At 38.5% G+C, this 57671-nt stretch carries 47 protein-coding genes (1 of these 47 cut by a window edge); 14 read left to right on the forward strand and 33 right to left on the reverse strand.

The annotated features are described in order from the left end of the window. Window positions 1-274 precede the first annotated feature (274 nt). Together D8M06_RS06130 and D8M06_RS06135 are read left to right on the forward strand one after the other, a co-directional pair. On the forward strand, window positions 275-1525 hold the full coding sequence (locus D8M06_RS06130) for an MBL fold metallo-hydrolase (RefSeq protein WP_241558856.1): 1251 nt from the start codon (window positions 275-277) through the stop codon (window positions 1523-1525). Between the two features lie 58 nt (window positions 1526-1583). After that, on the forward strand, window positions 1584-1844 hold the full coding sequence (locus D8M06_RS06135; RefSeq protein WP_121203503.1) for a DUF3006 domain-containing protein: 261 nt from the start codon (window positions 1584-1586) through the stop codon (window positions 1842-1844). An 85-nt stretch (window positions 1845-1929) separates the two neighbouring features. On the opposite strand, the gene D8M06_RS06140 is transcribed toward D8M06_RS06135, so the two are convergent. Both D8M06_RS06140 and D8M06_RS06145 read right to left on the reverse strand, forming a co-directional pair. Continuing rightward, window positions 1930-2673, reverse strand: a complete 744-nt coding sequence (locus D8M06_RS06140; RefSeq protein ID WP_121203504.1) for a sulfite exporter TauE/SafE family protein — start codon at window positions 2671-2673, stop codon at window positions 1930-1932. Between the two features lie 142 nt (window positions 2674-2815). Next, entirely contained in the window at window positions 2816-3625 is an 810-nt protein-coding gene (locus D8M06_RS06145; protein WP_121203505.1) for an ABC transporter ATP-binding protein, read from the reverse strand. 234 nt (window positions 3626-3859) lie between these two features. Between D8M06_RS06145 and D8M06_RS06150 the strand changes: the two genes are divergently transcribed. Beyond that, window positions 3860-4312, forward strand: coding sequence for an Hsp20/alpha crystallin family protein (locus D8M06_RS06150; RefSeq protein ID WP_241558857.1), 453 nt, complete (start codon window positions 3860-3862; stop codon window positions 4310-4312). A gap of 126 nt (window positions 4313-4438) precedes the next feature. Here D8M06_RS06150 and D8M06_RS06155 read toward each other — a convergent pair whose 3' ends face one another. The 11 genes from D8M06_RS06155 to D8M06_RS06205 all read right to left on the reverse strand — a co-directional run bounded on the left by D8M06_RS06155 (window position 4439) and on the right by D8M06_RS06205 (window position 16815). Continuing rightward, a complete protein-coding gene (locus D8M06_RS06155; protein ID WP_121203507.1) occupies window positions 4439-6178 on the reverse strand; it encodes a phospho-sugar mutase in 1740 nt (579 codons plus the stop codon). 501 nt (window positions 6179-6679) lie between these two features. After that, window positions 6680-7669: an ABC transporter ATP-binding protein gene (locus D8M06_RS06160; RefSeq protein ID WP_121203508.1), complete on the reverse strand. Its 990-nt coding sequence runs from the start codon at window positions 7667-7669 to the stop codon at window positions 6680-6682. Beyond that, window positions 7666-8652, reverse strand: coding sequence for an ABC transporter ATP-binding protein (locus tag D8M06_RS06165; protein ID WP_121203509.1), 987 nt, complete (start codon window positions 8650-8652; stop codon window positions 7666-7668). Before D8M06_RS06165 ends, D8M06_RS06160 begins: the two co-directional genes overlap by 4 nt. A gap of 41 nt (window positions 8653-8693) precedes the next feature. Further along, on the reverse strand, window positions 8694-9503 hold the full coding sequence (locus D8M06_RS06170) for an ABC transporter permease (RefSeq protein WP_121203510.1): 810 nt from the start codon (window positions 9501-9503) through the stop codon (window positions 8694-8696). A gap of 5 nt (window positions 9504-9508) precedes the next feature. Continuing rightward, window positions 9509-10453, reverse strand: a complete 945-nt coding sequence (locus tag D8M06_RS06175) for an ABC transporter permease (protein WP_121203511.1) — start codon at window positions 10451-10453, stop codon at window positions 9509-9511. Between the two features lie 60 nt (window positions 10454-10513). Continuing rightward, window positions 10514-12073 carry an ABC transporter substrate-binding protein gene (locus D8M06_RS06180; protein ID WP_241558858.1) on the reverse strand — a complete coding sequence of 520 codons (1560 nt, stop codon included), beginning with the start codon at window positions 12071-12073 and terminating at the stop codon, window positions 10514-10516. 340 nt (window positions 12074-12413) lie between these two features. Then, window positions 12414-12878 carry a nickel pincer cofactor biosynthesis protein LarC2 gene (larC2, locus tag D8M06_RS06185; RefSeq protein ID WP_121203512.1) on the reverse strand — a complete coding sequence of 155 codons (465 nt, stop codon included), beginning with the start codon at window positions 12876-12878 and terminating at the stop codon, window positions 12414-12416. Window positions 12879-12907: 29 nt separating this feature from the next. Next, on the reverse strand, window positions 12908-13663 hold the full coding sequence (larB, locus tag D8M06_RS06190; RefSeq protein WP_121203513.1) for a nickel pincer cofactor biosynthesis protein LarB: 756 nt from the start codon (window positions 13661-13663) through the stop codon (window positions 12908-12910). 64 nt (window positions 13664-13727) lie between these two features. Beyond that, entirely contained in the window at window positions 13728-14663 is a 936-nt protein-coding gene (larC, locus tag D8M06_RS06195; protein WP_121203514.1) for a nickel pincer cofactor biosynthesis protein LarC, read from the reverse strand. Between the two features lie 203 nt (window positions 14664-14866). Further along, window positions 14867-15706, reverse strand: a complete 840-nt coding sequence (gene larE, locus D8M06_RS06200; protein ID WP_121203515.1) for an ATP-dependent sacrificial sulfur transferase LarE — start codon at window positions 15704-15706, stop codon at window positions 14867-14869. Between the two features lie 533 nt (window positions 15707-16239). Then, complete coding sequence (locus D8M06_RS06205; RefSeq protein WP_121203516.1) at window positions 16240-16815, reverse strand: transposase; 576 nt, start codon at window positions 16813-16815, stop codon at window positions 16240-16242. Between the two features lie 379 nt (window positions 16816-17194). Here D8M06_RS06205 and D8M06_RS06210 point away from each other — a divergent pair, with 379 nt between their 5' ends. Beyond that, window positions 17195-18142: a C40 family peptidase gene (locus D8M06_RS06210; RefSeq protein ID WP_421904204.1), complete on the forward strand. Its 948-nt coding sequence runs from the start codon at window positions 17195-17197 to the stop codon at window positions 18140-18142. Between the two features lie 121 nt (window positions 18143-18263). Here D8M06_RS06210 and D8M06_RS06215 read toward each other — a convergent pair whose 3' ends face one another. The 6 genes from D8M06_RS06215 to D8M06_RS06240 all read right to left on the reverse strand — a co-directional run bounded on the left by D8M06_RS06215 (window position 18264) and on the right by D8M06_RS06240 (window position 30247). Next, window positions 18264-19592 carry a TIGR02679 family protein gene (locus D8M06_RS06215; protein WP_121203517.1) on the reverse strand — a complete coding sequence of 443 codons (1329 nt, stop codon included), beginning with the start codon at window positions 19590-19592 and terminating at the stop codon, window positions 18264-18266. Between the two features lie 25 nt (window positions 19593-19617). Further along, complete coding sequence (locus D8M06_RS06220; RefSeq protein ID WP_121203518.1) at window positions 19618-23766, reverse strand: TIGR02680 family protein; 4149 nt, start codon at window positions 23764-23766, stop codon at window positions 19618-19620. Beyond that, entirely contained in the window at window positions 23759-24925 is a 1167-nt protein-coding gene (locus D8M06_RS06225) for a TIGR02678 family protein (RefSeq protein ID WP_121203519.1), read from the reverse strand. The genes D8M06_RS06220 and D8M06_RS06225 overlap by 8 nt, the downstream gene beginning before the upstream one ends. After that, window positions 24925-26427 carry a TIGR02677 family protein gene (locus tag D8M06_RS06230; protein ID WP_121203520.1) on the reverse strand — a complete coding sequence of 501 codons (1503 nt, stop codon included), beginning with the start codon at window positions 26425-26427 and terminating at the stop codon, window positions 24925-24927. Before D8M06_RS06230 ends, D8M06_RS06225 begins: the two co-directional genes overlap by 1 nt. Window positions 26428-26622: 195 nt before the next feature. Further along, the gene (locus tag D8M06_RS06235) at window positions 26623-27147 is read right to left on the reverse strand and encodes a hypothetical protein (protein ID WP_121203521.1); all 525 of its coding nucleotides are present in this window, start codon (window positions 27145-27147) and stop codon (window positions 26623-26625) included. A gap of 295 nt (window positions 27148-27442) precedes the next feature. Next, entirely contained in the window at window positions 27443-30247 is a 2805-nt protein-coding gene (locus D8M06_RS06240; RefSeq protein WP_241558861.1) for a UPF0182 family membrane protein, read from the reverse strand. A gap of 372 nt (window positions 30248-30619) precedes the next feature. Between D8M06_RS06240 and D8M06_RS06245 the strand changes: the two genes are divergently transcribed. Genes D8M06_RS06245 through D8M06_RS06255 form a run of 3 tightly spaced genes read left to right on the forward strand, consistent with a single transcriptional unit; the run spans window position 30620 to window position 33301 of the window. Next, a complete protein-coding gene (locus D8M06_RS06245; RefSeq protein ID WP_121203522.1) occupies window positions 30620-31642 on the forward strand; it encodes an ABC transporter substrate-binding protein in 1023 nt (340 codons plus the stop codon). Next, window positions 31626-32483, forward strand: coding sequence for an ABC transporter permease (locus D8M06_RS06250; RefSeq protein ID WP_206613285.1), 858 nt, complete (start codon window positions 31626-31628; stop codon window positions 32481-32483). Before D8M06_RS06245 ends, D8M06_RS06250 begins: the two co-directional genes overlap by 17 nt. A 38-nt stretch (window positions 32484-32521) precedes the next feature. Next, complete coding sequence (locus D8M06_RS06255) at window positions 32522-33301, forward strand: ABC transporter ATP-binding protein (protein ID WP_121203523.1); 780 nt, start codon at window positions 32522-32524, stop codon at window positions 33299-33301. 61 nt (window positions 33302-33362) lie between these two features. On the opposite strand, the gene D8M06_RS06260 is transcribed toward D8M06_RS06255, so the two are convergent. Further along, a complete protein-coding gene (locus D8M06_RS06260) occupies window positions 33363-33749 on the reverse strand; it encodes a hypothetical protein (protein WP_121203524.1) in 387 nt (128 codons plus the stop codon). 211 nt (window positions 33750-33960) lie between these two features. On the opposite strand from D8M06_RS06260, the gene corA reads away from it, so the two are divergent. Continuing rightward, complete coding sequence (gene corA / locus D8M06_RS06265; RefSeq protein WP_121203525.1) at window positions 33961-34908, forward strand: magnesium/cobalt transporter CorA; 948 nt, start codon at window positions 33961-33963, stop codon at window positions 34906-34908. 106 nt (window positions 34909-35014) lie between these two features. On the opposite strand, the gene D8M06_RS06270 is transcribed toward corA, so the two are convergent. From D8M06_RS06270 to D8M06_RS06290, 5 genes are all read right to left on the reverse strand, one after another. Beyond that, window positions 35015-35956: an LCP family glycopolymer transferase gene (locus D8M06_RS06270; protein ID WP_121203526.1), complete on the reverse strand. Its 942-nt coding sequence runs from the start codon at window positions 35954-35956 to the stop codon at window positions 35015-35017. Window positions 35957-36022: 66 nt separating this feature from the next. Continuing rightward, a complete protein-coding gene (gene galE, locus D8M06_RS06275; RefSeq protein WP_121203527.1) occupies window positions 36023-37009 on the reverse strand; it encodes a UDP-glucose 4-epimerase GalE in 987 nt (328 codons plus the stop codon). A gap of 319 nt (window positions 37010-37328) precedes the next feature. Then, on the reverse strand, window positions 37329-37658 hold the full coding sequence (locus D8M06_RS06280) for a DUF2187 family protein (protein ID WP_121203528.1): 330 nt from the start codon (window positions 37656-37658) through the stop codon (window positions 37329-37331). 487 nt (window positions 37659-38145) lie between these two features. After that, on the reverse strand, window positions 38146-39051 hold the full coding sequence (gene metA / locus D8M06_RS06285) for a homoserine O-acetyltransferase MetA (protein WP_121203529.1): 906 nt from the start codon (window positions 39049-39051) through the stop codon (window positions 38146-38148). Between the two features lie 285 nt (window positions 39052-39336). Continuing rightward, window positions 39337-40917 (reverse strand): BCCT family transporter, encoded by a 1581-nt coding sequence (locus D8M06_RS06290; protein ID WP_121203530.1) that lies wholly within the window; start codon window positions 40915-40917, stop codon window positions 39337-39339. Between the two features lie 490 nt (window positions 40918-41407). On the opposite strand from D8M06_RS06290, the gene D8M06_RS06295 reads away from it, so the two are divergent. Continuing rightward, the gene (locus tag D8M06_RS06295) at window positions 41408-41608 is read left to right on the forward strand and encodes a cold-shock protein (RefSeq protein WP_121203531.1); all 201 of its coding nucleotides are present in this window, start codon (window positions 41408-41410) and stop codon (window positions 41606-41608) included. A 127-nt stretch (window positions 41609-41735) separates the two neighbouring features. Here the strand turns inward: D8M06_RS06295 and D8M06_RS06300 are convergent, their stop codons facing one another. After that, window positions 41736-42350 carry a cysteine hydrolase family protein gene (locus tag D8M06_RS06300; RefSeq protein ID WP_121203532.1) on the reverse strand — a complete coding sequence of 205 codons (615 nt, stop codon included), beginning with the start codon at window positions 42348-42350 and terminating at the stop codon, window positions 41736-41738. A 200-nt stretch (window positions 42351-42550) separates the two neighbouring features. Here D8M06_RS06300 and D8M06_RS06305 point away from each other — a divergent pair, with 200 nt between their 5' ends. After that, window positions 42551-42949 (forward strand): ribonuclease HI family protein, encoded by a 399-nt coding sequence (locus D8M06_RS06305; RefSeq protein ID WP_121203533.1) that lies wholly within the window; start codon window positions 42551-42553, stop codon window positions 42947-42949. A 44-nt stretch (window positions 42950-42993) separates the two neighbouring features. On the opposite strand, the gene D8M06_RS06310 is transcribed toward D8M06_RS06305, so the two are convergent. The 4 genes from D8M06_RS06310 to D8M06_RS06325 form a co-directional block, all read right to left on the reverse strand. Then, window positions 42994-44850: a DUF2207 domain-containing protein gene (locus tag D8M06_RS06310; protein WP_158591741.1), complete on the reverse strand. Its 1857-nt coding sequence runs from the start codon at window positions 44848-44850 to the stop codon at window positions 42994-42996. 165 nt (window positions 44851-45015) lie between these two features. Further along, on the reverse strand, window positions 45016-46695 hold the full coding sequence (locus D8M06_RS06315; protein WP_121203535.1) for a serine hydrolase domain-containing protein: 1680 nt from the start codon (window positions 46693-46695) through the stop codon (window positions 45016-45018). 432 nt (window positions 46696-47127) lie between these two features. Then, window positions 47128-48027: a formyltetrahydrofolate deformylase gene (gene purU, locus D8M06_RS06320; protein ID WP_121203536.1), complete on the reverse strand. Its 900-nt coding sequence runs from the start codon at window positions 48025-48027 to the stop codon at window positions 47128-47130. Window positions 48028-48185: 158 nt separating this feature from the next. Further along, a complete protein-coding gene (locus D8M06_RS06325) occupies window positions 48186-49352 on the reverse strand; it encodes a nucleotide sugar dehydrogenase (RefSeq protein WP_121203537.1) in 1167 nt (388 codons plus the stop codon). Between the two features lie 223 nt (window positions 49353-49575). Between D8M06_RS06325 and D8M06_RS06330 the strand changes: the two genes are divergently transcribed. From D8M06_RS06330 to D8M06_RS06345, 4 genes are all read left to right on the forward strand, one after another. Then, window positions 49576-50805, forward strand: a complete 1230-nt coding sequence (locus D8M06_RS06330; protein WP_338322958.1) for an EAL domain-containing protein — start codon at window positions 49576-49578, stop codon at window positions 50803-50805. A gap of 290 nt (window positions 50806-51095) precedes the next feature. Next, on the forward strand, window positions 51096-52292 hold the full coding sequence (locus D8M06_RS06335; protein ID WP_241558887.1) for a CynX/NimT family MFS transporter: 1197 nt from the start codon (window positions 51096-51098) through the stop codon (window positions 52290-52292). Between the two features lie 217 nt (window positions 52293-52509). Next, entirely contained in the window at window positions 52510-53604 is a 1095-nt protein-coding gene (locus D8M06_RS06340) for a hypothetical protein (protein ID WP_121203538.1), read from the forward strand. A gap of 3 nt (window positions 53605-53607) precedes the next feature. Beyond that, window positions 53608-54834 (forward strand): amidohydrolase family protein, encoded by a 1227-nt coding sequence (locus D8M06_RS06345; RefSeq protein WP_121203539.1) that lies wholly within the window; start codon window positions 53608-53610, stop codon window positions 54832-54834. A 115-nt stretch (window positions 54835-54949) separates the two neighbouring features. On the opposite strand, the gene D8M06_RS06350 is transcribed toward D8M06_RS06345, so the two are convergent. The 3 genes from D8M06_RS06350 to D8M06_RS06360 form a co-directional block, all read right to left on the reverse strand. Next, window positions 54950-56077 carry a glycerate kinase gene (locus D8M06_RS06350; RefSeq protein WP_121203540.1) on the reverse strand — a complete coding sequence of 376 codons (1128 nt, stop codon included), beginning with the start codon at window positions 56075-56077 and terminating at the stop codon, window positions 54950-54952. A 151-nt stretch (window positions 56078-56228) separates the two neighbouring features. Next, window positions 56229-57374: a S1C family serine protease gene (locus tag D8M06_RS06355; RefSeq protein ID WP_421904205.1), complete on the reverse strand. Its 1146-nt coding sequence runs from the start codon at window positions 57372-57374 to the stop codon at window positions 56229-56231. A gap of 5 nt (window positions 57375-57379) precedes the next feature. Beyond that, on the reverse strand, window positions 57380-57671 hold the 3' portion of the coding sequence (locus tag D8M06_RS06360) for an FxLYD domain-containing protein (RefSeq protein ID WP_147404950.1). It continues 851 nt past the right edge of the window; only the last 292 of its 1143 coding nucleotides appear in the window; its start codon lies off the right edge, out of view — the gene reads right to left on this strand; its stop codon occupies window positions 57380-57382.

Here is a 57671-nt window from a genome sequence, read left to right on the forward strand (position 1 = left end):
CTCTACTTGTAAAAAAAATATGCCATTTTTAAGAATAACATAACGGTCATAAACCTAATTACATGAGCTAAAAAATCAAAAAACTTAAGCATCTATCTTAGCGGAAACAAAATAGGGAGACTCCTCGAAAAAGAAAGCCATTTTCTTCGACCGATGCTTTGCTGACTTATTCTTCCCTGACCCGAGGGAAAGGGCCTTAATTAATCATTATCTAGCGTATTTCATTTAACTTTGATAACCTAAAAAGGAATATTGACATCATGGAGGAATTATTTTGACAAAGAGACTTATACTATCCATGCTCATGGCCGTTTTATTAGTAGCATGCGGGCAGGATATCGATCAAGAAGGACAACAAGATAAACCGATTGAAACAAATGACGAAATAAAAACGGAAAGTGAGTCTGGTGCAGAGGATTCATTGGACGAATCCTCGGTGGAAGATACGGATTTCGATGAACCTAATACGGCACAGAGTAGTGTCAAATCTTTATCCGATTTAAAAGTCCATTATATTGATGCCGGGCAGGCAGATGCAGCCTTGTTACAGTATGCAGATGATGAGGAGGAGTACTCCATTCTTTTTGATACGGGAGACTGGCGAGGAAATGAAGTGGTTAATTATTTGACTGCACAAGATATTTCTTCCCTTGATTTAGTTGTTGTCAGTCATCCTGATGCAGATCATATCGGTCAGCTAGCAGAAGTGGTTACGAAGTTTGATCCAGGTGAAGTGTGGCTTTCTGGTAATGAAAGCTCTTCTGAAACCTTCCAGCAAGCGATAGAAGCTGTGCTTTCAAGTGATGCCGATTATGATGAACCTAGAATGGGAGATGTTTTTGAAATTGGACCGATGGAAATTGACGTACTATATCCTGAATCAATATCAGGAAAAGCAAATGAAGAATCTGTTTCGCTTAAATTTACATATGGCGATATATCTTTCGTCTTTACAGGAGATGCAGAAACATCTGGAGAATTAGAAATGATTCGTAGTGGAATAAAATTAGAAGCAGATTTTCTGCAGCTTGGACATCACGGGTCAGATACTTCTAGTGATCCAGCATTCATTGAGGCAGTGAATCCAACCATAGCCATCTATAGTGCTGGAGCAGACAACAGCTATGGACACCCAAGCCCGGAAGTAGTTTCACTTATGAAAGAAGCTGGTATTAAGTTATATGGAACCGATGTTCATGGAACGATAGTTGTTACAACAGATGGCAAGGAATATAGTATAGCAACCAAAGAAAACGGAACGATAAGCCCTAAGAGTACCGGATCTTCCAACACTGATACTGGTTCAAGTAATCCTGAGAAAAGCACTGTTACTGGTGAATGCATCAACATTAATGAAGCATCAAAAGAAGAAGTTCAAGGCATCATTCATATAGGACCAGCAAGAGCACAAGAATTAATAGAACGTAGACCATTTGAATCTGTAGATGACCTAACTCGAATTAATGGCATCGGTCCAGCAAGAATCACAGACATCAAAGAAGAAGGACTAGCATGTACAGCATAGGTGCCTGTCACTCCCCGATTTTTGTCGAATATAAGATTATTCAAAGGAGGTAAATAGAATGAAAGGAATTCTTGACCGATTTGAAGGAGATAAAGCAGTAATTCTAGTAGAAGATTTAGAAAAGGAAATTATTGTTCCTCGAAAAGAATTACCTGATGGAGTAGAAGTAAACACATATTTCACACTCGATAAGGATGGAGACACATTCCAGATAGTTGCCATCGATCAAAGTAAAACAGACAGTCAAGCACAAAAATCCTCCGAACTTATGGAAAAGCTCCGCTCCAAAAAGAAAGGAAGTAAATTTAAGAAACAATAAATGGTGCCTGTCACTCCCCGATTTTTGTCGAATATTAAGTTTTAAAAACCGGTATCTCTACACATAAGAAGATACCGTTTTTTTATTAAAACACTAAATTCAAACCACCGATTGCAGCCAAAACTAGGATGAGCGTTGCAAATACTTTTTGCGGAATTAATGGCAGAATTCTTATTCCGATTAATGCACCAATGACTACTGCAGGTACCAGCCAAGCATTAAACGTTATCGATTCTCTCGTAATCAAGCCAAGATTTACATAAAAAGGAACTTTAACGAGATTTACGGATAAGAAAAACCATGCGGATGTCCCAACAAATTCTTTTTTGGGAAGTCCTTTTACAAGTAAATACACCGTCATAACGCCTCCAGCTGCATTTCCAATCATCGTCGTGAAGCCGCCAAGTATTCCCATCATACCAGTAAAGGTTTTGGATTTTGGAAGTAATTCGTTAAATCTTTCCCCCAAGCGGTTACGCCAAATATGTAAGGCAATCATGGATAGCACAATAATACCAATCAATGGCTCAAGCTGTTCACTGTTAATTAATAACAAAACAAAATAGCCACTCAAGATCCCTGTTAATACCCATGGAATGAGGGAAATTAGATGTTTCCATACAACACTCCTGCGGTAATAGAAGATTGCAAAACAATCCCCTACTAATAATAGAGGAAGTAGTATCCCAATAGACTCTCGAGCTGGAAATACAAACATCAGCACTGTAACGACTAGAATAACCATATTTGGTATTCCTGACTTGGATAAGCCAATAAACATTGCACACAAAAGAACTATAAACCATTCCATAACGGTTAAGTCAAACATATGAAAGCCCCATTCTTTAAAATTAAGATTCGTCATGATGCTCTATGAAAATAGGAAACTTCATTTATTGTCCCTTAACTTTAAGAAAAATTCAATATAAAACAGAAAACCCTGTAGTCAAAGTTTTTCAGTCGACATTTTTCTACAAATCTCGGGAAGTGCCAGGCACCTTCATCGGCAACTTCATCCAGGAGCGGTCATTTTGCCAGCTGACTTCTACTGGGGTGTTTAAAAATGCCGAGAGTGTTTCGGTTGTCAGTATATCCTCTGTTTTTCCACTCGCAAATATGGAGCCTTCTCTCAAGAGCAATGTCTGAGTGAAAACAGGGAGTATTTCTTCGATATGATGGGTCACAAAAAGGATGGTTGGTGCATTCTTTTCATTTGCAAGTTGATGAACGGAGTCAAGTAAATCTTCCCGTGACAGAAAATCTAAACCACTTGTAGGTTCATCTAATATGAGTAATTCTGGAGAACTCATTAAGCCTCTCGCAATTAGTATTTTTTGCTTTTCCCCTTGCGAACAAGTCTGATATGTACGGCCATATAAATGACTACAGCCAAGTTGTTCCATGATTTGATATGCCTTTTGAAAGTCATCATGCGAGGCTTGATCGTAAAGGCCGATGGAAGCAAACTTTCCACTCACTATGATGTCCTCAGCCACCGCGTTTTCTTTCAAACGTTCTTGAAGGGAGGAACTGACCCATCCGATAGATTTTCTTAATTCCCTCATATCTGTCTGGCCAAATATTTGGCCTAAGACGGACAATGTCCCTGTAGTTGGCCATATATAACCATTAATCATGTTGAGCAGAGTTGTTTTTCCAGATCCGTTTAATCCAAAAATCGCCCAATGTTCCCCCTTTAGCACCTTCCAGTTCACGTCAGATAGAATCGGTTTTCCTTGTCTTTTCCATGATACATCTTGAATGTCTATTACTGTATTCAACAGAATCTCCCCTTTCCATATATACTACTATCATTATTCGTTACAACTATCTGGAATCCTTCTATATCATAATAGCGTTCTAAAAAAGACCCTACTGCTTATCTGTGTATAGAAATACATCGTCTTTCATGAAGCAGCATTCAATTCAATAGATGTTTTGGGGCAAGTACCCAAACCTCCCCTTGTCTGGAAGCATAGTTTATAAATAAAGGTAATATGAAAAGGGGAGATAATATGGGGCTTAAGAAAGGCAATTACCCGAACGGTTTCGACCTTGATATGAAGCCACTTCATGATTTCATGAGGAAGATAGACACTGTATTCAATGAATCCTTCAAACATCTCCATTCACAATTTAATTTAACTAATTTCAGAGTTGATGTTACTGAAACAGATAGCGAAATTATTGTCAAAGCAGAATTGCCAGGTTACCAACGAAATCAAATTAATTTAGAAATCATTGGGAATCAGTTACGAATCTCGGTAGAAGAATCCAAACAAGTAGAAGGAAAGGATGAACAAAAGAATTACTATAGTAAACAAGAATCATTCCACCAAATGGAACGCGTCATCACAGTTCCATTTGAAATCCCTGAAAAGGAGACAAAAGCATCCTTTCAAAACGGCTTGTTAAAAGTAGTCATTCCGAAAATGAACTCCCAGCGTAAATTTATCGACATAGATTAAATTAAAATGCATGACCAGCAATACAGAGAAATCTGGTCTTTCAAATTACTATTCGACAAAATCCGGGAAGTGACAGGCACCAAAAAGCAGCAGTTCTCCATTTAGAAGGCGACTGCTGCTTCGTTATTATTTTATTTCTTGGTTTACACGGTTCATTACTGCTTGTCGTAATTCTTCTAATGCTTTATCACTTGCTTCAAGGGAAGCATCTTTTACCCCAAAATAGAATTTAATTTTTGGTTCCGTTCCTGATGGTCTCAAGCAGAACCATGATCCATCCTCTAATTTGTATTTCAATACATTTGATTTAGGCAAATGAATGTCTTCTTCTTTGCTTTCTGTCACAAACACACGTTTGCTCGCTTGATAATCCTCTGTTACAGCCACTTTATTTCCTGCCATTTCACTTGGCGGATTACTGCGGAATGCCGCTAAGATGTTGTTAATTTGTTCTGCTCCATCTTTTCCTTTCAAGGTTAATGACTCTAGTCCTTCACGGTAATAGCCGTATTGTTTAAAGACATCCAAAAGCCCTTCATACAATGTCATATTTTTTGACTTGTAATAAGCCCCAACTTCAGCAATTAACACACATGCTTGCACGGCATCTTTATCACGTGCAAAATCCTTCACTAAATATCCATAGCTTTCCTCATAGCCAAATAGGAAACTGCGCTCCCCGCTTTCTTCAAATTCTTTCATTTTTTCTCCAATGAATTTAAATCCAGTGAGCGTGTCAATCGTATCTAATCCATGTGTCGCTGCAATGTCACGGCCGATTTCAGAGGTTACTATGGTTTTTAAAACCGTTGCATTAGTAGGTAATTCCTTGCGATTTTTCTTTTCTGTAATTAAATAATGCAGTAAAAGAGCTCCAACCTGATTACCAGTTAATACTTGGTATTCCCCTTTTTCATTTTTGACCGCTACACCAACACGGTCTGTATCGGGGTCCGTTCCAAGAAGAATATCAGCATTACTTTTCTTCCCATATTGAATGGCCAATTCAAATGCTGCATGCTCTTCTGGATTTGGTGATTTTACCGTGGTAAAAATAGAATCAGGATGTTCCTGTTCTTTAACTACTTCCACATGTTTGAACCCAACTTTTTCCAGACCCTTTCTTACCGGTCTGTTTCCTGTTCCATGCAAAGGTGTATAGACAATTCTAAAGTCATCTGCCACTTCTTTAATCACATCTGGATTAACATTTACAGATTTTAGTTGGTTCAGATAAGCCTGATCGACAGAATCCCCAATCATATGAAGGATTCCTTCTGCCTTCAGTTTCTCCTCATCGCCTACTTCAACTGCTAATTCATTTTCTACCGCATTTACCTTTGCAATGATTTCTTCAGCAACAGCAGGTGGAATTTGTGCACCATCATTGCCATATACTTTATAGCCATTGTATTCTGGTGGATTATGACTGGCAGTAATAACAATACCGCTATAAGCATTCAAATATCGTACTGCAAAAGACAACTCCGGTGTCGATCGCAGGGATTCAAAAACATACGTATGTATTCCATGCTGTCCAAGTGTTTTGGCAGCTTCCATGGCAAATTCAGGAGATTTGAATCGACAGTCATAGGCAATAACTACTCCCCTCTGTTTAGCTTCATCTCCATGTTCTTCTATGTATTTTGCCAACCCTTCTGATGCTTTACGAATGGTGTATATGTTCATACGGTTTGTTCCAGGGCCCAATTCTCCCCGAATACCACCAGTACCAAACTCTAATGTTTTATAAAAACTATCTTCTAATTGTTTCGGATCGTCCTCAAGCTTCTCTAGCTGAGATTTTAATTCTTCATTCAAATTCGCAAAGTGTTTCCACTTGCTGTAATTATCTTTCCAACCCAATCAAATACCTCCGTCCTATTTCTTATAATCACACATCTACTTTATTATACTTATGTCTTACTATTTTATCAAAGACTCTTTTCTTAGAGTTTGGTGCTTTTTGAAGTTTTTTTAGTTGATAGAAAGTGTTGATTTATTTAATTAAGAATAGTATAGCTATCTCTTACACTTATGAAAGTTTTTGCTACTATTTGCTCCGACAGAATACTTGCGGTTCGCGGGCACGGCTTCAGCCTCCTCGCGGAAAGCGTATTTCCATAGCGGAGACAGAGTAGTATTCTGAATTAAAGATATTAGGACTCTATACAAAATGTAAGATAAATCCATGTTAAAAAACAACAATCTTTCAGAAAAGCGCCTTATCCCAAAAATCAATTACCCCATAATTTCATTCACCATCATCCATCAACAGACGTTCGACATAAAATTATTTCTCGGGAAATATTCCGACAGTATTTGAGCAATATTTCATAGAATTCGAGAATGATATAGAAAAATTTTCTACGTAATATTTCTTACCGTGTCCTTTTCATTGTAGAGGTGACAGCTAACTTTGTGCTCACCGCTGAAAAATGACGTTGTCGGCTTCGTTACGCGGCAGACGTTCATCGCATATTTACATCTTGTATGAAAAGGACAACCACTTGGAGGATCAGCTGGATTCGGTAAATCTCCTTCTAACACAATTCGTTTTTCCTCTTCATCATGTAATAGAATAGAAGAAAATAATGCTTCTGCATATGGATGTCTCGGACTGGTACCAAGCTCCTCTGTTTTTCCTATTTCTACTATTTCCCCTAGGTACATCACAGCAATTCGATCACAAAAATATTGAACCACATTCAAATCATGGGAAATAAATAGATACGTTAGGTTGTACTTTTTCTGTAGTCTTTTTAGAAGATTTAAGATTTGTGCTTGTACAGAAACATCAAGCGCTGATACTCCTTCATCAATCACTATAAACTCCGGGTTTAAAATAATGGCAGAAGCAATAGCTACCCGTTGTCTTTGACCACCGCTTAGTTCGTGTGGATAGCGGTTTAAATAGGAATCATCCAGTCCAACATCTTCTAGTGTTTGCAAAACTTTATTTTTCCGGTAATATTTATCACCCATTTTATGGATAGTTAGTGGTTCATTTAATATCCATCCAACCGTTTTCTTTGGGTTTAAGGAGGCATACGGATCCTGAAACACAATTTGAACTTTTTTTCGCCAATCTTTAAGGTTCCTTTTAGTAAAAGATGCTACATCCTTTCCCCTATACCTTACGCTTCCTTGTGTCAAGTCCGTTAGTTGGAGAATTACTTGTCCCACTGTTGATTTACCAGACCCACTTTCACCAACAAGACCAAATGATTCTCCTTCCTTTACAGAAAAAGAGACACCATGGACAGCCTTCACATACTTGTTCTTATCGGTTAGCTTTCTTCGCCGTTGTTTATAATATTTATGAATATTTTCTAGCTCCACAAGGGCTTCTGTCATAATGTTTCTACGGCTCCCTTCAAATAGAGATGGCATTTCACAGTGTGGGTTCCTTCCATTACAACTGATTCAGGGAACTGTTGCTTACAAATGTCCAGTCGAGAAGAACATCGGTCTGCAAACGGACATCCTCCTTTTCTCTCTTTTAATGAGGGAACTTTCCCCGCGATAGTATAAAGCTCTTCCCCTTTTTTCTGATGGTCGGGTATGGACTGAATTAGCCCCTTCGTATATGGATGTTTCGGATTGCTAATAATTTCTGTGACACTTCCTTGTTCTACAATTCGGCCAGCATACATGACCAGTACTCGATCACAGATATGGCGAATCACACCCCAATCATGGGAAATAAAAATGATAGAAGTTTTGCGGTATTGTTTTAGTTTGCGAAACAACTCCAATATTTGTGCTTGGATGGTTACATCAAGTGCTGTAGTTGGCTCATCCGCAATGATTAAATCTGGTTCAGCAATGAGTGCAATTGCAATGACTATCCGCTGCTGCATTCCACCGGATAATTGATGAGGATAAGAGTTGTATAACTCTTCTGCCCTTGAAAGTCCTACTTCCTTCATCATGGAAATCGTTTTTTGTTTCCTTGTTTTCTTCGATAAATTAGTATGCTTCTTGAGTACTTCAGATATTTGTTTTCCAACCGTAAGCAGTGGATTTAAGGCAGTCATTGGTTCTTGGAAAATCATCGAAAGGGCCGATCCTCGAATTTCCTGCCAATCGTTTTCTTTCATTTCTAGCAAATTATTATTTTTATACGCAATTTCACCATGATCGACTTGAGCATTTTTTGGAAGTATTCCTAAGATCGCTTGGGATGTTAAACTTTTCCCGCAACCTGATTCACCAACAATTCCTACGACTTCATCAGGGAAAACAGAAAATGAGATATCTTCTAAAGCTTTATATTTGCCGTCTGATAACTGGAAAGAAACGTCCATATTTTCAATTGATAGTATCGGTGTTTGCAAGATTTCCCCTCCTAGTTTTCTAGTTTTATCAAAATGTAAATCTATGCTTTCTTATCTTGTTTATCACGCAAACCATCAGCTAATAAATTGAATCCGAGCACTAATAACGTTATCGCTACTCCCGTAATAAAGACATACCATGGAGCAGAAGTGATATATGGTTGTGCTTCTTTCAACATTCTTCCCCAACTAGGGTCTGGCGGCTGCACCCCTAATCCAAGATAACTCAAGCCTGACTCAGAAAGAATAGCACCAGAAAAACTGAGTGCGACAGCAACTAAGGTTGGTGAAATGGCATTAGGCAAGATATGATGAAAAATGATTCGAATAGAACCAGCACCTTTTGCAATACTCGCCTTTACAAAATCATATTTCTTGTACTGCATAAAGCTGCTTCTTGTAATTCTCGCAAAGGAAGGGATGCTCATAATCCCAAGAGCGATGATGGTATTGGTCATTCCAGTGCTAAATACAGCAATAAGCATGATAGCAAGCAGAATCCCTGGAAACGCCAGCATGGCATCAATGAACCGACTAATGATTTCATCTACCCATCCCCCGAAATATCCCGCACTAGCACCTAAGATAAAGCCAATAATCAAACCAATGGAAACAGCAGAAATACCAATAATAAAGGCAGTCTGTGATCCTTCCATTACTCGTGATAAAATATCTCTTCCAAAATTATCTGTACCAAAAGGATGCTCTAGTGAAGGGGCAGCAAGGCGATTCGTGGAATCCATCGCATTAGGGTCATGCGGCGTGTAAAAAATACTTATAAGCATAACTACCAATAAAAAGCTCACAATGCCTATTCCAATATAAAAGGGAATGCTTTTTTCTTTTGCCATATGTCTCACCCCTTCAGCCTGATTCTGGGATCTACTAACTTATACAAAAGATCCACGATGAAGTTAATAAATAGTACAAGTATAGCAATGTACAATACCATAGATTGTACTAATGGAAAATCCCGAGATGTAATAGATTGTATGAGTAAGTTGCCAAGACCTGGAAGGGAGAATACATTTTCAATAATGATGCTTCCACCAAGTGTATCTGCAACTAGCAAGCCCATAATCGTCAAAACTGGGATAAGCGAATTTCGTAAAATATGGCCATAGAGAATGGTACGTTCTTTTAAGCCCTTTACTCTTGCTGTTCGAACATAGTCCATTTTTGCCTGATCCAATATAGTATTGCGTAAATACCGAATTACGATCGCAATATTTCCAATGGCTATCGCTAAGGATGGCAGGAAAAATGACTGGAATGCACCAAAGAAGTCTTCTGACCATGGCACATATCCGTATGTAGGAAACAATTGTAATGTAACGCCAAAAACGAGGATTAGCATAAATCCGAACCAAAAAGGTGGTATCGAAATTCCTAGTTGTGTCACGATATTTAAAAAGACGGACATCCATTTCCCATCTGATCGGGCAATAAAAATTCCCAGAGGAATCCCAATTAACAGGGTGATTATTAATGACAAAATAGCAAGCGACGATGTTACGGGAATCCTGTCCGTTAAAATGTCACTTACTGGAAGCTGATATCTCAAAGATTCACCTAAGTCGCCTTGTAAAAGCCCTCTTACCCAATCCGCATAACGTTCTACAGGAGATCGGTCTAACCCTAATTGTTTTTCCAATTGTGCTACCTGTGCAGGATCCGCATCCATTCCTAAAATAATATGCGCTGGATTCCCGGGCAATAGTTGGAAGACAAAGAAGATAATCATCGATACCAGTACAATGGTGATGAAAAAACTAGATAGTTTGTAAAGAAAATATCTCACTATGCCAAACTCCTTTATGCGAAAAGAGCCAGTCATACTGGCAGCTTTTCGCGTTTTGGACTATTCTGTTACTCTTATATCCTCTAAGTTGAATTTTTGAATAGGATACATTTTCCATCCCTCTAACCCGCTTCTCAATGCATATGTCCGGTCCGGATCCATAATGTACACACTAGCTGCATCTTCTGTTAGGAGACGTTGTGCTTGTTTATACAAATCAGCCATCTCGTTTTCGTCTGTTGATGCTACCGCTTGCTCGATAAGGGCATCATATTCTGGGTTATTGTAATTAACGAAATTGCTTTGATAATCACTGATATATCTTACCAATACTTCATACGGATCAAGTTTTCCGGTAAAAGATACAATGGTAGATTCATATTGTGCATCTTGGTAAACTGTCTCCAGCCAGGAACTAAATTCTATTAGTTTAATTTCTACATTAATGCCAATTTGACTAAGCTGCTCCACGACTACCTGAGCTGTATCCACGTGGAATTGATAATCAGATGGGACGGTTAACTCTAAATCAAATCCATCCGCATACCCGGCATCTGCAAGTAATGCTTTGGCTTCTTCGATATTTGGTTGGTAGTAATCTTCTAATCCCGCTTCATAATAAAAGTCCATTGCTGGGCTGAAATTAGATCCTAGTTTCGTCCCCATTCCATCTGCTACAGTTTCAATAATCATATCTTTGTCAATGGCTAAATTAATGGCCTTTCGAACATTCACATCATCCAGTGGCTCTACTTCATTATTTAGTGCCATCAACTGTACCATGTTTTGTGGACCAGATACCGTATTTACCGATTCCCCTAATTGCATCATTCCTTGAGGAGTAACACCAGGTATCACGTCAATTTCCCCAGCTTGCATTGCTAAAACAGCAGATTCTGGGTCTGGCATGACAATAAACTGAACTTTATCAAATGGAGGTACTTTATCCTGCATGTAATAATCCTCATTTTTCACTAAAGTTAACTGTTGTCCTGCTTGGTATTCTTCAAATTTAAAGGGTCCAGCACCGATTGGACTGGTACTTTGCTCTTCATAGCCAGCAGGTAGAATCGGACGAATGTTAGCTGCTAGAAATGCAGAATTATTCTCTTTTAATGTAATAACCACTTCATAATCGGAAGGTGCTTCTATGTTTTCTATTCCAGCAAATTGAGAAGATAATGGCTCCTCACCGTTTAAACCACTTAATCTTTCATAAGAATAAACCACGTCTTCTGAAATTAACTCTGATCCATCATGGAAAAGAATACCTTCCTTTAGCTGGAACGTGTATGTAAGTCCATCTTCCGATATTTCATAATCCTCTGCAATCGCTGGAACCAACTTACCTGATTCATCTGTATCTAGTAATCCATCAAACACATTATCCATCATCGATTGCGTATCCGTTGCAGCAGAGATATATGGATCTAGATTATCCACCTCGGTACTCATAGCGATGCGAAGCACATTCTCTGTACCTGGTTGTGAATTAGCTGATTCCGTTGGATTATTCCCTTCCTGTACTGCTTCACCAGTATCAGACGTATTCGATCCTGAACAAGCTGCTAAGACAAATGCAATAACCATCATTAAAACCAAACTTTTTAATAGTTTCATTTTGACTTATCCCCCAAATTGTATTTATCTCGATATGCAATGACTTCATCTGACTATGTCTTATAATAACTTTCTCGCGACAAAAATAGCTTTCTTTCTATTAAACTTATAAACGAAACACCCTTTCGTAAAAAGTGTAAACAATGCCAAACAATTAATGCAGTTAAGTGTAAACGTTAACTATTTCGTCACGCACGAAGCAAAATCCTGCTTAATAAAGACATTTTACGATAAATTAATATTCAGGTGCCTGTCACTCCCCGGATTTTGTCGAATATCGGCATACAAAAAGCTAGAATAAATGATATTCTGCATCATTCATTCTAGCTTTTTTCTGTTATTATAGATTTTTCCAAACTGCTGCATAGACTTGTTTCAAGGGAATGTTGTTTTCTTCTGCAATCTTTCTGCAGTCTTCATATTCTGGAGAACTTTGAAAAACTTCTCCCTTAGAAATTCCTTGTTTAACCGTTACGGGACCCCATTCTGTTTCGACTAAAATAAATTTTCGTTCCATCCGATGAACAGTAATCGGGTAATAGCGAATTCCCAGTGTCGTCGTTTCATGAAGAAGGATTCCCTTCATTTTTTCAATTGACTTGCTCGAACATAGCAACTGCAAAAGAATTCCCGGTCTGTTTTTTTTCATATAAATAGGAGAATAAAAAACATCATTTGCTCCTGCGTCAAACAGACGATCCATTACATACCCTAACCATTCACCTGATATGTCATCAAGGTTTACTTCCATCTTAATCATTTCATTATCCACGTGCTCATTATCTGGAGGATGCTTCGCTGCCACTATCACGACTTCCTTTCTATTTAAACCAATTAACTGTTTGTTCCATTTGCTAATCTGTCAATAAGCACTGCATTATATGCACCACCAAACCCGTTATCAATGTTGACTACACTTATTCCGCTTGCACAGGAATTCAGCATAGTTAATAAAGCAGACAGCCCTTGAAAATTTGCTCCATATCCGACACTTGTAGGGACAGCGATAACTGGATGTGATACGAGACCGCCAACAACACTTGGCAGCGCTCCTTCCATACCAGCGATAACGACGGAGACAGTAGCTTGCTGAATAGCCTGTGCCTGATCCAACAGACGATGGATTCCTGCGACACCAACGTCATAAAACCTCCGTACATTACATCCCAACACTTCTGCCGTTACTGCCGCTTCTTCTGCTACACGTAAGTCTGATGTGCCTGCACAAATTATCGCGATATATCCTCTTTCTTGATCTTGGTTTTTGGTACGTTTCTTCGTGGTCCCAGATAAGATTTGTGCCATTTCGTGATACACAAGTTCTGGATGTTTTTCTATAATATCATTCGCTTTCTCCTGGGATATCCTCGTTATTAATACATCATTCTCTTTCGCCTGAATAGCCTCAAGAATAGATATAATTTGTTCTGCGGATTTCCCCTCACCATAAATCACCTCTGGAAATCCTTGTCGCTGCTTCCGATGATGATCTACTTTAGCAAACCCTAAATCTTCATAGGATGCTAAATTTTTCATAGCATCCTCTATACTTACCGTCCCATCTTGAACGCCTCTTAAAATATCTTCCATACTGGTGCCTGTCACTCCCCGAATTTTGTTGTATTTTGTCGAATGGCATTGTTTCTTTGTTTCGTTATTTCCCTATGACAACTCGTAGTACATTGGGGTGGTTAGGGAATGTTTTGGTCCCGGCACCATAACCTATTTCTTCTACTTCTATCGATGGAAATGGGCAATATTCATTGGCTAATACAGCTGCAATGGCAGCTCCTGTTGGTGTTGTTAATTCTGATTTCAATTCACTTTTTGCTATTGGTACGCCTCGCAGTATCTCCAATGTTGCTGGTGCAGGGATTGGGTATACACCATGATCAATGTGAATATGACCAGACCCAGTAGGTACTGCTGCTGCTTTTACCTCATCTATTTTCAGTTGTTCCAACAGAATTGCAGTTCCTACAATATCGATAATGGAGTCTACGGCACCTACTTCATGAAAATGGACATCTTCTAACGGCATACCATGAATTTTCCCTTCAGCTTCCCCAATCTTTTTAAACATTCTTAAGGACATATCCTTAACCTTTTCCGTTAATTCCGATTCCGTTATCATTTTCACGATATCCCGATAAGCACGATGATGATGGTGACCATGATCATGATTATGTGTATGGTGATGATGATGATGCGAATGCTTGTCCTCGTGAGTATGTTCATGGTGATGATGGTGTGAATGCTTGTCCTCATGAGTATGTTCATGGTGATGATGGTGTGAATGCTTGTCCTCATGAGTATGTTCATGGTGATGATATTCGTGTTCCTCATGTGCATGACCATCATGATGATGGTGGTGATTTGTATTATCTTCATTTTTCAGTAGTACATCGAACTTTGTAGCTGTAATTCCATTTTTCACCACTTTTTTAGTGGACAATTCATATTCATCTTCTATTTGAAGCTTTTTTAATTCTTTTTCTAAATGGGTGAAGTCTCCTCCTGCATCAAGGAGAGCCCCTATTGTCATGTCGCCACTTAAACCGGAAAAACAATCAAGATACAAAAATTTCATATATGTTACTCCTCTTTAATCTAGAATTACAATGGAAATCCCCTTTATAAGGGTATCCACCTTTTTCAAAACACAACCCAGAAATTTCGACAAAATCCGGGAAGTGCCAGGCACCGCACGTGGGTACCGCACGTGAAAAAAAGCAGTTTTCAATCTACTTGGAGATTAAAAACTGCTATATAATTTTTTGATACACTCATGCCTTATGCGTTAGCTGCAAGTTCTTGTTTCTCAGACAACTCCGGTAACACTTCATTCATGCTTCCAGTACGGTAGCCACGAAGATCTACAGAAACATAATCAAACCCGAGTGAAACAAGCTTATGCTGAACTTCTTCTCGGCGGCCTAGCAACTCATTAATTTTATCAGAAGCTACTTCAATACGAGCTACATTATCATGATATCTTACGCGAACTTCATCGAATCCGATTCCTTTCAAATAAAGTTCTGCCTGATTCACTTGTTGAACGATTCGTTTGTTTAATCTAGTTCCATAAGGGAATCTAGATGCTAAGCTGCAAGAAGCCAGTTTATTCCAAACGGGGAGATCTAATTCTTTTGCAAGTTCACGGACTTCTGTTTTATAGATATTCGCTTCTTGAAGCACACTGCGAATCCCTTCTTCCGTTCTTGCTCTCAACCCAGGACGGAAATCTTCTTCATCGTCCATGATCATTCCATCTAATACATATGGGTAATCCATTTCTTTTGCTAACTCATTTAGATGGGAGTATAGTAATTTTTTACTGTGATACCAGCTGTCTGGGTTATTAGCTGCAATATGCTCATTTTCCAATTCTTTCATTTCTGTTTGATGAACTTGAACGCCCATATTTTCAGCAAATTTTACTGCTGCAGTAAATTCTGATTCACGAAATAATTCAGAAGCTACCACTACCGCTAAAACATTATCGCCTAATTCCTGTTGCGCTCTTTTTAGCACAACGGCACTATCAACACCACCAGAAAACGCAACCATAACACGGCCCATTGCTTTTAACTTTTCACCTAATTGACGGTTTTTTTCATGAATATTTGTCATACCATTCACCTCATTTTCCCTAGTTAGGGGATTTAATAACTTACTAGTTCGCTTGCCTACATATATAAAGATGTATACCTACGAATCTTTGAATTTATATATTATTACAATCTATATATAAACATTACTTTCTTTTTGTTTAGTTGTCAAACAAAATGCTAGAGTGCCTGTCACTCCCCGATTTTTGTCGCATTTTGTCGCCGCGTATAATCCTTGTACCCTTCAACTACTCTGGGTAAACGTTCCGAATTTCTAGTTAATTCCGATGAACAAGCCAACCAATTACTTGAATAATAGCAAACCAGATTGGCGTTGCTAATAGAATTCCCCATTTCAATCCTTTAGCAAAATTTCCTTTTTCAATCATTTTCTGATCCCCTTTATTCTTAACGTTCCTCATTATGTCACCGTTAATAAAAAGGATTGCCAAATTATATCTATTTATATTCACTCAAACATCGTTTTATGTATATAAAGGAAAAACTAAGAAGCTAATAAAAAGTGCTTGCTTCTTGGTTTTCCATTCATACTTATTATTTAATTGGTATTTCTAGTGTGATTTCTTCTTCCTGATTCATATATTCCATGTATTTCTTTCTTTTATCCATTTCACTTCCAAAGAATATTTCCAGAATGGTATCCGTGTTAATAAGTGAGAATCGCACTTGTTTAGGATGCAGATAATCATAATAACTGCTCCAACGATATTCTAGAGCATCTTTAACTATTCCTGCTTCTATCGGATTCAGATGTATGTAACGATTCACTTTAAGCATGCCCAAATAGGAATCAATTTGCGCGGAGTAAAACCTTTTTTCAAAAACATGACCTGTCCATCCATTTTTATTATTGAAGTAATTAGCATAGCGTTTATTAATGAGGAACATTACTTTGGAAAGTGAGTGCTGCGAGCGGATCTGAAGGTGATAGTGATTCGACATTAAACAGTAAGCAATTAGGTCAAAAGGAACTTTACTATTCACTTCTTTTAGTATATGAAGAAAAACCTTATAGTCTTCCTCATCACTAAATAAATCCCCCTTCCGATTACCTCGACTGGTAATATGGTAATAGTAATCTGGTTGCCACATTCTTTTCTTCCTTGCCATTTACTCCCCTCCCTTCTTTCTTCTTATGTAAAAGATAGATGACAAAGGCCGCAAAGTCAAAAAGCCAAAATTAATTAATAGAGGCAAGGTAGATGCAATTCTATTAAAATCAATAACGTAAAATTCAATTTTGAGGCAGTAAAGTTGTACCAAAATGCCGTTTTAGAAAAAATCCTAAAATCGGTGCCTGGCACTTCCCGCTTTTTGTCGATAGCATATTGCATCCTACTTACTAGTCAAGCATACTTCTAGCCATCACTTTCCATTCGACAATATTCGGGGAGTGACAGGCACCTAAATAAGGCATCATCTATTTTCCTCTTTTTCCATTATTTAGCCTATTCCTTTTCTCTTGTAACCCGTATACAATAAATGAGCGATGAGATTCAGACTAAAGGAGACGATTATTATAAAAAAACATATTTTATCTGTTGCTTTAGCCTCTACTATTCTATTAACTGGAAATGCACTAACTGCAGAAGCTAGTGCTAATACGTATACTGTACATTCTGGGGATACATTATGGTCTATCTCTCAAAAAAGTAATGTATCAATTTCTAACCTCTTAGACTGGAACAATCTATCCTCCTCCAGTATCTATGTCGGACAAACACTTTATATAGCTAAAAAAGCTACTCCGTCCTCTATGACTTATACCGTTACATCCGGTGATTCTTTATATAGTATTGCCAAAAATCACCATACATCAGTAGATTCGATTAAAAAATGGAATAACTTAACTTCAAATACTATCTATGTAGGCCAAACTCTCAAATTGTCTGACGTAGAAAATAAGACAAACCAGCAATTTCACACAGTAAAAGCTGGAGACTCTCTTTATGCTATTGCTAGTAAATATGGAACAACCGTGCAGAACATTAAGCAAATCAATGGGTTATCCAGTAATACCATTTATGCTGGACAAAAACTTCAATTATCGTCTAGTAATCTAACACAACCTGCTCCAAATGTTGTACATTCTATCATAGCAGAAGGAAAGAAATACATGGGAGTTCCATATGTTTGGGGTGGGACAAGCCCATCTGGATTCGACTGTAGTGGATTCTTAAATTATGTATTCAGCAAAAACGGAATCTCCATTCCGCGAACAGTGGAAACTATCTGGAAGGCAGGCAAAACTGTTTCCAGCCCTTCTAAAGGTGATCTTGTATTCTTTGAAACCTATAAAACAGGACCATCCCATGCAGGAATTTATTTAGGTAATAAACAGTTTTTACATGCCAGCAGTTCCAAAGGCGTAACCATTAGCAGCATGGATAACTCCTACTGGTCAGCGCGTTACCTCGGAGCTAAGAAACTTCATTAAACCAAAAAAGCGAACAGTGCCAGGCACCGTTCGCTTTTTTCTATTCTTCTATCCCTTGCACCACAAGGGTTCTAGCGTTCGACAAAATCCGGGAAGTGACAGGCACCGTCAGAGGGCATCGTTAAAAGCTTTTTGTATAATCTATTAGGTCTTGTTTCATGTCGTTTAGCAGTGCTTCTTGGTATCCTGCTTTTCCTATACGGCGCATTTCTTCTGCTACATCTTTTAAGTCTTTGTGCTTTATACCATTCAATTTCGCTAAACGTTCTTTCTCTAGAACTTTAACAGGAATTGTTTTCCGATAGTCCTCGAGATTCATATGCCATAATTCCACCTGTTCTGGGTATCTATTTAATAATCTCTGAGCCATTCGTAATCCTTCTGGGTCAAAATCTCCAGCATAATGGATTGTACAGCCCTCTATTGCTAAGAAGTCCAAGAGTGTTAGTGCGGCTAGTTTAAATTGACCATTGGTAGAGACGATTGGAAGTTTTAAATGTAAATCCAGCAATGTCGAGCAAACGCCAGAATTCTCAACGACCCAAACATCCGTGCCTGTTAACGGAAAGACACGATGTAAGGAGATAAGTTCCCGCAACGGCATATTAAAAACCGTATTCCATTCGGAAGCGGTTCTCCACACGGGATGTTCGACTCCTTCCTTCGTCTCAGCTAGAAGCCCCGAACACGTGACAAAGTTTAATAAATCATCCCGGAATAGGTGAAAGTGCTGGAGCAATTCATTGATGGATTCCGTGCTGGCAGGAAGTCCAGTCTCTTTCCTATCATATTCCAAATCCAACTGTTGACTCTTCTTCCTTTCTAAATCAACGGTCAATACATGTAAAAACAGCTTTCCCAAGTCCGTCGTAACATCCAGTGCATGGGGATCCCCTGCAATCTGTTGACTAAACACGGGCAGTCGCACAGGCTCGTCTGGGATATGGGAATAAGCTCTTGCAAGAGTAGCCACAAGATGTCGGATCTCTGAATCATGTTCTTCCGCCAAACGGATAATCCACCTGCCATCTTTTGGACTGGAAGACACATAGTGAAACCAGAACGATAGACAAGGATATTTCTTACTAAATTCGTAAAATATTTCCTGCCGTTTTTTCTCCTGATTGGACTTCTTTTCCTGTTTCGAAAGTAAGGTTTCTCCAAAATACGCATCCAGAAGCCCCTTCAATTCCAGACCACTGAATCTCGTCTTGCTTAGCTGCTTTTCAAATGCCATTAGCGATATCGAACCCTTCTCTTTCAATTGCTCTGCGTTAGCACCGTAAAAACCGCCAATGATTTCTAACTCTTCCATTGAAAACAGCTTAGCTGAAATCGTTCCTCCGATTCTACCTAAGGACTCGTATTTTTTCCGGAATTGTTTAAATAACTTCTGAAAGGCTTGTTCTCCTTTAAAAAAATCTACCGCTTCCTTTATTACTTCTTCCATCCTATCCCCTCCTTCTTATCAAAGTTTATTCCGTTATCTTGTCTTTTTCGTTCACCAGCAACGAACGTTGGTTTCCGTTCCAATGGTACCGAATAACTGTTACAAAGTTGCCATTCTTCGGTCGAACCAGTTCACAAATAGATAGCGAGGATATCGTTTCATAATCTCCCCAGAGGACCTGAGAATTCATCATATAATCGAATCCAAGCTCCTCGACAATTCGAAACATCACACTGATATTATCTTCGTCCACGCCAGCGAATGCCTCATCCAAGGATATAATATATGGTGCGGTCTTATCTGCCTCCGAATACCTCGAATAACAAGCTGTGAACAATGGAATGTACATGGCCATTGCCTTTTCTCCACCACTGAATTGATAGAATGCATGGTTGGTTAATTCTCGCTTCGGTTCTCCTGTCCGCTTAAAGGATAAAACAAAGGAAAACCAATAGCGATAATCCAAGACTTCCTTCAACACCTGAATTAGTGTGGAGCCTTCACCTTTAAGTTCTACCATTTCCTTCGCACGTGTTATCTTCGAGCGGAAATGTTCGGTTACTTGCTTGACGTCTTCCTCTTTTAATAATCTCGAATCAAGCTGCAGCAAATCAACCAATTCTTTGGTGTCCATTTCTGCTTCTGTTTCTGCGGTTCGAGGTTTCCAGCGGATAGAAAAGGAAAGTCCAGAAGATGAATCACTTTCTCGCATAAGCTTGTCCATTTTTTCCGTCCAAATTTGCGCTCTTCTTATTCGGCTGCGAAGCTTTCGTCCAATCGAGTCAAATAAAATATCTTCGTAAAGTTGTCGGTCCTGATCATCCAGTAAATTCTGCTGTGTCAGTTTATCTTTTTCAATCTGTTCTTTCACATAATACGGACTGACCCTTTTTCCTTGAAAATCAAGATGGATCATTCTACGAGACACTTTCTTTCTCAGGTTCTCCATTTGAATGATTTCCTCATCGGTCCAATCCTCCATCTCCCAATTAAAGGCAACCATAGAATCCTGCGTTTCCGTCATACGGTATTCCATCAAATCAGACTGTTGTTCATAAAAGACATTTGTTAGTTGTGCTTCCACCTTGGATGAGTCCTTCTCATCCAGAATTTGCTTAAATTCCTTATAAATCCATTTTGCACACTCTTCCGCTTGCTCCCGGTCCATCTCTTCAGGAATAAAAATAAATCCATAACTTAATTCCTTGGTAACAGCCTCAGACCATGCCTTCAGCAGCTGACGAAAGAAAGTTACTTTCCGCTTTTGCTGGGAAATTTGTTCGGTTATCCTTTCTAAATCAGATTCTATTTTAGGAATTCGTTTGGTAATTTCCTGGAGCTCCTCCTTCGTCACCTGAAGACTCCTTTGAACTTCCTGAATTTGTTTTCGAATATCTTCTACACCATGGGCTGCCATCTGCTTTTCAATTTCCTCACGATGTGCTTCCAATTTTGTTTTGCGATCAGAAAGGACATTTAATTCGCCTGTTACATCCATTATCTCGGTTAGTAATTCTTCTAATTGCTGTTGAAAGATTTGCATATTTCTCTTCTGATGCAAGTATGCAGTATACCTATTACGCAAATCGCCCAACGTTTTTTCATACATACGCATCGCGTCTCTTGCCTTTTGGTATGCTTCTTTAGTAAATTCAATATTCAAATCACGAGTCCTTGTATCAAGGGTTCGTTTGACCATCTGATAATTGTTTATCGCCTCTTCCAGCTCTTCATTTATTTTTTGAATTTCTTTCTCTAGCCGTTCCATCTTAAAGCGCTTTTCTTTCATCTGATGAAAGCTTTCCGAAAGATCCGTATCATCTGGAAAATGAGAAATAGCAGCTTTTGCTTCTTGTATTTTTTCCTGTAAGCGATCGATGCGAGCGAGTATTTCCTGTTTCTCCTCTTGTAATTGAGCAATCTCTTCCTGTAACTGCCTGATTTGTTCTTCTCGATAGCGTTTCCGGGCATTTTTTCCAATAAATCGAACACGTTCAATTGGTACGGCATGTCCAGAAAGGAGTCCCATGTAATAGGTTCCGTCCTCCTGGATCTGCATACCAGATTCGGCTTCCATCGCGTCATTCACTAGAATACTTTGTAAAACTTCATCCACTGTAATAGCCGAAACGGCAGAATTCTCCTCCACATCCGGGTGGAGATAATCAGCTAATGTATGGGCCATCATGTTCGGCTTTGGTTGAATGATTCGATCATGTCTTACAGGGATTTCCTTCTCTGTAATCAAGGCATTCAGCGTGCCAGTATCCAGAAGTATCGCCTCAATTTGTTGTCGTACCTCTTCTGGTACATGTTCCTGAAATTCTACTGCTTCGTAAAAAGGAAGAAAGGCATGACCGTTCTCACGAAGCATGCTCCTCGCCTCTCTTGTTGCTTCTTGTTGGTTCGGCGGTTCCGGATCTTTTCTTTGTTTCAGTTCCAATAGTTCTGCTTCTTTTTCCGAAATCTTGGTTTCTACGATCGTTACCTTGCTTCTTTCGGTGGCTATCTTTTCGTTCGTCTGCATTTGATACTCATTGTTCTGTTCCAAAAACGGAGAGCGAATCGCCTCATACGTATAAGGCTCATAAAGCTGATCCATTTTTCGGGAAACCTGCTGTAATACCGTTTCATCCATGTGGATAAAGGAATAATTGTCCTTCCAACGATAGATTTGCTCTACTTTTGCCTGTTTGTCTTTTTCGAAAATTTTGGACCAGTCTTCTAGTTCTGCTTTTTCTTGATCTACTTCCATCCGGATCGTTCCTATTTTATTTTGCAGATTGGTTACTTGTGTTTTTAATTGTTCAAAAACACCTAATTCATTTGTAATTGTTTCTAAATTTTTAAAATGATTATCTGCCTCACGGTTCCATACCTCAAAGTCAAAATTATCCGTTGCATTTCGGTAAAAATCCTCTTCATTGATACGATGACATCCAAACGAGGCTTCTTCTGCATCTGCCTGCAGATCAAGCAGCGTATCTTCCATGTCTTGTTCGTTCTCTGAAATAGCCGCCTCTAATATATCCAGTTCCTTCTTCGTATCTATTTCTTTTTGCTTTTTGCTCGTAAGCTTCGTGTCTTTGTCTTGAATATCATTCGTTACAGTCTTCAAATTGTCCATTAGTTTCGTGAGTTCCTCTTCCAAATCCCACACTTTGTGTTTTTGCAGACGATTACTCTTTTGTTCCAGCACTTCCATATCCTGCTCAAGTTGCACATTCCGATCCTTCAATTGCTCCAGTTCCTGCTTCCGTTCTTCCTGTTCGGCAAGGCTAGCCTTTTTTCCCTTTTCTTCCTTGTCCAATCGTTTCTTTACTGTCAAATATTCTTTTGCTTTATCGGCAATGCTATATTGGTTGTACACGTCATAACGCTTTATTAATTTCGTAATGGCGGTGTTTTCTCTCTCCAATTGTTCAATTTGCTGTTTTGTTTGATCCATATGTTCTATCGTGTCGGAAAGATGCCTTAAATCATCATCAGTCAATGGTGGCAATGCCGCTTCAAGGATTTCATAAATGACCGTTGGTTTAAAATCCTTAGACAGTTTGGGACTGCGCAGCTGAATAAGCAATTTGATTAAATCTTCATAGGAATCCATATCAACGAAGCCAAATACATACTTGTTTACCAGCTTCATATATTCCTTTTGTGTCCGAACCACTTGCCCCCCAGATCCAATTCGATTCTCTAACTGGATACGCGATAAGGGAATCTTCTGCTCTTGTCCAGCATTCTTTTCCATTTCGTATAAAAAAATATCTTTTCCTATTCGGCGATTGTCGGTAATTATAAAATACCAAGCATTCATCGTTTTATGGCGTCTTGCCTGAAGTCCGATTCCTGTTGTTATATACTGATTCGTATCTTCCCGTTTATACTCTAAAAATAAATAGCCTGTCCGTTCATCACGGTTGGAAACTTCTTTTTCTCCAAGCAAATAATCTTCCATTTTACGTGCTTTCGAGCCGAATGGATCTAATCTGTCTGGGGACTTTTTCCCATCTAGCAGCACTGGTAAAATGCTTTGCATCGTAACAGATTTTCCTGAACCATTACTTCCACGAAGTAGCAGCTTCCCATCTGCAAAGTCAAAAATTTCATCATCATAATACCAAAAATTTAATAGCCCAGCCCGGTTCATTTTCCATTTATTTGCTTTATTCATTGGATTGCGCCTCCTCCTGTAAAAAGTCACTAGGATAATATCCAGAAACCCGACCAAGCAGCGGTTTAATTCGATACGTATTCGTCATGGAATCTTCCTCAAGCATCTCCCAGTCCTTTAATAATGCAAGGAACTCGTGTAACGTTTGCTGAATCGTTCCATTCCTATATTGTTTGCTCCAGCCCTTTCCATATTGCTGATGGACTTGTGTCATCATTTGTTCCAATCGTACGTAAGTTAATCGAACGTTTCCCATGGTATCCACTGGAAAATCATTTAGGTGATTACGTAAATAGGCAGAAAAATGAAGCGCAACATCCATGATCGCTTTTTGATCCGGAAAAAGAGTAAATTCCTGTTTTTTCTCATCTGTTACAAGCATGGCGGCATTTTTGAATACTTCCAAGCGAAATAATGTATGCTCCTCAATATCATCTTTTAATCGATTCCGATAATTTCGGATGTAGGCAAAATCAGGATCATCTTCCCCTCGCCGATACACCACAGGGGAGAGGAAAAGCTGACGATAAACCCGTTTTCTCCTCGCACCTGCTTCATGACGTTCCCATTCCTGTTCTAATATGTCTTCCATGGAATCATATTCGAAAATATCTTTTGGGTACGTTCGCATAAAATATCTTGCATATACCGTTACTTCATAAAGAACTTCCTGCCCCTCGTCTTGAGCAAACTGATCAATTTCCCCATCTACCGTCGTTAGAATCGCCAATTTTTCCAGTTGCTTAATGACCCGCACTAAGGATTTCCTGTGATTATAGTTCGTCCAATCTAAAGGAAATTCACCTGGATAGATGTCTTTCATTTCCTCGCATATTTCCGAAAGCAAAAATTGTTCATCAACGGAACGATTTTCTGTAAATGCAAGTGCACAGCAAAAGATTGCATAATCCAAGGGTGCTTGAAACCCCTGTATTCCCATCCAGCTTTTCGTCTGTACTGGAATTTTTTCTAATTTGATAAAATGCTGATGAACAGTCAAATCAAAACCAAATTTATCGTCCACATATCTCTTTAGCACTTTTTCCCGTTCACGAATAAGCTGGTATTGTTCTGGATCTTTTGACCGTAAAATCCAAAATTTCTCCAATAATAATCTCAATCCAAATTCTGCTTTTTCATCGAATAGATTGCTATCCACTACACATTCACCTCATCTAAAAATTGAAACATAACAGCTGGCATTTCAATCATTCCATCATCTGCAGGAAGGGTGATTCGCTCGTTTTCTGATAGGATTACTCGTACTTTACGCCCATGCTCGGTTTTAAATGTCCGATCTTTCTTTGCCATTGCCTTTCCAATCCATCCTAACAGCATTTTTCGGACATGTGTTTCGATAGACGGCAGGTTTTTAAGTTCGATCTTATCGCCATCCATGTATTTATTTAGTGCTTCATGTTCAGCCACTTTTTCTTTTAAATATTTTTCGCGTGCTTCCTCTTTTTGCTTTTGATTACTTACAATTGCTCCTGCTTTGGTTTTTTCCCGGTAGTTACGAATTCTAGGTTTCGTTACATGCTGTACAGGAATTTCTTCCCATATATCTGTATAAATATCATCTGTTGGCACTTGATCACTAAATATGTGCCGGGTGTGTATGACACCAAAAGCCACGGCAGATAATTGATGAGCTTCCTGAACAGAGGAAAAGGAGTCAAACCATTTAGCTAAATACAAATAGTCTTTTTTTCGACTCCGAAATGAGTGACTTCGCTCTCCTAACCGCTGAACAACACGAGTAATTCGGCGAATTTGTTCATTTGTTCGTATTTCCAGGCTCTCCAGCTCGCTTTCTCGATGTTCATTGCCAAGAAACCATGTTTTCAGACTTTCCCATTTTTCTTGTTGATCACGGACTAATTCCTGGTCTTCTCTTCCTAAATCTTCAAAACGCGGAACTTGCTTTTGATGAAGAATCACTTGATGGATGAATAAAAGAAGCTTTTCCTCCTTTATGTTTTGAAGGGTTGCTTGTATCGTTAACGCGGTGTGCTGCAGCCCAATTATAAAGTCACGCAAATAGGTAGTAAACTGATCTTTAAAAACAAGGAAGGCTTCCGTTTGCATCCGTTCCTCCGCTTCTTCACTATTTAAATGGGCAATATAATCAGAGGTATTCTGCGTAATGGACCGGAAATAGGTAAATAAATCACTCCAAACTTGAGAACATTCATCACTGGATGGCAGCTCTTCTTTTTCAAGTAGCTTCTCTATTTTGGCTAATGTTTGATAGAGTCGCTCAAACTCTTTCTTTTCCAGTGACCCGCCAAAGCCACCACCATCTTTTTCCATTTCGATTAGCATTCGTTCAAATTCAACCGTATAAGGCGTTGTTTGATAACGAAATCGTTTCTTCTTAAATTCTTCAATTGTATGTGCCCTACTCATTTCCTGACGTGCCACTAAATTATTCCATTTTACCAACTGGTCCAAATCCTGCTGTAGCTGCTCTTCCGTGTAATTAGCAAAGTCCCTATATTCCTTCAAATAGGCAAAAACTTCTTCCGGAAATAAAAATTCCCGCATTCTTTCATGCTGTATGTAAAAGTAACGTAAGATTGCCCGATAACTCCAAGCCTTATCCGCCGTAAGATAACTCGCCTCCGTTACCTTCTTAAAAGAATCACTAAAAATCGTCATCACCCCATTCTTGTATAATCTATTAAATCCATTGTACCACTCCACCCTGGTGCCTGGCACTTCCCGCATTTTGTCAAAATTTGTCGTTTCGTAAAATAGTTTCTACTAATTGTAAATATTGGGTAAATAGAAAAACAGCTAGATAAAGGAGGGATGTCAATTATCCTTTATCTAGCTGTTTTTACCAAGGTACTGTTATTCATGTTTTAGTTTAAAAATTTCTTTTTCTAAATATTGTATTTTCTCATAAACAAAGTCTATTTCATATCTATCGACCATATTATCTCGAATATCCGTCATTTTCTCCAGTAAGGATTTAACTGCATTATTAGTTTGTGCTGTGAGAATATCCACTTTTTCCTCTAGATTCGTTTGATGTTGTTCCTGTCTTTTGAATTGATCATCTATCTTTTGGAATCTGCCATTTACTTTTTCGAATTGGTCATCTATCTTCTGAAACTTGCCATTTACTTTTTCGAATTGATTATCTATCTTCTGAAACTCTCCATTTACTTTTTCGAATCGGTCATCTATTTTCTGGAACTCTCCATTTACTTTTTCGAATCGGTCATCTATTTTCTGAAACTCTCCATTTACTTTTTCGAACTGATTATCTATCTTCTGAAATTTCCCATTCATACTAACAAATTGAACTCTGACTTCTTCTTGAAATTCTTTCTGTTGCTGATGAATCACCTGTAATAATTCCTTACTTTCCATTGTTCCTCACCACCTTTCCTTGTCATTATAAAATAAACCCTATATATAGTAAAATCTCCAAAAATGCATTTTTAACAGCAACTAGAAGCTAATTTTTCATTTTCAGGTACAAAATATACTTTATCGTATATGGCTAATTAGCCAAAATTCAATTTTAAACTTTTCCAAATAAATAGAAAAAATGCGAACAGTGCCAGGCACCGTTCGCTTTTTTCTATTCTTCTACCCCTTGCACCACAAGGGTTCTAGCGTTCGACAAAATCCGGGAAGTGACAGGCACCGTCAGTGGCAAAATCTACTCTAGCATTTGTTCGATTTCTGTCATGAGTTCTCCGGCTTTTTGCCAGTCTCCGCTGGATAGGGCTTCTTGATACTGGTCAAATAGGCTAGATAGTTCTTGTAATGCTTCATCTGCCCCTAAGATTGGATCTGTATCTGGCTCTTCTGATTGACCTTCTTCGTCAACAGTGCCTTCGTCTTCGGTCGCACCCTCATCTGGGAGTGCACCTTCCCCATCTTCTGTAGGGATTTCCTCAGGCTTAATTCCTAATTCTACTCGTCTGAGTATTTCTTCTAACGCTTCTTCAAACGTTGCTTCCATCGCAATATGATCGCCATAGGCTACAACTACCTGTTTCACTTCAGGCAAGGATGTTTCATTGGAAGATTCTATATATATTGGTTCTACATATAGAACCGTATCTTCAATTGGAATAGCCAATAGATTCCCTCTAATAACGGAAGAACCACCTTGTGACCACAGGTTCAGCTCTTGGGAAATGACACTGTCCTGATTGATTCGGTTTTCGATTTGTTGTGGTCCATAAACATTTTCTTGTTTTGGAAAACGATAGACAAATTTTTCCCCATAATTTTCCCCGTCGTTACGAACACCCATCCAGGCAATCATATTTTGTCTGTTCCTTGGCGTATATGGCATCATCAAAATAAACTCTTCTTCATCGTATTCAGGAAGTTTCATCGTCATATAATATGGGTCCATAACGATATCTTCACTGTAATATCTTTCTGTCGGGAACTGCCAGAAATCCTCACGGTTGTAGAACAGTTCCAGATTTGTCATATGATACGTACCATACATAGCTGATTCAATTTTAAACAGACGTTCTGGGTAACGGAAATGGTCTCGAACGTCTTCAGGAATTTCTTCTGTGAAAAGATCTGGGAACATACTATAATATGTTTGAACTAGTGGTTCATCCGGTTCTGTGATATAAAAATTCACTTCACCAGTATACGCATCAATGACCACTTTCACAGGGTTCTTAATGTAATTCTTTCCACCATCCTGATAACTTTCTGCATATGGATAGCCTTCTTCTGATAAGTACGCATCAAGCATCCATGCAAGACTGCCATCTTCACGAACGAAGATATATGGATCTTCATCATATTCAAAGAAAGGTGCAATTCTGTTCACACGGTCCATAATATTACGTGTTTGCAGTAATTTACTATCTCCATTTATTTGTCCAGATACTAAAATACGGAAAGATCCTTCATCGATTGCAAACAATAAACGATTTAACCCAGAGAGTGAAATACCCGCTTCTTCTTCATAACGAGTAGTCACATTTTGATCACCGGAAGGGTAATCAAACTCATCTACTTCCGAATCTACAATTACACTATTGTAATCTTCTTCGCCAAAATAAATCTGTGGTCGATTAATATCGATAACACCTTGTGGCGGAAGATTTCTTACCATGTATTGCGGTTGACCTTGTGATGTTACATCATTTACCTGGCTCATCGCAATTCCATACCCATGTGTATAACGAAGATTTTGGTTAACCCACGTTTGCGCTTGCTCTGGTAAATCAACCGTGTTCAACTCTCTGGCACCTATAAACACCTGCTGATATTCTCCGTCAATCTCATAACGGTCAATATCGATATCATTAAACTCATAGTAGGTCCGGAAAGTCTGTAATTGATTGTATACATCTAATAGTGGCCTTGAGTCATTAATCCTTACATTATCAATGGTTAGAGAATTTCGTTCGATTAAATCCTCATCCAGCGATTCTACATTCCCTGGATGCTCTTGTTCTTCCATATTTTCTAGGTCGTATGCAACTCTAGTAAAGTCGAGATTATGTTGAAGATATGGTGCTTCTCTGTTGAATTCATTAGGTGAAACAACAAAATTTTGAACAACTACTGAGGCACCTTGCCCTAAGATAATCAGTGCAAAATACAGGATAACTGGTTTAGCAATCGCGTTTAGATTACCTTTTCTAAGAGCAATAATCATCCAAACCGCACCGATAACGGCAGCAGCTGCAAGAACATAAGCAACAGGGATGTTTATCATACGGTCTGTATAGCTAAGCCCATGCACAACGCTTTCCTGAAAGAGATTTACTTGATTAGTCAATAATGTTCCATATGGTTCCAACAAATGAGTCAGCGCCAAAAGAACACCAACAACTAATACCGTAAAACCTAGATGTGCTTGTGCTGTTTTACTCATGCGGTACATATGAAACACGGAATATGCACCAATCTCTGCAATTAGAATAAAAATACTTAGACTCAATAAGAGACTGATAACAAATTGCAGGAAAGGCAAGATATACATATAAAATGAAATATCCATATTAAAAAATGGATCTGTCGTATCAAACGATACATAATTCATTATTTTTAATGCCGGTTCCCAGCCAATCCCCTGAACCGTCAAACTACCTATTAAACCAATAAACAGGGAAGCTCCAGCAATAATCCAGTTCATCACCTTTTTTTGGTTAAAGATTGGTGGTAGTTGGTGCGCATCAAAATGCGTCGTATAGGCACGTCTAATCCAAAATAGAGTAATATAAGTAATTACCGCAAATAGGACAAAACCAATTACGCCTAACATCAATTTCGTTGTAAATATGGTGGTAAATACGCTTCCGAAATCAAGCGAATCCATCCATATATATTCAGTTACCCATTTCAATCCGATGGTTCCCAAAATGAATAAAATGAAAATAATACCTAAAATAATACCAGTACGATTACCGATTTTTTTCATTTTTTTCATTTGTTCCTCATTCGGACCATTTGGGCCATTTCCTCCCGTAAAATCCATACCTTACCTCCTTAAAACACTTTTTATACAATTATACATAGTTACATGTTAACAGAAAACGTTCACTATGTCCTTTAATATGAGACATCATATATGCTCGTTTTTTTATGCTTTCATATATTCTTAAAATTGTCATATATCCATGGCATTCCCCTCTATTTTTTCAAACGTCAGTAAGTGCTAATATGCTATAATGATAATAGATATTCTGTTTATTTGAAACTTTTTTATTCCTATTTGTGAAATATTGAACAATTATTTTCCATTTCATTTATATCAAAGCTTTTAAGCCTGATTCGTAATTAATACCGCTTTTTATAATTCAATCTTTTGAAAACGTTTTACAAACCAATTCAAAAGGAGTGTTCAATCATGAAACGACCAAAATACATGTTTTGGCTCATTCTGTTTTCGATTTTCTTCATCCTCATCTTTTCCGCGTGTGACAGTAACACGTCTAATATTAATGGCGACGAACCTATAGCATCTCAAACAATTACTTATGGTGGTTCTTCTTGGATAGGGCATTTGCCTGCCTATATTGCTGTTGAAAAGGGTTTTTTTGAAGAACAGGGTGTCGATGTGGAGTTTATGAACTTCTCAACAAGCTCCGAAAGAATGACAGCTCTTGCATCTGGTGAAATTGACTTTGCCAGTACTGGTGCGATATCAGCTATTTCTTTAATGGCTGCTGGAGATGATAACTTTTCAATCTTTGGGGCACCTGATACGTATATTGGGCAAGAAGGAATTGTAGCAAAAGGAATGACTAGTATAGAAGATCTAAGAGGTAAAAAGGTGGCGGTAACCTTTGCTTCCAGCTCCCATATTATGCTGCTAGACATTTTCAACCAGCATGGACTCGTCCTTAATAAAGATGTAGAAATTATTAATATGGCTGGTGGGGATATTGTATCTTCCTTTACAACCGGTGAAATTGATGCAGGAGCAATATGGTCCCCTCACTTTGAAAATCTAACCCATGTGGATGGAGCAGTTGTTTTAGCAATGGATACAGATACGAGTATTTATAAAAATTACGGCTTTGGTTCTGGACCAGACGTACTTGTTATTCGAAATGAATTTATTAAAGACAATCCCAATACGACAGAAAAATTAGTCAAAGGGTACTTCCATTCGGCCCATTGGATTGAAGAAAATCCTAAAGAAGCTGCAGAGTTGTTTGTAACCTTAACAAACTTAGATATCGATGAACAGGAACAAATAATCAATCATGTGAACTGGTTAGATTTAGAACAACAAAAAGACATGCTAAGTGAAAATGGGGAACTTACTGGAACATTAGAATTCCTTGCAAGCTTTATGACAGAAAACCATTTAATCAATAATTCGGTTGACGTAAAGGAGTGGATTAACATTGACATCCTTCCATAATAGTCCGACTTTAGCCAACCAAAAAAATACCAATAACTTTCCGAAACGCAATCAAAAATCACCACCTAAACGAAAGAAAAAGAAGTTTACATTATCGTTGAAAATTGTAAGTATCCTTTCTTTTCTATCATTTTTAGCCATCTGGGAAATCATCACACAAATGGGTTTTATTCCACCATTATTCTTACCTGCCCCTAGCCAAGTAGTGGTTAGAGGATACCAGATGCTCATTGACGGCGAATTAATCGGGCATATCTTTTCCAGTTCTCGCCGAGTTATCGTAGGCTTTTTAATCTCTGCTTTAGCTGCTGTTCCTTTTGGTATCTTGCTTGGTAGTTCCAAAACATTAAAAGCTATTTTCGACCCAATTATCTCAATCATACGCCCCCTCCCATCTATGGCGTGGATTCCTTTATCTTTATTATGGTTAGGAATTGGTGAAGAGCAAAAATATGCCATTGTTTTCATGGGTTCTTTTGCACCAGCATTGCTCTATACAATCGATGCAACAAGAAGTGTCAACCCGATTTTAATAAAAGCTGCGCGGAACTTTGGTGCTTCCAACCTTACTGTGATGCGTGAAGTAATTTTGCCCGGGTCTATGCCCAGTATATTTGCCGGTTTAAAAGTAGTACTCGGATTAGCATGGACGACGGTAATCAGTGCGGAGCTTGTCGCTGCCAATGAAGGATTAGGATTTTTGATTATGAATGGAAAGGAATACTTTATGACAGATGTTATTATCCTTGGTATGGCAATGATTAGTTTGACCGTTATTATCATCGATATTGTCCTAAATTGGGTAGAGAAAAAAATTATTCCATGGAGAGAAGAAACCTAGTATCCCCATATGGGCAGTAAAGAAGGAAGGTGAAGGCAATGGCCGCCATTATTGAAGTACGGAACGTTAGCAAATCTTTTGAAACAAAAAAGGGGGAAGTAAAAGCACTTGAAAATATTAATCTGACTGTTGAAAAAGGAGAATTGCTATGTATTGTTGGAGCTTCTGGAAGTGGAAAAACAACATTGTTTAATTTAATAGCTGGGTTTGAACAGCCAACCAGCGGAGAAATTTTGTTAAATAATGAAGTAGTTACCGGCATTCATTCTAATGCCACCATGGTTTTCCAGCAATATGCACTTTTCCCATGGAAGACAGTGCTTGAAAATATTGAGTTTGGTCTAAAAATGAAAAAGATATCTAAGAAAAAACGTCGGGAAATTGCCGATGAATATATAAAATTAGTTAGTTTGGAAGGATTTGAGAACTCCTATCCGAAAGAACTCTCAGGAGGAATGAAACAGAGAGTGTCTATTGCGCGGGCATTGGCAAGTGATTCCGATATTCTATTAATGGACGAGCCGTTTGGTGCTTTGGATGCGATGACGAGACAAATCATGCAGGAACAGCTTGTGAAAATACATGAACAAAGCAAAAAGACGATTGTTTTTATTACTCACAGTATCGATGAGGCCTTGCTACTATCATCCCGCTTAATTATCTTCACCTCTCGTCCTGGAAGGGTGAAATCCGAGTTAATCAATCATTTGCCAAAACCACGAACTGCAGACGTACAAATATCAAAGGAATATTTAGAACTCAAATCCATGACATGGGAAACCGTGCAACAAGAGGTACTTAACCAAATAGAAAGCTAGAGAGGATCGTTTTTCTCTAGCCTTCTGGTGCCTGTCACTTCCCGAGTTTTGTCGAATGGGGTTAGCTTGTTTTTCTTTGGGTGGTGTGCTTCGTTTGTAGAATGCTAGGTATGATTGCAGCAGTATATTCAGAATCTTGAAATATGACTTCTTTCACATGCTTTTCGATGAGTGGCAGGACATAGTTTATTCGTTTTCTATCTTTTTCAAAGTGTTCTACCGCAAAAAATAGAACGAAATCCATCTTTTCCTCGGAATGACTTAGAAATCTTGTCATTTCATTTAATGCTGGTCGTTTCGGATTTATAGCAGGATAACTGATATCACTGTACTTTTTTACTATTTCGATATTCTGCATTTCATTCATTCTGTTTAACCACATTTCCTGTTTTACATAAATTTCATTTGGCTTCAGTGGTCTAATGGTGTAAGTAACTCCCTTTTTCATAACTACTAACCTTCTTCCTGCCTGTTAAGGCTCTGTTTACTAGTAGTATGAACCGGAAAACAAGGGACCAAACATGCGTTTTCATTGTAGGCTTGTTGAACTTATCTTGTAATACAGATATCAGCTGTACCAGTATAGCTTGGCCCGCTTCCGGTTATAGCTAAGTGAAAGTAATTGAAGAAGCTTGATAATAGGAGAGTATGTTGCTGCTATGATTCAAATTATTGCCATTACATCGGAAAATGAAAAGGTTTTGTTACGTAACATTGACCAATTTCAATCAGATCAATACAAGTGGTGGTGGATTGATTTTAATAAACCAACAGATGAAGAAATAAATAAGCTTGATACCGTTTTGAATTTCCATCCACTTGCCATTGAAGATTGTATTCATGCCAAGCAGCGCCCTAAGCTTGATTATTATGATGACTTCTCCTTAATCGTTAACCATACGGTAGGAACAGAGCGGTATAATCAACATGAGATTGACTTCTTTATGGGCGAAAATTATATTGTAACCTTTCATTTGCAGGACCTTACCGAAGTAAATCAAGTATGGAATAATATGATAAAACGAGAAAAAATGGATGATTGGGATGAATTTCGCGTTTTATATGAAGTCTTTGATAAAGTAGTGGATAACTTCTTTCCTATTATTTATCAGCTCGAGGAACAAATTAATGAAGTAGAAGAAAATCCTGAAAATAAAGCGATGAACCTACTTTTGGATAGATTATTTGATTTGCGGCATGAACTTCTTCGGTTAAGACATACGATTAATCCTATACGTGATCTGCTTTATCGAATGATAAATTCACACCATTTACAAGGAATTCAAAAACATCGAGAATACTTTGCTGATATTTATGACCACTTATTGAAACTATCCGAGATGGTTGATTCAAATCGTGAAATAACGAATGATATTCGTGATAATTTCATTTCCTTAAATTCGTATCAGCAAAATAAAGTCATTCAAATTCTAACGGTAATCACATCCATTTTTGCTCCACTTACCTTTATTGCTGGCATATATGGAATGAATTTTGTACATATGCCGGAACTCACTTGGCATTATGGCTATTTTGCGGTACTTGGAGTCATGCTGCTGGTAACCATTCTAATGTTTTTATGGTTCCGACAAAAAGGCTGGTTTTAAGGTCACTGCTTCCCATTCGACAAAAATCGGGGAGTGCCAGGCACCTAAAAGGCTCCAATCTAAAAGCCCCATGCACGTTTCTAGTGCATTGGGGCTTTGATTTATATTAAGAGTTCATGTCTTTTATCATTTTGCTGACTTTGTTTATTTCTTCGTCAGGAATAACATAGTAGTAAATTCCATTGATATTCGTTCCGCTTCCTTGTAACATATAGCTTTCATGATTGTGTCGTACGTTCGAATAATTTAACAACAAATCCTTCATGTCTTTAAACTCCATGTTGGTTGTCATATTATTTCCTAGTACATCAATGACGCCATTAATTTTATTTACGGAACCTACCTTCGCCCCTTTATTAATAATTCCAGTAATAACTTTCCGCTGGCGATCTGTACGTCCAAAATCTCCTCTTGGATCCTGTTTCCGCATACGAACATACCCTAATGCCTCATTACCATCTAGCGTAAGATCGCCTTCAGAGTATGTGAATCCATTTGAACCTTCCCAAGCTATATCATTATTCACCGTAATTCCACCAAGCACATCTACCAAGTCAGATAAGCCTTCCATATTCATCTGAACAAAATAATCCAGCTCAATATCCAGCATGTTCTCAACGGTAGAAATCGACATATCTGCTCCACCATATGCATAAGCGTGATTAATCTTATCCTCCATACCTTTTCCAACAATCATAGTTCTCGTATCACGCGGGATGCTGACTAATTGCATCGCGTCGTTTTTCGGGTTTAAGGTTAATACCATTAATGCATCGGAACGGCCTCTATCGCTACCACGTTTATCGACACCAAGGAGCAAGATGTTCAAAGGTTCTTTATCGATTACTTTTTGTTTGACGATTTTTGGATCAATGGATGTTACCTTTTCATGCATATCTACATCTACTGCTTGTTTGGCATTATTATAGATGGAAAAAGCATATGCCCCAACACCAATTACTAGAAGTAATACTACCGCAAGAACACTAAAGGTCACTTTTTGCCATAGTGGTCTTTTCTTTTTATTTTTTCTTGTCTCCACAGACATTCTCATCTTCCCCTATTTAAATTTACCGAAATTATACCATATTTCGACAAATGTAGTTAACTACATTTATTCATTAAAGCCATTTTCATGATTCACATGCCAATTCCATGCATGTTGAACCATTGTTTCAAGTGCTGCATATTGTGGCGTCCAGCCAAGTTCTTGCTTCGCCTTTTTGGAGGATGCAATCAGTATAGCTGGATCTCCCATTCGCCTTGGTGCTACTTTCGCTTCTATTATTCTTCCGGTAACTTGACGACATGTCTCCAGTACTTCTCTTACGGAAAAACCCTGTCCATTCCCTAGATTATAAATACTGCTTTCTTCGGTTTCACGAAGCTTTTTCACGGCCAAATAATGCGCTTGGGCCAAATCCATCACATGAATATAATCACGGATACATGTTCCATCCTCCGTGTTGTAGTCGTCACCGAAAATCTTCAAGAATTCTCTTTGCTCTAAAGCCACCTGTAAAACTATTGGAATCAAGTGTGTTTCTGGATCATGATCTTCACCAATTCTACCCTCTGGATCGGCACCTGCTGCATTAAAATAACGCAAACAAACAGACTTTAGTCCATATGCCTGGTCACTCCATTTCAACATATTTTCTATAGCCAATTTTGTTTCTCCGTATGGGTTTGTCGGTATTGTTGGATCGTCCTCTTTTATCGGCGTTGATTCTGGTTCACCGTAAGTTGCAGCAGTAGAAGAAAATACAATGCGTCTCACATCATGCGCCACCATCTTTTTCACCAGATGGAAAGTACCCATTACATTGTTTTCATAATAACTTAATGGGTCGGTAACACTTTCCCCTACAAGAGAACTCGCTGCAAAATGAATGACAGCATCTATGGTATTCTCTGTAAATACTTTATCCAATAACGCTTCATCATGAAGGTTTCCTTCGTAATATGGTGTTTCCAATAATGCGGCTTTATGTCCTTTGGTGAAGTTATCCAGTACGATAACCTCTTCTCCCTGTTCTTTTAAATATAAAACCGTATGACTCCCGATATATCCTGCTCCACCTGTTACAAGTATCGCCATTAATCGCTCACTCCTTGTCCAAATTCATAAACCTTGCGAACAAAATAAACACTGAGACTATTATACTATTCGCTAGGGTGCCTGTCACTCCCCGATATTTGTCGAATTATTTAATTATATGGATGGGCAATTTTTTCTTGTGTTGAGTATGTACTTACTTTTTGCTTATGTCTTTGGCTTATTCCTCCGTAATCTCGAGCCATAGTTAAATAATTGCTTAACATATCTGCTATGCAGCCCACTTTCCTAATCACGATAAGATATTTTCCCATCTAAAAAGCGAATAGCATCTGTTCACCATTCGCTTCTTAGAAATATATTAAGATCTTTTCTCTAAAATTTTGTATTTACTGTGTGCTACCACCGTATTGGAATACCCATGATTAAACATTTCTAAATCTTCTATAGGCATGGATGATAAATCTACGATGATACTGTTTTCTCCGTGAGATGGAAGAACCGTCCCTTCTAGAATAACATTTTCTCGTTGAAATTGGATGATATCACCCGGCTCCGCCTTATGTTCGTCTACTTGAAATACATCAAATTCACTCTTCCTAACATTTTCCACATTAATCACCTTTTCTGTGTGTAGTAAAAGCAAGATATTCCTAAAATGGAGAGGGCTGACTTGTACATATTGCTCCATTAAGCCCTTCCTAAATTGTTCCTTACACCTTTTGCAATAGCCACCGAAGATTCAGTTTCGTCTCATTTTATGAATGAATACTTCTATGTAAATTTATTTAGTCTACAAGAAGTCATTTGAATGTTTAACACCATCGTCGGGATGAAAACGCTATCAACCATTTGTTTATTTAACTTTGATAATGGAGAGGCGGTTACCCTGGCCACTGTATCTATGAATAATTTATAAGAAAAGCTCTTCTGCCCCGAACCCGTGGGAAATCCTATTCATTCCTAACTGCCCAGGACCAGAAGAAGTCTTTCTTGTTGCGTAATAATACAATGCCAGCGTTACTGTATTTAACATGTAGGTTTGGCTCTTTCAACAGTCCAACATATTTTTTTCTTGTTTTTGCAAAAGATATACCTACTATTATACTATGAAACTTATTTAATTTATATTATTTAACGAAAACTTTAAGTAAATTGTCACTAGTTTTATAGATGGTTTACCATTCATATGGTGTTTGCTGGTACACATAATAGTTTAGCCAGTTCGAAAAGAGTAAATGACTGTGTGATCGCCACGTATGTAATGGGCGTTCATTAACATCGTCATTCGGAAAATAATTCTTTGGTATTTTAATTTCCATTCCGCGTTCCAAATCACGATGATACTCTTCTGCAAGTGTTGTTGCATCATATTCCAAATGACCAGTAATCATGATGTTTTTAGCATCCTTTGACATTATGATGAATGGAGCATCTTCTTCTGATATAGAAAGCAAATATAGGTCCGGGTGAGCCTCAACAGCCTCTTTAAAAACGCCTGTATGTCTGGAATGGGGTGCATGAAATACTTCATCAAACCCGTGAACAAGTTTTACTCTCGGATCATCTATATTATGTTTAAAAATACCAAAGCATTTCTCTGGTAATGGATACTTTTCTATACCGTAGTGATAATATAAGGCAGCTTGAGCTCCCCAGCAGATATTTAGGGTGGACGTTACATTTTCCTTAGCCCAATCCATGATTTGTGTTAATTCTTCCCAGTAATTAACCTCTTCAAATTCTAAGTGTTCAATCGGAGCACCAGTTATAATTAATCCATCATAGCGATTGTTTTTTACATTTTCAAATGTGGTATAAAAAGAATCCAAATGGTAATTGCTGACATGCTTGGATTGATAGGTTGCTGTCCTTAAAAACGAAATATTCACCTGTAATGGTGTATTACCAAGTAATCTTAATAACTGTAATTCTGTTTTTTCTTTCTCTGGCATTAAATTTAAAATTAATATATTCAATGGACGAATATCCTGCGTTCTTGCTCGATCTTCATCCATAACAAATATTTTCTCCTGCTTTAACATTTCTCGAGCTGGCAATTCCCTCGAAATATTAATCGGCATCCGATACACACCCCTTTCAAAATTATCAGAATGTAATTACCATTATAAGTTTAAAGTCGGTGCCTGTCACTACTCGAGTTTTGTAATTTCTTGTCGATTTTGTTGATTCTCTTTATAAACCCAATACTCACAAGACTTAAAAGCTTATATTTCCTTCTTTCTTTTGAAAAAAATATAGCAAAAAGAGAGAAGCCGACAACAGCCTCTCTCTTCTACTCTCTAAATAACCTGCACCATTGCAACATTTCGACCACTATCGACAAAAACCGGGGAGTGACAGGCACCTCATCTGGATTTTTTTTCTGGTTTTCGTTCGATGTAGATGACGTTGGCTCGGTATTCTCGGTGTGCTTTTAGGTCTTCTCCTGATGCTTTGATAAACGACCAGGCGAGTAAGAACATGATGAATAAAACCGGGAAACCTGCAACAATACTTGCTGTTTGCAGGGTTTCCAGACCACCGATGAACATGAGTGTCATTGGTAGTAATAAGAGGGTGAATGCCCAGAACAAGCGATTCCATCGTAACGGTTCACCCATATCAATGTGCTTCTGAACAACAGAGGCTAAAATATAGGATGCGGAATCAAATGTTGTCGATAAGAAAATTAACGCTAATATCGTAAAGATAAATACAATCACTCCAGAAATTGGTAACTGGTTTAAAATTTCAATAATCGTTGCTGGTGCCCCATACTCATTCATAAATCCAATAACATCAAAGGAACCAGAAATTTGCAGGTACATCCCATAGTTCCCGAGTATTCCAAAAAACAACACACATCCGATGGTTCCCCATATCATTGTTCCTAGAATCATTTCGCGAATCGTACGTCCACGTGAAATCCGAGCAACAAATAACCCGACAAATGGCGCATAAACAAGCCACCAAGCCCAATAGAAAACAGTCCAAGATTCCGGGAATCCGGAATTCTCATATCCATCGACATTAGCAAGTGGCTCCAGCCATGTTGCCCAACGAAAGAAATCATCGATTAAGATTCCAAGACTTGTTACTGTTGTTTCGCCAATAAATAAAGTAGGACCGAAGAGAAAGATAAAACCTAGAATAAATAAGGCTAGCCAAATGTTGATATCACTTAAGAATTTTATCCCTCTTTGCAGACCAGAATAGGAACTCAAAGCAAAAATAGCCGTAGCAACTAACATAATTATTGCCTGAAGTCCCATCGTCACGGGAATTCCTGTAATTTCACTTACACCTTCAGCAATCATGGGCGTTCCTAAAGCAAGAGTGGTTCCAGCCCCACCCATTAAACCAAACATAAACAGAACATCAATTAAGACGCCTATAGGGCCATCCACTACTTTCCCTAATACCGGACGTACCGATTCACTTATTTTCAGCACTGGTTTTTTTCTAACATAATAAAAGTAAGCTATCGGCAGAGCAGGTAATGTATAAATAGCCCAAGCAACTGGTCCCCAGTGAAAAATACCATAAGAAGCTGCATACTCAATTGCCGCACGTGATCCTGGCTCTGCATTAAATGGTGGTCCTTGATAGTAATACGCCCATTCTATCATTCCCCAATACAGGATACTCGAACCGATACCAGCTGAGAATAGCATCGCTGCCCAAGAAAAAGTATTAAATTCTCTTTTTACCTCCCTTCCACCAAGCTTGATTTTCCCATGCTTACTAAATGCTACATATAACAAGAAAAATAACGCGGAAATACCAAGCAGGATATAAAAAACTCCTAGGTTGGTCGTCATAAATGTATTTGCCGCATTAATTACTTCTGCTCCCGCTTCTGGGAAAAACATTAATGGCAGGGAAACAGCTAAAATAATGAACAATGCACCTATAAAAGTAGGCCAATCTATTAAGTTTCGATTCATGATGTAAATGTCCTTTCTATCTGTTTTTCTCCATATTTGTTAGTCTGCAAAACAAAAACCCAATGCATTCGAGATATCTTTTCAAACATTATTTCTTTAATATGTCCATAATAAGGAGGAATCATGTTATTTTATTAAAAGATGTAACGGAAAAATGATGAATGACTACATCTAAGACAATGTGAAAACAGTGGCCAGGAACTAGTCACCAAGTCAAAAACCACAAAAAGCTGGAAGAAAAAAAGAATTCGAAGAGAGAAATAAGCCTTTAAATCAAGGGTTTATAAGGTTTTTCCATATTTTACTGAAATTTATTTATTTAAAATGTATAATTTCCTATCTTTACGTGTTATAATAAGATTAACTTATTGATGTTCGGTAGCAATACAAGCACATGTAAGAACTTTTAAGTGATTATGGTCTTGGTTATCTATCTCTTGAACAGAAAAAGTAATAAACGTGCTAACAAAGCACATGGAGGAATTTTCTTATGAACACAGGTTCAGTAAAATGGTTTAACGCAGAAAAAGGTTTCGGTTTCATCGAAGTTGAAGGTGGAGACGACGTATTCGTACACTTCTCAGCTATCCAAGGTGAAGGTTTCAAAACTTTAGAAGAAGGTCAACAAGTAACTTTCGATATCGAAGAAGGTAACCGTGGACCACAAGCAGCTAACGTTGTTAAAGCGTAAGTAAGCTTTTAAAAAGCTCTTCTCATCCCGAGAAGGGCTTTTTTATTTTATCTTTATAATGGTATGGTCAGCACCTTTACGAAAAAAAGAGCAGTTCAACTACTTCAACTGCTCCCCTGTTTCCATTTTAATCCCTTAATAAATTTTTCATTTCATCAACTGATACAACTCGTGCAAAAGCAAATTCAAAGTTCCCAAAAGATCCTTGTTCTGCTTCCTCTGTGAAAGATGCAGTGCATTCTCTTGGAACAAATACATTTATATCACGATAAAAAGCATCTCGAATAGTCGATTCTACACATACATTGGTCGCAATCCCAGTCACCACTAACGATTCGACACCTAATCCTTTCATCACTTCTTCTAACTGCGTATGATAGAAAGCACTATAGCGATGTTTCTTGACTATGTAATCCGTGTGGTCTGGTCTCAATTCAGATATAATTTCCGCATCCCATGTACCATCGAAACAATGTCCTAGTTCCATAATAGGAGGGAACACTTTGGCTACTAACCCTGCATCTGTTTTGTCTGGACGATGGGTATGTTGGATATAAATTATTGGTCTATCTTGTTTGTTAAATTCCTCTTTTAATTGTTGAATTGGTTGAATAACACTAGACGTTCTTGATGTATCTAATCCCATTTTTGATAATGATCCCTCAGGATGGATAAATGCATTTTGCATATCAATAATTAGTAATGCAGAATTTTCTTTCTCAAAATCTAAACCTTTACTCATATGTAGTCCACCTTTCAAATAATAATTTTATTATACTGTCTGGAAAGGTACATAACCATGGATAATTTGTGAAACATTGAACTTGTATACGTATAACATAACATCATTCGACATATTTCGGGGAGTGACAGGCACCCAATGAGATGGTAAGATTTACGATAGTATTAGCCTATAATTTGGCGGGAAGGATGTGCGACTGGTTGATTGAAGTGTACACAGATGGGGCATCGAGCGGGAACCCTGGCAAAAGCGGGGCTGGTATTTATATCAAAGCAAACAATACAACCTATGAATATACTTTTCCGTTAGGGGAGTTATCCAATCATGAAGCAGAATTTCATGCAGTAATCAAAGCATTGGAAATCTGCAAGGAATCCTTTCCAGGTGAGATTCTATCCTTTCGATCTGATTCAAAAATAGTGGTAGATACGGTAGAAAAGGATTATTCCAAAAACGCTACCTTTTTACCTTTGCTGGAAAAAATACGAGCGGAATCCAATCACTTTCCATATGTTTTCTTCAAATGGATTCCTAGTAAGCAGAATAGTCATGCGGATAAACTCGCTAGAAGTGCGATTCAAATCGAAAATAAGGATTAAAAAGGAGAAAGGAATTGGCACATGGCCGCCCTTTCTCCTTTGTATTAAAATGCACCTGCTCCTCCACCACCTGTAGAGGATGTAGTATTCGTGGTATTGCTGCTCGATGACAGCGTAGCGGTGTATAATGAAAAGTCCGTTGAGTTAAAAGCTGCTGTCGCAAATGCCGGATTAGCAAGCAACGGAAGATTTGCCTCCCAGTTCATGGCATCAACTTCTTTTCCACATCTTTTGGCATATGCTTCACTATTCCCTAAAACGATTGCATACTCCAACCGGCGTTCTATTTTCTCTTCATTTGCATCTACCGGATAACGATCATTCTTCAATAACTTATTTGCTGTTTTAATAGCAAATTTTAATTTTCGAGTTTCCTTGTTCCAATATCTGGCCGGTACACTTAATAATGCAATAAAGGATATCCCATAAAATACTAATGTCCAAATAATCGCAGGAGTGAAACTAAAGCCAATAGCTGTCATGATAATGATCATAAAATAATAGGCATAAAGAACCCATTTGTTTCGGTTAAAGACCAATGCTATTATCGTTATCACACCAGTGATTAGTGGTAACACCCACTGTTCGGTTGCGCTGATTGTATCAATCGTCGTAAAGTAATAATACAAACCAAATGAAGCTAAAAGAATTGGTATCGAAAGAAAAGAATAAGCTTTAAACGGTTTGCGTGATTCCTGAAATCCTTCCCTTTTTTTCACTAATTCTGTCCATTTGGAGAAATGGCTCTGGAAATGTTCTGCCTTCTCCTTCTTCACTTCATCCGATTCACTCTTATGATCAAGAACCGATTCCAATAGAAAATAGTCACCCGCATCGTCTGACTCGGTAAATAACCATGTTCGCAGGTACTGATCTGCTGCATCAACTTCCGCCTCATCTTTCACCCAAGTAAAGCGAAATGTGTTCTTATCTTTTGTTACCTCAGATGGAACTTTTTGAAGTTTTACGACTCCTCGTTGTTTCAATGAAAATAAGGCAGCAATAAAACTTTCTTCTGATAAATAACCTTGACCAAACAGATATTTCACGAATAATGGATCTGTTTTTTCAAGAAGCCGAATGAGAGCATCTACGCTTTTATCCCCACGATAACGAAATGGATGAAAAATAAGCATGAGGATGGTAGTAATACTAACTACTCCAATAAGAATTATAATGATGGGAACGATTTTTTCCATGTTTTCATTGAGACTGGCCTTTCGTTCTACTAATTCTGCCTCGTTTGCCAGAATGACATCTTCCATCATTTTTTCACTGCTCATTTCCATATTTGGCAATTGCTCGGCAGGAAAAACAAAACGAATTAATGATTGTTCCCCTGATTCTAACAGAGAATTGTTATAGACTAAGCTCTGGCCATTACTGGATAATTTCCCAGTTTCATCTTCATGTAAAAAATAATGGGTATTTGACATATTGTTTTCCGGTGGATGTATAGAGATTTCCACTTGATGAAGGTCTGTCTCGTTTGATTCATCAAAAAATGCATACCTTAAATCTGCTACATCTGTGTATTTTTTTACGGACCCTTCAATTGCATACTGATAGGAAACATTCTTCTTCTCATCGGTGGAATCTGAGTAGATTTTATAGGTTCCATCCTCTTCTTCTGTTTCCAAAGGTTCTATCGTGCGTCCTGACTCATCCGTTATAAAAGCTTCAAATCCATGAACATCTGACTCTATCGCTCTCGTCATCCCCTCGTAAGAACCATGAAAGGTATACGAAAAGTATTCTTCTACATGAATCGTCCCATCCTCTTGAATGAAAGCATTGATGGTTACATTATCTATAGTAAAAAAACGTTCTTCATCGGAGCATCCTGCTAAAAAGAAGATAGAAAATATAAATAAAATGAATATCGGAATATATTTCTTCACATATGTTCCTCCTGTAAATGGCTTATACATGTAATACGAATGATTCATAGAAAAGTTTCATCTTTGTTGGAAGGAGTTGAAGTTTCTTAAAATAAGTGTGATGCACATAAGAAAAGAAGAGTACGTCCAGATTAGTTCCAGGACTACTCTCCTTCTATATTTGACTTAATATCCCCTTTTTACCCAATCCTCCGTTGTTAGCTCAAAAGATAGCACTTCTCTAGCTTGGTCTTCTAGCTTGGTATCGGTAATATACCAGCCACGCCCATTATAATACGTATCTGTTGCATATCGAAAACGAATTTCTGTAGTGTCAGCAGGGATAGTTACTTGTTCTGAAATCCAGTCAGAACTACTCCCGGAAAATTCATTTAAAGCTGTCCAATTCTCACCATCATTGGTTATTTCTACGTAACCAATATCTGAATTCTGCTCCGTAAGATACCAAGTTTCAAATGACAGTGTTGCTTCTTCCTCTAAATCTACTTCCGCTGTTAGAGTATTATTTACGTTTCCGCCATAACCCGCAAACCACGCACCATCTTTAGTCGGTATATCTACAGGTATAGCATCAGCAACTTTTTGAGCAAGGCCACGTCTTGCAGGATTAGTGGACACCGTATTTCTTGTTGGGTGCACACGATTGGTTAATAAAATAGCGATGGTGTCATTGTTTGGACTTACTACAATCGAGGTTCCTGTATACCCTGTGTGACCTAAAGACGTTGATTCAGAAAGAGCATCCATATACCACATTTGGGATAGTTCCCAACCTAAACCATGATCGTCACCTGGAAATTCTGGTATCTGATTTTCTACCAGTAACTCCACGGTTTCTGGCTGTAAAATTTGAGCATTCCCGTAACGACCTTCATTCAAATACATTTGAGCTAATTTGGCCAAATCACTTGCTGTCGAAAAGACACCTGCATGCCCGGCTACCCCATCTAAAGACCAAGCCTTTTCATCATGAACCGTTCCCCACACAATTCCTCTATCTGTCCATGGCTGATATTCCGTCGCAGCGATTCGATTCTTTAACTCCTCTGGTGGATTATACATCGTATCTGACATTCCAAGTGGTTCCGTAATAACTTCTTCTACATACGCATCCAATCTTTTTCCACTTAACCGTTCTACTAATACTCCTAGTGTAATCATATTCAAATCACTGTATGTATACACTGTTCCAGGTTCGTTATCTAATGGATATTCTAAAACATACTGCAAACGTTCCTCCCTTGATCCTTCTACATCCGCAACAGGAGCACTTGGTGCAAAACCGGAAGTATGCGTCATAAGCTGTTGAATGGTCACCGCTTCTTTTCCATTTTCAGCAAATTCCGGAATGTGCAAGGAAACCGGATCATCTAGCTCAAACAAACCATCCTCATATAATTTCATTGCTGCAGTTGTGGTAAAAATTTTGCTAATGGACGCAAGATCAAAAATCGTATCTTCGGTCATGGCAATCGGCTCTTCTACTTCAGTAAATTGATCATCTTCATAGAGCAGAGCATGTCCATATGCCTCCTGTTGAACAATTTTCCCACTCCGTGCAACAAAAGTGACCGCACCTGGCATGGTCCCATCTTCTATCAACTCTTCCATCACTGTATCGATTTCATCCAATGGTTCCTCTAGCATTCCTGCTCCCCTAGCAGAGCTAGGATGTAGCACAGGTGCACTTGGAGCTGGATTCCCCCAGGTAAACGTAGGGTGCGCTTTCTTAGCTTGCACGGTCGAATCTGGCGCACCGTTGTTGGCATGAATGACAGTATCTTGTCCTATAAACAAACTGGATACCAAGATTACTGAAAATAAAATAGGCAGTATTCGCTTCATCTTTCTCCTCCTTTAAATAGTCAATCTATTAAAAATTATCCTAATTCTATTAATAGGTGAAAAACAGAAGAAAGTCTATACTCCTATGGAATCAAAAAAAGGTAAAAGCGAAGAGATTCATACTATTGACACAGGTAAAAGGAAGGGAAACGTGAACTATTTGATTGACAGTGCCTCTGACAAATATAAAAAGGCTCCTTTTCTAGAAGGTTCTTGCTAATTTTTATTTTAGATAGACTATTGATTTCTTTAATTTTATAGCCCTCGCTCACATTCATAGGTTTGTGCGGTCACTCGCTCCGGCAGAACACTTTGCTTTCTGTAGCAGATATAAAGCCTATTCTTAATTAAATAAATCAGGAGTTTCAACAACTGTAAAAGTTCTAAAAGCAATACGAAAAAAGACTATAAAAAAGAGAAGTCATTGACTCCTCAAAATACAATCGTTTTATTCTCATGCACAATAATACGGTCATCCAAATGCCATTTCACCGCTCGGGCAAGCACACTTCTTTCAATCGCTTGACCGATTTTTTTCATATCTTTTTCGTTATCACGATGATCAACTCGCCCAATGTCTTGCTCAATAATTGGCCCTTCATCCAAATCACTGGTGACATAATGAGAAGTTGCTCCAACCATCTTCACACCACGCCTGTAAGCTCGTTCATATGGCTTGGCTCCAACAAAAGCAGGCAAGAATGAATGATGAATATTAATGATTTGATTTTTAAAGTTATCAACAAAGTTATTGGTTAAAATTTGCATGTAGCGTGCTAGCACAATTAGATCTATCTCATACTTTTCTAACAGCTGCTTTTGCTCTTCTTCCACTTGCTTTCGGGTATCTTTATTAGCAGGTATGTAATAAAACGGAATACCTAGCGACTCTACCATTTCACGGGATGTTTCATGGTTGCTAATGACAAGCGAGATGTTGGCTAGCAAATCACCACTTTGATATTCCCACAGGAGTTCCAATAAGCAGTGTGGTTCTTTTGAAACAAAAATCGCTACATTCTTCAAATCACTAACGTACATGAACTTCCACTCCATGGAAAACTTCTCGGCAATAGGGGAGAAGTCCTTTTCCAGAAACGGCCCTTTTTCTTTCAAATTGGGGCACTCGAATTCAATTCGCATAAAAAATTGTCCGCCTTGAGGATCTAACGTATACTGATCAGATGCGACGATATTAGCCTCATGCTGGAATAAAAATTCAGACACAGCTGCTACAATTCCAGGTTGATCTGGGCATTTAATCAAAAATCTTGCCCTATTCTCATTTTCTTCTTTAAAACTATGAATCTTTCCTTGCATATATTTGTTCATTTTCATACCTCTTACTTTTAGATTTGTATTTACTGTAAAGTAATAGAGTGGTTGAGTCAATATAAAGTTGAGTGAAAGATTGTTTCTTTTCTGGCTACTATTGACGATAATTTCCTAAAAAAAGGATGCGAAACCACGATGATTTCACATCCCATAGATTAATCTCTACTATAAAGATCTCGGGTATATACTTTTTCTTCCACATCAGCAAGTTCTTCTGACATGCGATTGGCAACAATTACGTCACTTATTTTCTTAAATTCATCAAAGTCGTTCACTACTTTGGAGTTATAAAATTCTTCGGTATCTAGAACTGGTTCATAAACAACCACTTCCACACCTTTCGCTTTGATACGTTTCATGACGCCTTGAATAGAAGATTGTCTGAAGTTATCCGAGTCCATCTTCATGGTTAGTCGGTATATTCCAACTACTTTCGGCTTTCTTCTAAGAATCATTTCGGCAATATGATCTTTTCTCGTACGGTTTGCATCCACGATACCTGATATAATGTTGTTCGGTACATCCTCATAGTTGGCAAGCAATTGTTTGGTATCTTTCGGCAGACAATATCCGCCATAGCCAAAGGATGGATTATTATAATGGGAGCCAATCCGTGGATCAAGACCTACCCCTTCAATAATTTGCTTGGAATTCAGGCCACGAACTTCTGCATAGCTATCGAGCTCATTAAAGAATGAAACCCTCATCGCAAGATATGTATTAGCAAATAACTTAATTGCCTCAGCTTCGGTAGAATCCGTAAATAAAACTGGGATATCCTCTTTTACTGCACCTTCTACTAATAAATCCGCAAAATCACGTGCTCGATCAGACTGTTCTCCCACAATGATTCTAGATGGGTACAGATTGTCATAAAGCGCCTTTCCTTCTCTAAGAAACTCAGGTGAAAAAATGATATTATCTGTTTCAAACTGTTCTCTCACACTTGCTGTATACCCAACTGGAACGGTTGACTTAATAATCATCACAGCATTTGGATTAATCGATAAAACATTATTTATTACTGTCTCGACGGTACTGGTATCAAAATAGTTTTTATCAGGATCATAGTTTGTTGGTGTTGATATAATTACAAAATCGGAATCCTGAAATGCTTCCTTAATATCTGTTGTTGCTCGTAAATTCAACTCTTTCGTCGCCAGGAAGGTTTCAATTTCCTCGTCGACGATTGGTGATTTTTTATTATTTATCATGTTCACTTTTTCTTCTACAATATCTAGTGCTACTACTTCATGATGTTGTGCTAATAGAACAGCATTCGACAAACCTACATAACCTGTTCCTGCCACTGCAATTTTCACTGAACAAATCCTCCTACTTATCCATTTATATCCTTTAGTATATATCTTTCTTCTTACCCATATCAATTTTACACTATTTTCGTCGACTAAAAAATACTTTTGACCTCTCATTCGACAAATTTCGGGGAGTGCCAGGCACCTCTTACGGGCGACATTAATCAGGCTTAGCGCACTTTCTTATGGTATAATGAGAATGTTGAATGAAAGATTATAATGGAGGTGCATGATTGTGGATCCATTAGATATTATGATGAATCTAGAACAAGTCATACCCTATTACCAGCCTATTGTAAGCGCGGACACAAGGGAGGTTATCGGGTATGAGGTAAAAGCTTATTATCAGGAAGGTGAAGGAGAAAGACAGCGACTGGACTGGTTTTTCAAGGACCCATCCATCCCACATGATTTTCAGCTGGAAGTGAACAGTAAGATTCAACAAAAAGCATTGGATGACTTTTTAACAGCTGATTCGTCATCATCTCTATTATTCATTAATTATGATGCAAGGTTATTGTTTAAAGATGATGGAGAAACATTGCTTACTCTTTTGCAATCCTATGAAGAAAAAGGATTAAATTTAAGTAGGATTGTCATTGAATTAAAGGAAGAACATATCACAGATGAAATGGAATCCTTGGATACATTATTTAAATATATGAAAACATTAGGCATTCAAATTGCTCTGGATGATGTAGGGAAAACCAACGGAAATCTTGGTCAAATGGCTTTATTTGAACCGAATATAGTAAAAATTGATGTGAGCTTTCTGAAAGATGATGCATTGCCACACCTTTATCGAGACGTGCATTATTCCATCTCCATGCTGGCAAGGAAGATTGGAGCAACATTACTCTTTAAAGGGATTTCCACATACAATCAATTTAACTATGCTTGGCGTAATGGTGGCAGATATTACCAAGGAAGATACTTAGGGCAATCCCAGCAAGAGTTTGCGGAAGAGGATTCCTGCAAAGAAAAAATTGAACGAGACTTTCAGCTTTTTGTTCAGTTTGAGAAAAAGAAAATGAAAGCACAACTCGAGCTAGCAAGTCGTATTAATAAACAATTTGATGAAACACTCCCAAACATTAAGTCCGATGCTCCATTTGATGAGATTATCTTCACGGTAGGGCATGCTTGCAGTCAGTTTGCTTTTCGAGTGTACATTTGCAATGATGAAGGAATCCAATTGTCCTCCAATGCGGAGAAAAATAAAGACGGAGATTGGGAACTTCATTATGAAGGAAGACTCAAGAACTGGAGCTGGCGTCCATATTTCTTTGAAAACATTGTTCGCATGAATGTGGAGAAGAAAGGGATTCTATCCGATTTATATACCGATATTGAACGTGATGAACAAATCAGAACGTATTCCTACCCACTTTCAGAAAAAAGCTATATATTCATCGACATACCATACGACTACTTATATGAACAAGAAGGGCTATTGTAACGAAACTCATCAATAGCTCTTTTTATTTTTGCTTTGAAGGTGCCTGGCACTCCCCGGAATTTGTCGAACACCAAATTTCAGGCGGGGGTTGGGGTTAAGATTCATTTCAACTTGTCCGATGCCTGGCACTCCCCGAATTTTGTCGATTATACGTACCTGATGGTAAGCGGAGATAGTGCTGCGGCACACTTTTATCACTAATCTTAAAAGAATTTTTTCATCATATGTAACAGAGAAGTCCTTTGTGCTATAGTGAAAATGGACGGTTTGGAAGGAGTTTTAAACTAGTAATGCATAATATGCCTGAACGAAGTAAGAAAATGTATCAAATTTTATTAATAACTGGTATTGTCATTGTTGCCTTTAATCTTAGGCCTGCTATTACCTCGGTTGGTCCACTCATCGGTACAATCCGCGATGACGTAGGTTTAACGAATTGGAGTGCTGGATTACTTACTAGTTTGCCGCTTATTGCATTTGCAATTATGTCGCCAATCGCACCGATACTTGGAAACCGCTATACAAATGAACGGGCTATGCTGTTAGCAATGGCGCTATTACTTATCGGGATCAGTATTCGTTCAATATCAGTGGTCATGATACTTTTTGTGGGAACTTTTTTTATTGGACTGGGAATAGCTATTTTAAATGTACTTTTGCCAAGTTTAATTAAAGATAAATTTCCCAAACGAGTCGGACTGATGACTAGCGTCTATTCAACTTCAATGGGAATCATTGCTGCTATCGCATCTGGAGTAAGTGTCCCATTAGCTAGTGGGTTGAACTTAGGTTGGCAATTCGCCTTATTTATCTGGGCTATTCCTGCCGTGATGGGGATAGGTATTATGCTGTATCTCTCGAAAAAGGTACATACGGATAATCAAGCGGATAACCGTCATATCCCTACTAGTAATAGCAATATTTGGCGCTCCCCCCTTGCATGGCAAATCGCACTCTTTATGGGGATGCAATCCTTTCTCTTTTATGTAACAATTTCTTGGCTACCGGAAATCTTACATGACTCCGGGGTATCGATGACTACTGCAGGATGGTTGTTATCCTTTACCCAATTTATTGGATTGCCTGCCAGTTTCCTTGTTCCGGTTATTGCGGAAAAATTTAAATCACAGCGAGTGATTGTATTTGCACTTAGCCTTTGCTCTATCGGAGGATACAGTGGTTTGCTTCTAGGAGAGTCCTATTTTATTTTGATTTTGAGCATTATTCTAATTGGATTTGCACTTGCAGGAACTTTCGCTTTGGCATTAGCATTTTTAGGTATGCGTGCCAGAACTGCGAAGCAAGCAGCTCAATTGTCTGGCATGGCACAAACGTTAGGCTATATACTAGCTGCCCTCGGACCAATATTTATCGGATATCTCTATGACCTCACCCAATCTTGGACGGTTCCAATACTAACCATCATCACCGTATCCGTCCTAGTCATGCTATTCGGATTCGGGACAGGCCGTAATAAATTCGTTTAAGGTGCCTGGCACTCCCCGGTTTTTGTCGAATTTTGCGGACAGTTGTTGGTCAAAAGGGTAAGTCTCTTACTTTTCAGTTAGGGGCTTACCCTTTTTGACTCCGAATTGTTGTTACCATCTTTTGCTGTATCATTCATTCTATTTATATCCTCTCGACTGACACCTCTTCTTAAAATCTACATATACTGGTACAAATGCCTAGAGGAGGTTCATTCATATGGATAGCAAAGAACCTATTACAAAAGGTTCTCCAAAACGAAAAAAGTGGCATGTTTATGAAATCCTTGGCCTGTTCATCGTTGCATTATCTTTAATTTTGCTTTTCTTTGCACCAAGTGCGCTATCAGAGTTATTCGACGTTATTATTCAAGAAGTAAAACCTGTTGTCATCGATACCTTCTTATTAAGTGAAGTTGGAATAGCAATCATTGTGAGTGTTATTGTTGGGAGGATGCTGGAGCGTTTTGGATTTACGGATGGACTGATTCGTATCTTTGTACCGATTATGAAAGCATTTAAAATAAATCCATCTGTCATCATTCCGAGCTCCTATAATATTCTTGGTGATATTAATGCTGCGGGTAAAATTGCCGGACCGATTCTCGTTAAGGCCAAAGCAACAAAGGCCGAACAAAAAATTGCTGTAGCAACCATGATTCAATCCCCACAATCTTTCGCTACATTCGTATTAGGAATTATTGCTTTGTCCATTTTTGGAATTAGTGTCTTTCCGCTTGTCCTTCTTTCCATATTCGCACCATTAATTATCGTTCCTTGGATACTTTCAAAAACTATGTATCGAGATACAAAAAAAGTTGATTTGGAGGAATTACCACGTTTTACACCAAAGACCAAAATCATGAACACCATTTTTTCTTCAGCAAAAGAAGGAACAGAGTTATTATTGCTCACGATTATTCCTGCCGTTGCGGTTGTCTTTTTCTTTATTGGTGCACTGAATTATTTCGGGATATGGGGGCCGATTGAAGCTAGTTTAGGGACCATTTTAACTACATTTAGCATTGAACCGAGCACAGGAATTATCTCCATTCTTGCCGCACCAACACTTGCCGTTGCACAACTAGCAGAATTAAGCGCAAGCATTGATCCACGTTTAATAGTTGGATCATTTGTACTTGCAAATTCAGGGTTGCCATTATCTGTGATATTCGGCCAGGTACCTGTCACTTGGGCAGAAACAACCGACTTAAATGAGCGAGAAGTACTCGGGGCAGCTGTGATTGGAATGGTCATCCGAGTAATTACTGCATGTATCATTGGATATTTCCTAACTCCTTTATTGGTGGTGTGATAAATGGAAAATGCATACATTGTTTACGCAGGGAAACTAGTTACTGTAACGGAAGCTGGAACGATTTATAATGGAGCGATGGTCGTTCAAAATGGGAAAATTTCCGGAATAATGGACGGGAGTGTTGCTAGAAAATTACTACCATCTTTTCCAGTTCTCGATTTCTCCGATTACGTTGTAACACCATCTTTAGTCGACTGCCATACGCATCTAATGGAATTTGCACCAGCATCCTTATTCCCTATCACAAAAGAAACGCAATTAAACATGGGACGATCCATTATGATGAATGCACTCATGTCCGGAATAACGGCAATTGGCGAACAAATTTGCGGACATCCCAAAAGTTACTTTTCCATTAGGGATTATAAGAAGGCGGTACAGGGACTTCCCCTGGATATTTCCTTCGCTGCAACGAGCATATCGATAGGTCTAAAGGACTTAGCACACTTTACATCTGTAACGGAAGCTAAACCCGTCCAAAAGGATGACTTACTCAATCATCGTATTTTATTTGAAATGGCAGCACAAAGTGATTATCCTGGGGAGAACCTTTTTCTAAACGCTACTCCAGCAAATTTCACAGAAGATATGGTTCCACGAGCAGGTGAGATTATTTATCATGAAGAAGAATTGAAGGAAATTGTTTCAATCTTTCATAGTCAAAGAAAAAGAATCGGGGTTCACGTAGCAGGAGAGAAAGCAATTGATATGGCCATTCATAGTGGTGTAGATGTTCTGCATCATGCACATGGCATTTCGGACGAACAAATCGATAAAGCTTCCAAACTAGGCTTAAAAATTATCGCAACTCCCTTAGGTGGTACACATCTGGAACCAAACTCACCAGAAAACATTCTGAACCTTGTTCAACATGGGATAGAAACTTCTATTGCAACAGATGCCTATTTACCTCCTTATCCTGGAGCAGAGTGGTTACCTTTTGCTGACCACTCGTTAAAAGGACCTGAAGTCTTTATGGAGATTGCTCAGCCATCTATGAAAAAACTAAAAGAACATCGTTATGATGAAAATGAAATATTAGCACTTATAACCGCTAATCCTGCTAAAATATTAGGGAAAGAAAAAGAAAACCAATTTGGCAGACTCCGCAAACGAATGGACGCTAACTTCCTCGTAACAGAAGGTGTTCCAGGGCTAGAAATCACCGACCCAGAGAAAATAAGAAATATATTCTACCAAGGAAAAATGGTCATAGACAGAAGCTGAGGTGCCTGTCACTCCCCGATTTTTGTCGAATGACTGAAGGTGCCTGGCACTCCCCGGTTTTTGTCGAAGGGTTAATTTAGCACGTGCTCCATTCATATTGAACGGAGCACGTGCTTTATTTTTTAAGCGATTCCATTAAGTACATAATCTGTTTCGTCTGTCCATACAACAAATCCTGTGCATGCTCGATGCATTCCTCCAGTGTCAAAGGTTTATTGATAATGGAAAAACATCCTGAGAATCTATCTTGTAGTTTCTCTATATCTCCTGTTAAACTTCCCGAAAGTAAGATAACAGGTACCTTGTATTTCTTTGCTAACTGAGCCACATACCCTGGAGCTTTTCCGTACATTGTTTGTTCATCACTTTGACCTTCACCTGTAAATACTAGATCAGCTTGCTTTATATCATCTTCTAGTTTCATAGCCTTAGCCATTAATTCTGCACCTGACACAAGCTCGGCACCGATAGAAAGAAAGGCAAAACCAGTACCACCAGCAGCTCCTGCTCCAGGGACTTTCTTTAATGACTTACCGACTTCCGCTTCCACTAGATTCCCATAATGATCCAGTGCTTTATCATAAACAGGAATTTGATCAACGCTTGCACCTTTTTGCGGACCAAACACAACACTTGCTCCCCGATTTCCACAAAGTGGATTATCCACATCACAGGCCACTTTCATTTCAACTTGATACACCCTTGGATCGACATCTGTAAAACTGATTCTACTAACCTGTTGTAAATCATTTCCAAATCCACCAAGTTCATTTCCTCTTTCATCCCATGCTTTTACTCCTAGAGCCTGCAGCATTCCCAGACCACCATCATTTGTAGCACTTCCTCCAAGTCCGATAATAATGGATGTACACCCCCTATTAAGTGCATGTAAGATTGCTTCGCCTATACCAAATGTTGTAGTGTAGTCTGGATTTCTTTTTTTCTTAGGAACTTGCACTAGTCCTGCAATAGCAGCCAGCTCAATAACTGCCGTATGAGAATCAAGCATGGCATAATAACTTTCAATCTTCTCTCCTGTCGCTCCAGCGCATTGGATTACTACCTTTCTCCCTCTGCTAGATGCAAGCATCGCATCCATTGTACCTTCTCCACCATCTGCCATAGGCTTCATGGAAATCAAGTGTCCATTATCGATATCCGTGATCGCTCGCTTCATGGTTTTAGCTGCTTCCAACGCTGATAAACTACCTTTATAAGAGTCTGGTGCGAGAATAATATTCAAGGCTGCCCCTCCTTTTATTTTTTGGTGCCTGTCACTCCCCAGATTTTGTCGTTTTTTGTCAGAACCTTTTATTTTCTTTTCTAATTATACCATTTGTCTTATTTTATAGGAAAAGGAGAACTGGACGGACCAGTTCTCCTTTCATGAATATTTACTTAATCACTTCGCCCTCACCAGAAAGTATCTTTAACTCATCATTCTCATACCCGACCACATATTTCACCTTGTATTTACTATAGGATGTTAATCCATTATTGGTTTCTTCTGCCGTGATAAAGGCGGTAACTCCCACTTCATCGCCACTGTTTGCAGCGACGATGTCATCAATGAATACGGATTTCGTTTGCATGTATCCATCTCGGAAAGTTTCATAGGAAATATCGGATTGCCAATTACTCCCCAATAATGCATAGGCTGTGACATAATCTGCATAGTTTAAGCTTTCATAAAAATAATCAACCAAATAAATAGCCATATCTTTGTCTGCAGTATTATAGGAAGCTTCTTCATAATGCTTTTCATTTGCGCTTACCACGTTCGGCAAAGTAGTCATCGGTGTATCTGACCATCCTTCAATGAGAGAAAGCACATTTACAATCGGAATACTAAAGCCAATTGCCCCTTGATCAGACCCTGCAGAATTAATCCCTAATACTTCTCCAGTTTCCTGAAGAATCAGCGGACCACCACTATTCCCTGGTGCGATTGGTGCAGAGATCTGATAGACATCTTCATATCGATACGGCTCTAAATCTAAGTCACGTTCTACTCCACTGATAATTCCAGTCGTCACCGTTTTTTCCAAGCCAAAAGGGCTCCCCAATGCTAGAACTTCATCGCCCATCTCCGCCAAATCTTTGCTTCTGATTTTTAAAGGGTCCATCCCTTTAAGGCCGTCTACTCTCACAACCGCAACATCCACATCACTACTAATTCCTATTACTTTCCCAGAAAATTCATTTGAATCTGCAGTGGTAACGGTGACGTTCTCTACACCTGCAACCACGTGAGCATTGGTTACCACGTCTCCTTTGTCGTTAAATAAGAATCCTGACCCTAGTGATCCATCTGCCAATTCAATTTTCACGACACTTTTCTGCGTTTCATAAATAATTTCTTTAAGGTCTTTTGATTCGGTTTCCTTTGTTTGCACTGTTTCTTCAGCTAAGATAGTTGATGGCTCCTGAAGCTGATTTGGAACCGAATGACTAACATAGTAAACTCCAAAAGCTCCAACGCTCCATATGAATACGGTAAAAAACACACTGACCATCCATCGTTTCTGCAATTTACTCACCTTCCTTAATGGAGATACCATGTTATATTGTCAATCTCAACGGTTACCTCTTCATTAATAAAATAGACTATGTCTTCAAATGATCCTTGATCTCCTGGATTTAATTGATAAGGGTAAACGTAAGCCATTCCTTCATCATAATAAAGCCCATCTGCATCGTATAAGGTGTAGTAAATGGTCACATCAGAAATTCCTCGAGTAGCAACGTTACGAACGGTTCCATAAATATACACATCTCCGTATTCATCCATTTCTGTCTCAAATGTGATTACTTCCACTGCGGCTGTACGATTTTGT

Source organism: Oceanobacillus halophilus, assembly GCF_003628505.1.
GTDB classification, from domain to species: domain Bacteria; phylum Bacillota; class Bacilli; order Bacillales; family Amphibacillaceae; genus Oceanobacillus; species Oceanobacillus halophilus.

Bases quoted from the DNA above. Each gene is read 5' to 3' on its own strand.
- D8M06_RS06135 (WP_121203503.1), top strand. From the start codon at position 1,584: ATGAAAGGAATTCTTGACCGATTTGAAGGAGATAAAGCAGTAATTCTA.
- D8M06_RS06140 (WP_121203504.1), bottom strand. From the start codon at position 2,673: ATGTTTGACTTAACCGTTATGGAATGGTTTATAGTTCTTTTGTGTGCA.
- D8M06_RS06150 (WP_241558857.1), top strand. From the start codon at position 3,860: ATGGGGCTTAAGAAAGGCAATTACCCGAACGGTTTCGACCTTGATATG.
- D8M06_RS06160 (WP_121203508.1), bottom strand. From the start codon at position 7,669: ATGACAGAAGCCCTTGTGGAGCTAGAAAATATTCATAAATATTATAAA.
- D8M06_RS06170 (WP_121203510.1), bottom strand. From the start codon at position 9,503: ATGGCAAAAGAAAAAAGCATTCCCTTTTATATTGGAATAGGCATTGTG.
- D8M06_RS06180 (WP_241558858.1), bottom strand. From the start codon at position 12,073: ATGAAACTATTAAAAAGTTTGGTTTTAATGATGGTTATTGCATTTGTC.
- larB (WP_121203513.1), bottom strand. From the start codon at position 13,663: ATGGAAGATATTTTAAGAGGCGTTCAAGATGGGACGGTAAGTATAGAG.
- larC (WP_121203514.1), bottom strand. From the start codon at position 14,663: ATGAAATTTTTGTATCTTGATTGTTTTTCCGGTTTAAGTGGCGACATG.
- larE (WP_121203515.1), bottom strand. From the start codon at position 15,706: ATGACAAATATTCATGAAAAAAACCGTCAATTAGGTGAAAAGTTAAAA.
- D8M06_RS06205 (WP_121203516.1), bottom strand. From the start codon at position 16,815: ATGGCAAGGAAGAAAAGAATGTGGCAACCAGATTACTATTACCATATT.
- D8M06_RS06210 (WP_421904204.1), top strand. From the start codon at position 17,195: ATGAGATTCAGACTAAAGGAGACGATTATTATAAAAAAACATATTTTA.
- D8M06_RS06215 (WP_121203517.1), bottom strand. From the start codon at position 19,592: ATGGAAGAAGTAATAAAGGAAGCGGTAGATTTTTTTAAAGGAGAACAA.
- D8M06_RS06220 (WP_121203518.1), bottom strand. From the start codon at position 23,766: ATGAATAAAGCAAATAAATGGAAAATGAACCGGGCTGGGCTATTAAAT.
- D8M06_RS06230 (WP_121203520.1), bottom strand. From the start codon at position 26,427: ATGACGATTTTTAGTGATTCTTTTAAGAAGGTAACGGAGGCGAGTTAT.
- D8M06_RS06235 (WP_121203521.1), bottom strand. From the start codon at position 27,147: ATGGAAAGTAAGGAATTATTACAGGTGATTCATCAGCAACAGAAAGAA.
- D8M06_RS06240 (WP_241558861.1), bottom strand. From the start codon at position 30,247: ATGGATTTTACGGGAGGAAATGGCCCAAATGGTCCGAATGAGGAACAA.
- D8M06_RS06245 (WP_121203522.1), top strand. From the start codon at position 30,620: ATGAAACGACCAAAATACATGTTTTGGCTCATTCTGTTTTCGATTTTC.
- D8M06_RS06255 (WP_121203523.1), top strand. From the start codon at position 32,522: ATGGCCGCCATTATTGAAGTACGGAACGTTAGCAAATCTTTTGAAACA.
- D8M06_RS06260 (WP_121203524.1), bottom strand. From the start codon at position 33,749: ATGAAAAAGGGAGTTACTTACACCATTAGACCACTGAAGCCAAATGAA.
- corA (WP_121203525.1), top strand. From the start codon at position 33,961: ATGATTCAAATTATTGCCATTACATCGGAAAATGAAAAGGTTTTGTTA.
- D8M06_RS06270 (WP_121203526.1), bottom strand. From the start codon at position 35,956: ATGTCTGTGGAGACAAGAAAAAATAAAAAGAAAAGACCACTATGGCAA.
- galE (WP_121203527.1), bottom strand. From the start codon at position 37,009: ATGGCGATACTTGTAACAGGTGGAGCAGGATATATCGGGAGTCATACG.
- D8M06_RS06280 (WP_121203528.1), bottom strand. From the start codon at position 37,658: ATGGAGCAATATGTACAAGTCAGCCCTCTCCATTTTAGGAATATCTTG.
- metA (WP_121203529.1), bottom strand. From the start codon at position 39,051: ATGCCGATTAATATTTCGAGGGAATTGCCAGCTCGAGAAATGTTAAAG.
- D8M06_RS06290 (WP_121203530.1), bottom strand. From the start codon at position 40,917: ATGAATCGAAACTTAATAGATTGGCCTACTTTTATAGGTGCATTGTTC.
- D8M06_RS06295 (WP_121203531.1), top strand. From the start codon at position 41,408: ATGAACACAGGTTCAGTAAAATGGTTTAACGCAGAAAAAGGTTTCGGT.
- D8M06_RS06300 (WP_121203532.1), bottom strand. From the start codon at position 42,350: ATGAGTAAAGGTTTAGATTTTGAGAAAGAAAATTCTGCATTACTAATT.
- D8M06_RS06315 (WP_121203535.1), bottom strand. From the start codon at position 46,695: ATGAAGCGAATACTGCCTATTTTATTTTCAGTAATCTTGGTATCCAGT.
- purU (WP_121203536.1), bottom strand. From the start codon at position 48,027: ATGAACAAATATATGCAAGGAAAGATTCATAGTTTTAAAGAAGAAAAT.
- D8M06_RS06330 (WP_338322958.1), top strand. From the start codon at position 49,576: ATGATTGTGGATCCATTAGATATTATGATGAATCTAGAACAAGTCATA.
- D8M06_RS06335 (WP_241558887.1), top strand. From the start codon at position 51,096: ATGCATAATATGCCTGAACGAAGTAAGAAAATGTATCAAATTTTATTA.
- D8M06_RS06340 (WP_121203538.1), top strand. From the start codon at position 52,510: ATGGATAGCAAAGAACCTATTACAAAAGGTTCTCCAAAACGAAAAAAG.
- D8M06_RS06345 (WP_121203539.1), top strand. From the start codon at position 53,608: ATGGAAAATGCATACATTGTTTACGCAGGGAAACTAGTTACTGTAACG.